This is a genomic window from Limosilactobacillus albertensis (assembly GCF_014145555.1).
GTDB lineage: Bacteria > Bacillota > Bacilli > Lactobacillales > Lactobacillaceae > Limosilactobacillus > Limosilactobacillus albertensis.
Genome location: NZ_JACIVD010000061.1, coordinates 57,672 through 115,342, shown reverse-complemented (window position 1 = coordinate 115,342; position 57,671 = coordinate 57,672). Strand labels below are relative to the sequence as shown.

Sequence of the window (57,671 nt, the reverse complement as noted above, 5' to 3'; positions counted from 1 at the left end):
AGAATAATTGCTAGACAATCCCACTTTGTAATTCTTTCTTTTAAGAAGATGTAAGATAAAAAGAAAACATAAACAAGATACATCCGCGCAATAAGGGTAACGGTAATTGGACTCAGAGTGGATAATGCAATATATTGAAGAATAATACCGATTGCATTTGTTCCACCTAAAATCCATAACCAGGGACTCTTTAGATTACCCAGCGAAACATGCTGACGGGTAATAATGAGGGTTGCAAAAACAAAAATCGCAGCAAACATACTAGTAAAAATACCGCCAACAACCGGACTTAAAGCAACAAGCGAAAACTTATTGAGAACCGGACTGATACTACTGAATAGGAGAGAGATTAAGTTTAATTCGATTCCCCAGAGTTGCTTTTTTGGAACATTTTTTACATTCATTTAGACACATCCAATACTTGATAATGGTTTAATCATAACGAATTATAATATTAAATCCATTAGGAAAAGTGACTAAATATTTTAGTTTACATAATATTTGAAATAGTTATTATTCAAATTTGAAATTTTGAACAACCTTATCAAGGTCTTCTTGTTCGATTCCAAGATAGTGCCGAGTATTACGTTCAGATGAGTGGTTAAATAATTGAGAAATAATTTCAACATTAACCCCTTTTTTATATAATTGGCGTCCGAATGTTTTCCGGAAAGAGTGTGTGCCAATTTTTGATATTATTTTATCATTACCAGTTTTTCGCGCCATTCGTTGCAACATTTCGTAAAAACCGTGAACTGAGAAATGACCATCTTGTTTTCCAGGAAAGAGGTAGTCATTTTCATCGTGGTATTCAAGATCATTAAGATAATCAATAATTTCAGCTAAACAATTATTCCAAAAGAGGGTTTTTGCTTTTCCTGTTTTTTGCTCAATAACCCGTGTTTTGGTTTTATTAAGGACGTGCCCAACTCTTAGTGTGACAACATCAGAGGCTCGTAAGCCATTATTCAGAGCAATGGCGATTAATAGTAAGTTACGATTAACCAATTCAGGGCGGGAGGATAATTTGATTGTTTCTCTTAACTGATCGTATTCTTCAAGTGTTAAAAATTTAACGTTTTCTACCCAGATTTTACGTTTTCCTTTAATTTGACCGTTAGTTTTATTTTTGGGGATATAAATCCGCTTTTTAGTTGACATAATATTTTTTCCTTTGTTAATTTGTCAGGTACTCAACCAATGATGGTATTATTTCTTCTCCTTCTTTACGACCAGTTTCGTATAATGCCCGAATTTTCTTAACATTTCCTTCAATTCGTTTAATTTTAATTGGCTTAGAAGGGGCAATGTTAAATAATTTTCCTTCATTAACTAACCGGTCTATTTCGGCAATTTGCTGATTATAAAGGAGTGGCCGGTTAATACCAGCTTTCGCAAAAGCGGGATAGTCTTTATAAACCATGTCATATAACTTCTTTACCGCTGAGCTAGAAGGTTTCTTGCGATATTTAACATCTCTTGTACGGACGACGACTATTTTGTCATAGCCCTGTTGTTGAGCAATATCAAAGGGAATAGAGTCTGTAATTCCGCCATCAAGGCAAGGTCCCTTTGATGTTTCTTGAGGATCTGAAAGAAATGGCATTGATGATGAAGCCTTTAGTGCGCTTGTAAGCTCGTCACCTACTGGGTCGGTAAATAGAACCGTCTTCCCAGTTTTAACTGAAGTAGCAACAGCTGTAAAATGCGATGCTGATCTACGATATGCAGCCTCATTAAAGTTTTGCCAGGAATATCCATGATCTTCAAATAGGTAATCAAGGTTAATTATCTGTTTCTTAAATACGCGGGTCATAGAAATATATTTACGGTCATGACGGTGATTAATGTTAATATTTGCTGCTCGACCATATTGTTTGGATACAAAGTTAACCCCACAAAGGGAACCTGCTGAAACACCAATTACACTACGGAATTCAATATGGTGGGCAAGAAAGGTGTCAACAATCCCGGCAGTATATTGTCCCCGGAATGCGCCACCTTCTAAAACCAATGCTGCGTTATATAACATAAGATGAAAATTCTCCTTTTTTCTCAAAAAATAGGTTGATTTTAAGTGAGACACTTTTTAAATAAAATTATACAACAGTCTTACATGAAAATATAGCTTTTTAAAAGCCTATTATAGCAGCCTTTCTAGAGCATTAAAGTAAGACTCTTTTATCAAAAGAGTCTTACTTATTTAAAAATAAACTTAAAATAGGGCTAAAAAGCAAAATTCCCTCTGAGACGAAATGAACTTTAATCTGATGGGTAGTAGTTCATTATGATTCGTCTCAGAAGGAAATGGAAAACAAATATAAAATGAGGCTTTAAATATGAAAGTTTTGTGAAAATATTATTGATAATTTATATAAAGCATAATAAAATAATACAAAGTAAAATGTTAAACGTTAAGCAAAACAAAAGAAATGGGGTTTATTTCTATGCTAGAACACAAAGAACATAAGAAAATGTATAAGAGCGGTAAAAACTGGGCAGTAGTTACACTTTCAACAGCTGCTTTAGTTTTAGGAGCAACAACTGTAAATGCATCTGCAAATACTGATACAGAAAGCACTGATGTATCATCTACAGTAAAAGTTACAACTGACGATAATAATGTTGCTGTTAAAAGCGTTGTATTAGGTAGTGGTCAAACTACTGCATCTAGTGCAGCCACAGCTAAAGAAACAACTAGCGAAAGTAGTAATTCTTCTGTTGCTAATGCACAAAAGGCCAATAGCCAAGTAGCTGATTCTACTAATTCAGCTACAAGTTCATCTGCTTCTTCAAGCAGTGCAGATAACAAAGTAGCTAATTCAGCACAAGTAACAGATAATAATGGACAAAAAGCTGCACCAGCTGTTAAAGATACTGAAAATAATGCAGAAACGCCTGTAAATACTAAGGATTCTTCAACTGCAGATGCAGAAAAAGCCACACCACAAAAAGAAAATAATTCTAAACTAAATAAAGATGCAGAAAACGTTGTAAAAAATGCTGGAATTGACCCAGCTAGTTTAACCCAAGATCAAGTTAAGGCATTGAATAAGGTGAACTTTTCTAAGAATGCCAAAGCTGGCACACAGATGACTTACAGTGACCTTAAAAAGATTGGTGATGCCTTGGTAAAACAAGATCCGCGGTATGCTATTCCGTATTTTAATGCCAGTCAAATTAGAAATATGGATGCAGCATATACACGAGATGCAGAAACAGGTGAGTATGCTGATTTAGATATTTGGGATTCTTGGCCAGTACAAGATCCTGTCACTGGTTACGTTTCTAACTGGAATGGATACCAACTTGTTATTGCGATGATGGGACGACCACACCATGAAGATAATCACATTTACTTGCTATACAACAAGTACGGAGATAACGACTTTTCACATTGGCGTAATGCAGGATCAATTTTTGGATATAATGAGAATTCATTAACTCAAGAATGGTCTGGATCTGCTATTGTTAATTCAGATAATTCCATTCAACTTTTCTATACAATTAATGATACAAATAATGCAATTAATCATCAGAAGCTGGCAAGTGCAACTATGTACTTAACTGCTGATGAAAATGGTGTTCACATTGAAAAAGTAGATAACAATCATGTGGTCTTTGCTGGTGATGGTTATCACTATCAAACATATGACCAATGGAAACAAGTAAATAGCTTTGATGATAACTACACTCTTCGTGATGCTCATGTTATCCAAATGCCAAATGGTGATCGTTATTTAGTGTTTGAGGGAAACACTGGAACGGAAAATTACCAAGGTGAAAATCAACTTTATAATTGGTCAAACTATGGTGGAAACGATTTATTCAATATTCAAAGTTTATTCCATCTTACTAATACTACAAATATTGATTATAAAAAGGCTATCTTTGCAAATGGTGCTTTAGGTATTCTTAAGTTAAATAACGATGAAAAAAATCCACAAGTAGAAGAAGTTTATTCTCCATTAATTACATCAAATATGGTAAGCGATGAGCTTGAACGCCCTAATGTAGTTAAACTCGGTGATAAATATTACCTTTTCTCTGCCACTCGTTTGAGCCGGGGTACAAATATTGATATTCTTAATGAAGCTAATAAGACTGTTGGAGATAACGTAGCAATGATTGGTTATGTTTCAGATAGTCTTACTGGCCCATATAAGCCATTGAATGATTCTGGAGTTGTCTTAACTGCATCAGTTCCTGCAAATTGGCGAACTGCAACTTATTCCTACTATGCAGTACCTGTAAAAGGTAAAGCAAATCAGTTGTTAATTACTTCATACATGACTAACCGTGGGGAAGTAGCAGGTAAAGGAATGAATTCAACTTGGGCACCTAGCTTTATTGTTCAAGTAAATCCAGATAATACTACTATTGTCTTAGCTCAAGCTACTAATCAAGGTAACTGGGTATGGAATGATAACAGTGAAAATAATGATATGCTTGGAACGTTACAAACAGCAGCTTTACCTGGGGAAATGGGTAAGCCGATTGATTGGGATTTAATTGGAGGTTATGGATTAAAGCCACATGATCCAGCAACACCGGAAACTCCAACTACTCCTGAAACGCCATCAACACCTAAGACACCAGAAACGCCAACTACCCCTGAAACACCATCAACACCTAAGACGCCAGATACTCCAACTACTCCTGAAGTGCCTTCAACCCCTCAAACTCCAGTTACACCTGAAGATCCTAAACAACCAGAAACCAAGAGTGGTCGTTTACCACAAACTGGTAACGGTTCAAGTAAGGCTGTAATGGGATTAGGTGTAGCAACCTTGCTTGGTATGTTTGGCCTTGCTGGTGTTAACAAGCGTCGTTACTACTAGTAGAAACAAAAAATCGCTAAAGCTTAATTTAAAGCTTAGCGATTTTTGTTTTAAAATTTTTATTTTGTAAAAAACAATATATCTATTATTGGCTAATGCAATTGTTGTAAGACTTTGCGGCAATAATAGCAATGAATTTGTCCATCTTTATCAGCAAGCCGGCGAGCATGGAATGCTGAGAATGTATAGTGCTCGTGGCAAAACGGACAAACATATTGTCTTTTTCCAAACAATGATGTAATAAAGCCCAAAATTTTCTCCTCCATCAAAAATTATACACCAGCATCTATTATACCGAAGATAGTCATTAATCAAAAGCAATTATTTGTTTTGATCAGAAGTTTTACTGATTTGTTTAAGTGCATCTCGTTGTTGTTTTTGGTCAACATGAGTATATAAATCGGTGGCAGAAGTACCTTTTTGACCAAGCTGTTGCGCAACTAACACCTGATCCTTTGTTACTTCATACATTTCCGACGCAAGCGTATGGCGCAATTTATGTGGAGTAAGTGGATGACCAAATGCAGTTGAATACTTTTTAACCATTTTCTCAATTGCATTAGCTGTCATCCGGCGGGTTTGCTGATGGTAAAGAGTTAGAAAGAAGGCTGTATCTTTTTTCAATGCGTGGTACCGTTGTGCACGAATTGATTGGTAAGATTGAATATACGAAACCGCCCATGGAGCAATTGGAACAGAATCTCGCTGCCCTCCTTTTCGGGTAACATCAAGCAGAGATTGCTTCAAGTTTAGATCGGCAAGGTTTACACTGGCAGCTTCCGAAACACGTACTCCGGTTCCAAGAATAAGCGCAATAATTGCAATATCGCGTTCCTTATTTATTTTATAGGAAGGCAGAGCTCTCTTATCACATTTGTTGGGGTACTCTTTTTCGATAAAATTAATAAAATCAAACTTCATTTCTCCTCGATACATATGCGATGCAAGAGTATGAGCACGGTAATTTAGTGTTTTTGTATCATTAAGCGAATCAATTTTTAACATGACATTTCGATCAAAGTAAGACTCGCCGTTATTATTATCAGCCGTAACAGTTAAAAATTTATATAGCGACCTTAAAGCGTTAATTGATCGGTTAATTGAGGTAGGGGAGTTTAACCGTCCCTGCGCGTTGGTCGTATGCTGTAAATAATCAATATAAAGCATAACATCATTTCTTCGCAGAGTAGCTAGTGTATTAATTGGTAAATCTTTATTAGAGTTAACAGAAACAAGCCCGCTTGATCTAAGCCAGTCAAAGAAGCGTCGAATTTCCGTTAAATATTGATACGTTGTTGTAACCGCATGATTAGTTCCTAAATAATATTCATTAACGTATTCGGGAAGATTTTTTAATTCCTCCTGAATCAAATTCAAATATTTATCAGCTTCCATGTTATCGATTCTCCTATAAAATTTGTACTAGCTATGAATAATAAAAAAAGTCGCATGAAAGAATAACTTTCAACGACCTAAAATCTATCGGGAAAACAGGATTCGAACCTGCGACCCCCTGGTCCCAAACCAGGTGCTCTACCAAGCTGAGCTATTTCCCGTTAACAACAGAACAGGTTATATTTTATCAATTCTAAAGGAAATAGTAAAGCTATATTTAGTTGGTTTTATTTTGATTGTAGAACTAATTACTCTTTCTTTAAGTAGTTGTATAGTGCTTATAATTAGCGAGTTCAATCGTAAATAGCGGTCAAAATAGCCGTTAAGATAATCAATTTCGATGGTGTATAAATCCTTTTAAGCTTAGCAATTGACTTATTAAATAATGCTTACAAATAAAGCTTAGATTTATGGAGGCAACATTCTATATGGCTAGTTGGTTATTTTAATCAAAAAAATCTAAAAAAGTTCTTGCTATTTTATAGATCACTTGTTATTATTAATAACGTTGTGAAAGACGAGTTAACAATTTAAGTTGAAATTGTTTGTTACATTATATTAATATGACCCGTTAGTCAAGTGGTTAAGACACCAGCCTTTCACGCTGGTATCGTGGGTTCAAATCCCGCACGGGTCATTTTTGCGGAAGTAGTTCAGTGGTAGAACATCACCTTGCCATGGTGGGGGTCGCGGGTTCGAATCCCGTCTTCCGCTTAGCCAGTTCATTATGCCGGGGTGGCGGAATTGGCAGACGCACAGGACTTAAAATCCTGCGGTTAGTGATAACCGTACCGGTTCGATCCCGGTCCTCGGCACTTTTTCGGGAAATAGCTCAGCTTGGTAGAGCACCTGGTTTGGGACCAGGGGGTCGCAGGTTCGAATCCTGTTTTCCCGATCTGGCTAAAGCACTTAAGAAGTTTTCTAACTTCTTAAGTGCTTTTTTACATATTAATGAAAGGGAAAACTATGAGTAACAGTTATTAAATATGGTAAATACTTAATGTGCAAATACTTAAAAAGAAATAAAATATTTTTACAAAAAAGTATTGCTTTTTCTAACATTACTTGATATTATTATACTCGTCGCTGAGATGCGGGTATAGTTTAGTGGTAAAACCACAGCCTTCCAAGCTGTTGTCGCGAGTTCGATTCTCGTTACCCGCTTTTAGTTATGTTAATATGGCCCGTTAGTCAAGTGGTTAAGACACCAGCCTTTCACGCTGGTATCGTGGGTTCAAATCCCGCACGGGTCATTTTTGGAGGATTAGCTCAGTTGGGAGAGCATCTGCCTTACAAGCAGGGGGTCACAGGTTCGAGCCCTGTATCCTCCATTAAGTAGATAATTCTACTTAGATTCACATATGATTGGGCTATAGCCAAGCGGTAAGGCAACGGTTTTTGGTACCGTCATGCGCTGGTTCGAATCCAGCTAGCCCAATTATTTAAGCCGCTGTTAAGAATAATGCTTCTTAACAGCGGCCTTTTTTATATTTAAAAGTAATGCTTATTCACGATTTAATATGATATGCCATACAAAAAAGCCTACACCAATAATTAATGCTAACCATGCCCATAGTTGTAGTGGTAAGTATATCTTAAAAGTTAATAAGCCAAGAATCCAGCTTATTAACATCATTGATAGTCCTGCAATATCGCCGCCTAGTCCATCGATTCCACAGGTAGCAATATAAACAATTCCAGAAGCAAGATATAAAAGTGCCACAATAAGCTCTGCCGTACCAGCGTAAACCCGAATTGCTGAAATTGGGCTACCAAATCCTTTTACAATTGATTGAACAAATATAATAATGGCGAGTACAATCATAATAATTCCAACAACTATCTTAGTTACTTTCATTATAAAAGACCTCCTCACGACCATTTTACTCGTTACATAAATTATTATAAAGAATTAACAATGTGCAAGGAGGGAGTGAAAGCATGTGGCTAATTAAGCATTTTTATTAATTACTTTTTTCAATGCTTCTAAAAACACCTCATAAGGTTGAGCACCAGTAATAGAATATTTGTTATTAATGACGAATAAAGGCGCACTCGGCATACCAATCATAAATGCGCGCCGTTCGTTTTTTCGTACTTCAGTCTCAAATTTTCCAGATTCAAGGACGCTTTTTACGTCATTAGTGGGTAATCCAATTGATGACATTGCATTAGTTAAAACCTTATTGTCAGCAATTGACTTATTATCATTAAAATATACCTGATAAAGACGTTTAACGGTTTTATTTAATAATGCTTGATTATTTAAGCTTTCGACATACTTGATTAATCGATGAGCCGCTAATGTATTAACGGGAATTGCAGCTTCCATTTTAATTGGTAAATTAATGTTAGCAGCCATTTTATCAATTTGTTCAAGCTGAGATAAAGCTTCTTGAGTAGTTAGCTTATACGTTTGTGCATAGTACTCAGTCATTGACTTATTTGTTGTTGTTGGTAATGTCGGATCTAATTGAAACGACATAAATTCTAGTGGCCTCTGATCAGCTATTTTTAGCTCTTCAAGTGCCCGTTGTAATTGAGTAATACCAATATAACAATATGGGCAAGCAATATCAGCCCAGTATTTAATTTCCATAATAATAATTGCTCCTTAAAAAATAAGTATCATTTAAATCTAACCATAAAAATGGCAAAGTTACTAGTAAAGATTGCAAAGAGGGCATGATTTAATTCAAAATCAACCTGTCATTAAAATTATAGTTTTAATGACACAGAAATGAAAAAGCCCCTCAAATTAGCAATTTTGGACTTCCTTAAGACTTACATTTAAATTAGTTTTTATTTAAATAAAAATTTGATTCCTTATATCTAAATTTTTAATATTGCATATACATAAGTTCCTGTTTAACTTGTAATTTTGTATTTTTAATTAATTGATATTTTTTAGTCTGAGAACGATATTTGTAATCTGGCTAATTTAAGTTTTGCTGACGATGACTAAGACGATGACTAAATGGATAATTATTTGCTAAAATTCTGTTAGCGTCAATATTAAAAGCAATTTCAGCTAATTTGTTTTTATTGATTCATTAATAGCATGACATCTTATATCATTAACCATTATATTTTTAAGGAAAATTGACAAAAACTCTTTATTTTTTCAATAAATGCGCTAAAATAAAATTATAAAGCGTCCTTAGTGTAATGGATAGCACATGAGATTTCGGTCCTCATGATCCGAGTTCGACTCTCGGGGGACGCATTTTTGAGAAACCGTATAAAAAATAAGCTCCAGTAAAACGCTGATATAACGGCATTTTACTGGAGCTCTTATTTTGCTATAAGAAAGATCATCATCATGTTTGCATTAAGTATTACCTTCCCTTCAGACAATTCCAACTTGTTTGCATAATGTACTCCCGCTATCTGTTATAATAAATGAATACATTTATTGAAACTAAATAGACTAATTTTATTTGAACATTATATAGAAAGTAATCAAAAATAATGTCTGTCCAAGTGAAGTAACGACATAGAAATTACTTTGAAATAATAATTATTGACATTGAGCTAAATTATAGTAGAATGATGGTATGGAAGAGTGATAGTTACCCTACGGGGGCTATTACGGGAGAAAGCCTTCATTCTACGTTATAGAATGGAGGCTTTTCTTTTTGTGGAAAAAGAATTTAAGTTATTAGAGCAACAACTAGAAATTATAAAATCTCGTGGGATTAATATTTCTGATGACAATAAAGTTAAAGACTATCTACTGACTAATAATTATTACAACATAATTAACGGATATAGTAAGCCCTTTCTGAGAGGAAGAGAAGATTACTTACCTGGCACTAAATTTAATGAAATCAAATATCTTTACTTTTTTGATGAAGAAATAAAGCGTTTACTATTTCATGGAATTTTATTAGCAGAACATCATATTAAATCAGTACTTGCATATCGATTTGCTGAAGCATATCCAAACAAAAAATATGCATACCTAGATGTTGATTCTTTTGATCATAGTAAAAGTATTTTTATCGCATATATTGTTAACAAATTAAATCAGATCATTAAAAAGAACAAAAGGTATCATAATAATGCTATTAGCCACTATGCTGAACATTACCATGATGTACCAATTTGGGTCCTTGTTGATTTTATAGATTTTGGTGAACTACAAACGCTTTTAAAAGTATTAGAGAAGCCTATTCAAAATAAAATTGCTAGAGATTTAACAAAATTCATAAGAGATAACATTCCGGATTTTGAAACCGTATTTCCTCCTGAAACAATGTTATCGTTAATTGCGAATATTCATGAGGTTCGAAATATATGCGCACATAATAAGCGTTTAATTTATTTTAAATGTCGTGAAGACTCTTTATACTTTTCAGCTCTAGACGAAAAGTATAATATTAGTCCCGCCGATGAACGAAGAGGTGTTTACACTACTTTTCTAAGCCTTCAATGTTTTCTAAGTAAAACTGAATATGCTGAATTAAATAATAGTATAAGAAAACGAATCCGACATATTCTAACTAAACAAATCAACACCATTGATATTAACTCAATCATTACATTGTATGGTTTTCCGAATGATTGGTATAATTTGCCATCAATATCTCAGGGTTAAATTTTCCCACCGATAATTATAACCCCAGCAGGCTAAGGAGCTGTTCGTATCTTGTAACATTTTGACAAAAACTATTGCCTCTCCTTCCCTTATCTTTCTTTACCATTAGTTCCTAAATTAATATAATGAATGTATTACGGTAAAAGCATAAGGAGGAACTTCAGTTGAAAAAGCAATCAACAACTATTGCTTCAATCGTTATTTTGATTATTATTGCTATTTTCGCCTTGCTTAATACAGCAACGGTGGTAGTTAACCTTTTTGGAGCACGAGTGAAAACACCATTAGTATTACTAATCTTTATCTGTTTGCTAATTGGAGCAATGACTATTTACTTATTATCATTCTCTAGTCATTTAAAAACTACTAAAGAACTAAAAGAATTACAATCATCACGAATTAGTAAAGATGAACTAAAAAGGTATCAAAAGAAAATCAATCAACTCCAAAAAGAAAATTCACAATTGAAGCAACAGATTAAACAGCAAGACAGTCAAAAAGCCGCTTCACCTGTAAAATAGAAAGGAATATTGATGAAGAAATACGGTTTTATTGCGGTTGATATAGACGGCACCCTCCTAGATGATAATGATCATTTTGATATTAAACGATTTAATAAGGATGTCGCCCTTCTCCAGCAAGCAGGATACCATTTTATTATTGCCAGCGGAAACAGTTATGACGCATTGACAACTATTTTCCGCCCTTGCCCTCTTGTAAAAGAATTTGTTGCTGAAAATGGTGGTCGAATAGTAATAGATCAAAAGTCGATATATAATCAAACTCACTCTAAAAAGACATTACAGCAGGTACTATCTTTTATTAATGAAAAATTGCCAAAACCTGATATTTTATCGTTATCTGGAAGATCACAGACAATTATTGCAAACCAATATCGAGATGTTCCGGTTCCTTATTATCCGCATCATACTTATTTTACTAGCCTAGAAGAAATTAATGAACCCATTTACAATTTGAACATTGGTTGGGCTAAACAGAAAATATCACAAGAAGTAATTCAAGATTATGTCAAACAACTGAATCGCTTCTGTAGTGCCATTCAAGCTACCTATAGCGGTGCATATGGAATTGATATCTTACCTGCAGGTGTTAATAAAGCACGCGGACTAAAAGAATTAGTTGAAAGATACTTAAATGGAACGTTAGCACAAGTTGTTGCATTTGGTGATACATCAAATGATATCGAGATGTTGACAGAAGCTGGATGTGGGATTGCAATGAAGAATGCGACTAGTGATTTACTTAAAGTTGCTGATAAAGTTACTATTAATGATAATAATCATGATGGCTTATTAACTGAAATTGAACAGTTATTTTTAAGTTAACGGCATTAGAAATATTATGTAAACTAATTGTTTGAGAAAAAGACCGGAGAATTATTTTCCGGTCTTTTTTCATCAATATACGCCGCCGTCATAGAAATTATAGGATGGCTTATTGAAGTCGTATTGGGGAAGTTCGGACATTTTAATAAAGTTATCGGCAATTCCCCAACTCATTAAGTTGATTGGTTTACCAAAATCTTCATCAGGGATAACAACCATAATATACTTACCAAGCGCGCGTGCCATTCCTAATTCAACGCCCATTCCGACATCCTCTTCTTCTGGAATATATACCGCCAATAGCATATCAGAAGTTGAAACTCCTACTCGATCACCATTATAGGTTGCCGTGCTCCATTCACGATCTTGTAAAAGTTCAGGATGCTCGTCGACCCGTAATCCTTTGTACTGATGTTGTAATGGCACATATGAATTTTCAACATCTACTGTTGGATTTGTTTTGATTGCATTCATTGCGTCCTCATAAGCCTTATTCTGCTTATCAGTAAACCATCCTGCGCAAAAATATACAGTCTTACTCTTTTGATTTGTCATTAAATGAACTCCCCTTTAATTTTTGTTCATTTAAATTCTATCATGAAATAGACGGATTAACCAATTACTATTTAGCTTAGAATTCGTCTGTTGCTTTTCTAAGCTAAGTAAATTTGTATCCAGGTAATGTACAATATTCATCTATAATCCCTTCTTCCGATGCTATTTCCAAACTTCTTCTGCAATTTCTTTGATTAATCGTATTTTTTGCCATTCCTGCTCTTCAGTTAAGATATTTCCCTCCTCTGTTGAAGCAAAACCACATTGCGGACTGATTGCTAAATTCGTTAAGGGAACATACTTAGTCGCTTCATTAATTCGTGCAATAATTGACTCTTTATCTTCTAGTTGACCGCTTTTAGAAGTGACGAGGCCTAAGGCAATACGAACATTAGGACGGTTATTCCAAATAGTAGCTAATGGTGCAAAATCTCCCGAACGATTATTATCATATTCAAGAAAGAAGCCATCATAATTTAGTTGTGCTAAATATTCAGCTATTGGCTCATATCCTCCAGAAAATAGAAAGGTTGATTTAAAATTCCCACGGCAAATATGAGTAGTAACAGTTAAGTCGGCTGGCAAACCTGCTAAGGCCTTATTAATTACTGTCACCGCATCCTGAGCTAATTTAATGTATTTTTGATGTTCCTGCGGATTGTCTTTGCTTGCATTAAGTTTACTTATCAAGAATGCCCATGTTGTATCATCGATTTGAAGATAACGACAACCTAAGTCATAAAAGTGTTGAATTGTTTTGTTATACGCTGTTGCTAAATCTGTTAAATAGTCTTCCCATTGGTCATAATAGTCAGCCCAATTATCAGAACGATTGTCACGGAAAAGCATCGTTGGTGACGGAATTGTTTGTTTAACAATAACAGCATCGCCAGCTTGCCCTTGTGTGAATTTAAAAGCTTCAAAAAACGGATGATTAGGATTATACGAGACTTTACCTCCTAGCTCAGCGTTGTCTGTTCGTGTTTCTGCCCCTTGAAACTTATAGCTTTGCTGATAATCATATTTTGCTACTCCATTAAGTCCCCATAGAAAATCGAGGTGCCACCAGCTACGGCGAAACTCACCATCAGTAACCGCGTGAAGACCGATTTGTTTTTCCTTAGTAATTAAATCCGCAATACATTGATCTTCAACTTTTGTTAGGGCACCGTAATCAATTTCTCCTGCTTTGAACTTTGCACGTGCATTTTTTAATTTACTAGGACGGAGAAAACTTCCAACAATATCGTAGCGGTAAGGTGTTGTAATCTGTTCTGTCATAACTAATCAATTCCTTCCTCAATAAAAATAAGTAATAAAAAATCCCTAGGAACTACACTAGCTCCTAGGGACGTTCATTAACGTGGTACCACCCTTAAATTTAGTAGATGCTTACACAACTACCCTCATAAGTACACCCTTGTTAGGGTAAACTCAGACACTTTATCGGGTGTCAGGCGTAGTTTGCTCACTTAATAAGCTCACAATACTATTAGAATCCCAAGACCATCTTCATGAATCTCTGCTATATCAGTTTTCACCAACCCTGACTCTCTATAATAGCATCAAAGCATTACTCATCTTTCTCTAATTAATTATTAATTTTGTTGTCATCATAATATAATATTGATTGATTACTGTCAACACTAAGCAACTATTTTTTCATCAATGCCTGTTGGATCAGCTTTTTAGCAGCCGTTGAAACCGTAAGACCGTTATTTTCTGCATAAGCCTTTAATTGCTGGTATGTCGTTAATTCAGATGTGCCACGCCAGATCAAACCAGTTACTTGCCCATGTTCTTTATTCATTTGAATTCTTCCCCCACAGAATATTAGCGATTTGTTTTATAATCACTGTTCGATGATGTAATTGAAAGTGTGTAGTTTTAGGATAGATTTTTTGATGATATTCAATTGACGAATGCGTTTTAATTAATGACTTTAACATTTCCGATTGAATATGAGGAACTGATCCATCAGTTTTCTTATCCTCTTCTTCACTTCCCATTAAATTATAAATTTTAATCGGATAATTTAATTGCCATTCTTTCATTTGCAAAAATAATTCCTGAAAATTCTTATCTGTTGACTTGCTAATTAAGTGATACCGATATCTCAGCTGGTCGTTTAAGCTTTCTTCTACTGGAACACCAAGAAAAACCAGTTTATTTAAACGAATGTGGTGTTGAAGATATTTTGACCCCATGTAGGCATGGATAAATTCAGTTCCTCCATACGAATGAGCAACCACATTCATCTTTTGAATATGATAGTGCTGTTGGAGATATTCAAGAACAAGCGTCAGCTGCTTAACTTGCGGATGATAAGTAACATTATAATTCCAGGCAAATAAAACCTGAATCAATGCATTCTTTTGACCATTAAAATTACCCTCAGTCCAAATCTGCCCATTTGGTGCAACCCAGATAGTAAGCACCTTTTGAGCAATATTCTTTTGTTGATAATATTTGATCATTTTATTATAAGTGGTCGTATTTCCGCCCCATCCAGGAATAAGGATAGTGGGGATAGAAGAATACTCTATTTTGCTTTGATAATTTCGTGGTGACAAGCGTTGACCAGGAGTTCCTTGTAATAAGAATCCCTGAATGCCAAAAGCAAGAAGAATAAGACTCCCTAAGCTAATTCCGACGATTTTTAGCGACTTTTTCATCAAATCATCTCTTATCATATCGATTTATATCCTATTATACGCTTGAAAATTATAAAGGGAGATTTTTAAACTTTAGGATATGGAATTAAGGTTAACTTACCATTAATATATTCTCCAAGATATATGTCGTCAACGCTATCGTAACCTGCTTTATGGATTTGTTCAAATACCCATTGCTCATCATGATGAATTAGTTCCATCACATCGATATTGATTTGTCCATCGTTAATCAAAGGAAAGCGAACATTTGCTTCATCGTTTTCAATAATTACTAACTGGCCATTTTGTTCTAAAATTCCGCTTTTTACTTTTGCAACCTCATATATCCCATGGCCACGAAGACGGAACATGAGGTCATTTGCACTAATTCCTGCCCGCATACAGTTTTCTACTAATACTTTGCCGTTTTGGATCAATATTTGTGGTCGGCCATCGATTAGGCGCCTTATCCAAACATTATGGTCTTTAGCAAACTTTACAGCAAAGACAATTAAAGTCCAGATCAAAAGAACCATTATAAACTCGAGAACTGAGATATCGCTGTTATAAATAATTCCGCCAATGATACCACCTAGAACATAATTTTGTACTTGGTCAATAGCTGAAGTAGGTGCAAGATTTCCTTTCCCCAATAAGTTAATCTGAAGAATTAAACATAACATACCGAGGACAAACTTTATAATAATTAATGAATAGTTATCCATGCTGCCCTCCTACTTCATTAAATTGACTTTGTGATTAACAACGTGTGCCCGCGTAAGAGTATAGTTATCCCCTGTTTGGCTTAAGTTAACCCGGTAATCGCGGTCCTCTATCCGAACAAGGATACCATCTGTTAACGTTGTCGAATTAACAACTACTTTTTGTGGTGAGACATTATGATCACGAGCAACCGCTTTAATAAATGGAATCATTTGGGTTGTCTGCGATTGCTGGGTCGTACTCTTTTCCATATCGGTAACCTGAAAACCAATGAAGAGCAGCAATAATAAAAAGAAAATTATCCCTAAATCACGGTAGCGGGTAATAAGACGGTGACGTAAATATAGGAGCACCATTACCCCAATTAAAACCGCAAAAATAAGGATTGCAATGTAATTAAACAGTTGATTCATATGTTGATGATTTGATAAATAACTAATTGTATAAAATGTCATTTTTCTCTCCTTAATCTAAATATAACAAAAACTTAAAACACTACCCAACCTTTTTCCGTGTTAGCATGATAGAATATATAATAACTTTAACGTTGAAAGAAGGAGGAATTATTAATGTTCTTAAAACTAGGAATGAAGCTTCTGTGGATCGTATTAGGCAGTATTTCATTTGTTGGCGGGATAATTGGGGTCCTACTTCCGATAATTCCTCAAGTGCCCTTTTTCCTGCTGACAATATGGTGTATTACTAAGGTATCGCCGCGTTTTCATAACTGGCTCCTTAGCAATTCGCTTTACGTAAAATATGCGAAACCATTGGTAAATCGACTTGAAAACTTAAAACGGCAGCCTAAACGAAGAGCCGCTAAAGTTAATAGTAAATAAAAAGGTCTTGAATGCTTAATTGCGTCCTAGACCTTCTTTTTAATATTAACCAAATAGACGTGCCCAGAATCCTCTCTTTGGTTCTCTTGCAAGGGATTCTGAAGATTTTTTAGCCGGCTTTGCGGTTATTGTTTCATTATTATCCATATCTTTTTCGTCAGCATATGGATTACGTTCACCGATCCACTTAAAGAATTCGTTTGCTTTTATTTCAACAAATTTACCACGTTTCCCATTAATCCCATCAACACAAAGTTCAATTGGAAGCGCATTTCGATACTTTTCAATACTATCAGCTGTAAATCCATTAAAAGTATTAAGCTTTGAAATATCAAATAACAAACTATGATCTTGTTGACGATATTTGAAATCTTCCTCTTGCGTTAAATAGAGTTTTGCCCAACGATTTCGTGAACTCTCCTTAAAATCATCACAAATTTCATCAGCAAAATATGGCGGAATTTCCATATCAGCCATTTGGTAATAGTCACGGAAGAGCTTTCGCGTATTTGCTAAGAAATCTAGTTTACCAGTCTTTTCATCAAAGGCCCGCCATGGAGTTTCGTCATCTTCTAATAAACTTGCCATTCGCATTACAAAATCCTTAAACAATGTATTATTTAAGGTTTGACGTACGTTATAGATATATTTATTAGCCTCACCCTTCTGCTGTTCATCGATAACCTTGTCGATTTGTAGGTAATAAGTTCGCCGAGCGGTTTCACGAAGCATGGTGAAGCCTGAATCGTAGTTAGTCGTTCCGATTAATGGTGCAATTGCATGCGGATTATTAACTAATTCATTCATCGTATCAACAACCAAGTGCCGACTATATTGGTCCTGCTGGAAGAAATACGGTTCAATTTCGTCCATTAAAACCGGATATGAACTACCTAGTTTCATGTAATGTTCAATTGCATCAACTGTCTTTGCCTTTTTCTGGGGTGTTTCAGTTGGATAAATGGTTCCAAAGTCTATTAAAGAACGGTCAGTATTCCACGTTAACTGATTAATAATCCGCAATAAGGTTGACTTTCCTGAACCAGCAGTTGCACCTAAAATCAAGAAATTAGGAATATCGTTACCATCTTCAGGATTTAGACTAGCTTTAGCCCGAATTTCCCATAAAAATGGTGCCGTAAAACTATATAAAATAGCCTCATAAAACCGCTTGCCGTAGTCATCATTATAATCGACAACGTATTGCTGGTAGCCTTTCATAATCGCGTCAATGCTCTTTAAGCCATCACGAATTTGACTAATAGTTGCGACCTTGCCAAATGGAATCGGGTGAGTACCAGTATCATTTGGTACATAAAGTCCGCTGTTATTGTTAACTAGGTTTCTTTCCATTGGCCGATCGTACAAGAAGGTTGTATATTTCTTTTCTGCTGATCGTTGTTGTGGTGTCATGCCACTAATCAGCGCATCCTGAACCTGTTTAAAAATCTTTTCCCGTGATTTTAATTTTGGTTTAGCAGCACGTGGCGATACTGCCGTCTTTTGTAAAGTATAAATAGTGTCATGCTGTTGAATTTGCCGCTCTGCTTCTTCTTTGTCTTGAGATCGATTAGTAGTAATATCCCGCATAGCCTTTGTAATCATAGCGGGAATTTTATTTTCATCGATTTGTTTTTGAATATCATGACTAATTAAGTCAGTCATATCAGCAGCGGCAATTTGGTCGGTTACTTCATTATCAAGAATTACAACTGCATTTGTAGCACCCTTATTATCTTTAAGACTCTCATCAATTTGATTCTGTGCGGCCTTTAAGAGGTTTTCTGTAAAAAATGGTCGCAACACTGGCTTAATATCATTCTTATAGTGGCTGTCTAAGTTCTGAAATAGCCGGATATCGTTATCAAAAACCAGAATTTCTTCATATTGGTTACGTTGACTATCAAATGAATCATTATCTAGGTTAAGACTTCCCAGAATTACCCGCGTATCATGGGTTTCAGAATTACTCAAAAGGTAAAAACGCGAATGAATGGCCTGAGTTGGTGCAATAGCAACCTGAAAAAGGTTATTCAATACATTTGCCTGGTTATCACTGGTAAGTGCTTCAAATATTTTAGCTGGCTTTTTATTCGCTGCTACAAGTAATGCATCAGTTAAAGCAACTTTCGTAATTACGTCTTCGCCAGTCTTGACTTCATGATTTTCAGGAGTACTGAGGGCAACTTCAACTTTAATAAATCGACTTAAGTACTGATTAATAAAATCAGCTGTAATATTACCCGTTACCGCTGTCATACGATTAAACTTATTTGCATCAAAAAGCTGGCTAATTTTTAATGGTGGTGTGTCTTGACCATTAAAAACAATATGAATCTTTTTTAGATCTGAATCTGTCATTAGCGTAGTCCTTTTCTAAACAATATTAACTTCCTTTATTTTCGGTTATTTACATTAATTTTGCAAGTAACCATTAAAATATTTTGAGTTATCAATAGAGCGATTAACTAAAAAAGCTCCTCCTGGACATCAGGAAGAACCTCTTTTATGGCTTATTAATAGTTATTTATCTATCAATTGCCGTTACCGCCCCGGTAGCATAATTAATGCTTATATTTCTCTGTACATTCGGCACGAAAACGTTATATTGTAAGCTCCCGTCTTTTGACTTTGCTTCAATATGAGCACCGGAAGGAACTAAATTATTGCCATCATAAATATCAGTTACTCGGTAGCGCACCTGTTTATTTTGGTCAAGTGCCTTTCTAACAAGTCCTTCGTAGTAGTTTTGTCCAGTCGAAGAACTACTACGTGCTTCATTTGCCCAGGCTGTCTGTGTTGCAATATTTGCTGGATTAGACTCAGAAGCATCAAAACCGCGAATCCCGCCGACAAGAGCATAACCAAGCAGGTGACCACGATCATAAGCATGAGAAATACCACCCTTTAAATTATGGGCCTGCAAAAATCCAACCGGTTTCCAATTAGTAGCACCATTCCCCGTTTCATTACGGTTACGATATTGGCGTGTTGTCCGGTTAAGCCATGCATCACCCTGCCATGCGCGTCCTCGAGAATCGCGACGATTAACAGCGTATGGGGCGTTATTAATGCTGGCATTCAAATTGGTTTGATTGTTATTAAGAATGAATGCACCGTATCCATTCCATTTTATATTGGAGGTCCCTAATTGCTGACGAACACCATCAGAGAGCACGCTCGTCGCCTGAGATTGCGTAGGAGGCGTCAGTGTTGATGAACGGTTACTATTGCTATTATGCCGCCAGGAGACAAGTCGTTGAATCCCTTGCGGAGAAGCACTTCCCTTTTCTGGCTGTTGTGTAAAACTGCCAATACCGAAAAGAGCTATTAATGCCAAAATTAGATACTTTGTTTTTTTATTAAATCGAAATCGCATATGTTCATAAATACCTTTCTAATTAAACGTACGTTCGTAAAAACATTCTATCATTTTCCTTAGCAAAAGAAAATACTCCCAAAACAATCTATTTTGAGAGCATTTATATTTTTATGCTAATTTATCTTGGCGGCGAGTTCTTAGTTTATAAATAATACTCATAATAATTAAGAAGATTGCGCCAACACTAACCGAAATTCTTGTATCTGGATTGAAGAACATAAAGAGCAAGATAACGGTTAATGCGATTAAACTGAAGTAATTATATGCTGGATACAACGGCATCTTAAATGGATGGTCAGTTAATTCTTCAGGATTATTGCGGCGGAAGTTTAATTCCGAAATTAGGATAATAAACCATGGAACCATTCCGGGAAGAACACTTGAACTATATACGATCACGAAGATATTTGCCGAGGCTGCATTAAACATCGATAGCAGCATGTTAACAATAAAACCAAGGAAGATCCAAAATGCAATTGTTAGAATGGCTACATTAGGAACAACCCGTTTTGATAACTTACTAAATACCTTAGGAACTTCACCATCGACCGAAAGCTTAAATAACATCCGACTAGCACTGTAGATTCCTGAGTTGGCACCAGATAAAGCGGCGGTTAAAACAACAAAGTTAATAATTCCAGCTGCCCCAGTAATACCAACCTTCGTAAATGTTTCAACAAATGGTGAACCGACTGCTTTTAATTCGTCCCATGGATAAATTGAAACGATAACAAAAATTGCTCCGATGTAGAAAATCAAGATCCGCCAAATAACAGATTTCACTGATTTAACAATTGCGTGACGTGGAGAAGCAGCTTCACCGGCTGTAATTCCAAGTAACTCAATTCCCTGGTATGAACCTGCGATAACAGATAGTGAGAACATGAATCCCATAAATCCGCCAGTAAAGAATCCACCATGTGTCCATAAGTTGGAAATACCAACCGGATGCCAGTTATTTCCAAGCCCTAGAACAATTACTAAGAGTCCTAAAATGATCATTACGATAATTGTAACAACCTTAATCATCGCAAACCAAAATTCGAGTCGTCCATAAGCCTTAGCAGAAGCCAGATTAGCAAGTGTCAGGATAGTGATCATTACTAATCCAGAAATCCAGTCTGGTAATTTAGGCCACCAATAATTTAAATATTGACTCATTGCAATAATATCTGAAATACCAACAATAATAAACTGGAAAACATTACTCCATTTTGTTAAATATCCTGCTAAGGGATGGATGTATTTTGAACCATAATCCGCAAAAGACCCGGTGCCTGGACTAATATAGATCATTTCTCCTAGTGCACGCATAACACCATAAAGAACTAAACCGACAAACGCATACGCCAGTAGCACAGATGGTCCTGTCCATTTAATCGTTGATGTTGCCCCCATGAAAAGACCACTACCGATTGTTCCCCCGATTGCAATCATTTCCATTTGACCAGGTGTCATCGTACGATTTAATTTTACTTTCTTTTCTTGATTGTCCATCATTCTAACCTCATTTCAAATAAAAAAGCTACCCATTACGTCCCTAAACAACCCTTGTCAATTTTGATAAGTGGTTGAGACATCTTGGATAGCCATTTGCTAACAGATTTAAGATATATTAAAACTACTCAACCACGGTGAATGTTGTTGTGGTTGAGGTGGAGGTTAGATGATGAATAATAGATCGATTATAAACTTGCATTTTAATTTCCTCCATTTGTTTTTCAATAACATTAGAATACTATTAGAAAATTAAGAATGCAAGTACTTTTAGCAAATTTCTTGTTTTATTTCCTGCTTTTTATCTTCTTGAGTGAAAATAAGCTCATCCCCGCAATCAAAAGTGTAATTCCCAGGCCAAGCAATGTCGCTAACGAATCAGTTTTATTACCTGTTTGCGGAAGCATCCCCTTGTCCTGCTGATGTTTATTATTTTTATGCTTCAGAGCCTTCAATTTATCATTAGCTGTTCTTATTCGCTGATGAAAATCACCATGTTTATTGTCGTCAAGTAGCGTAATTCCCGCTGACTCCTCGTTAATCTCTTGGATCGTTGACTGAGGACGGCTCCTGAAACTGATTTCATTATTTTGATTATCTTCTGGCGGGGTAATTTTTCCTGCTTGTTTTAACTTTGCTTGAGTAGCTCTTTCCTGATAACCGATTAGCGGATCAGTCCCTTCTTCTTTTGTTTCAATAGGATCTATCTGTACCGCTGCTTCTTGACTAAAATTATCCGTTTGTTGGTTGTCGTCTTGCGCTGGAATACTGCTTTGTATTCCTCGAGTTTCCTGTAATACTCGGTCCGTTTGACTTTCTTGCTCAAGATAATTCTCTCTCGACTTATCTATTTCTTGATCTTGCAACAGTCCATTTTCCGTTTGAACTTCTTCATCTACCGCTTCTGTCTTTGTTTGTGTTGCAGTTTCACCTGTTTCAATATAATTTGTTTGGCTTTCGCTATTCTCAACAGTTGGAATCATTGTTTGCGTCCCCGCTTCTTTTTTCTCAACTGTCGTCTGGGTACTTCTTGTGTCCTGTTTAGGCTTTTCATCAGAATAATCGTTGGTCTGAGTCGCCTGCTCATTTGCCCTCACTAAAGCATCCCCTGTTCCAGTCGATATTAGCTTGGGGTGATTGAAATCAGTCATTGTACTTTCATCGTCTTGTGGTACGGCGTCTGTCTGCCAATTTTGGTCTTGATAGCGATAGTCACTATCTCCGGCTGCTGTATCTTTAATATCGATTATTGATTCTCCTACTCCCTGTTCTTCTACCTCACTCGTAACCTGAGTACCTTGATCTTTATGCCCTATTTCTAGCGGATCCGTACCTGTGTCAGTTCCTTGATTGCCTTCTTGAATTGCTTCATCTTTAGTTTCGACCACCATTGTATTCGTCGATTTGTCTGCTAAGCCAGTACTATCGCTCTGTACCCCTTCACTCTTTACCTGATAAGATTCTGTGTTATTTTGCCGATCCTCTGTAGCAATACTTGTTTGAGTAAAGCAATTCTCATTTTGTTTTTCTTGCTTTGCTGGTTTATCTAATTGAGAATCTGTGTCAAGGGGATGATAAAAGACATCGATGGGATGCTTAAAGCAAGAAAGATCATTCGTTCTAGTGATTGTCGGAAGTGCACTAATTGAGGGAACAAAGCCAGCTTGCTCTGGAATTTTAATCTCTTCAAACGGTTCAACAATCCAAACGGAAGGCTGCTTGGGATCATTTGATACTTGACGGTAGGCAGAAGACACTTGTTCCACCTTCTGAACACCGCTTAAAAGGTTAAAGAAGATTACTCGTTTTACAGGGACAGTTTCGACTTTATCTGATTTACTAATAAGTGAATTTGCCGGAAGAACCTGACTATCGGCTAATGCTGGAGGGTTAGTAAAATTGATTGTCAAAATCGTTGTCGCCGTTGCTAGTCCTAATAAGTAGGCGTTGCGCAATGAGTAAGCATTATTTTCAAATTTCATATTAAATAACTCCTTTTTAGGTCACTATAAATATATATACGTAAAAAGAAGCTATTTGCATTTTTAAACTAAAAAAACTGTCACCCACAAGACAAAAAAGCTTGTAATGACAGTTCTTTATTACAATGAGTGAATAACTTGTTCAACGTCATCCACAATTTGTTTAGGAGTTAAGTGATACCATTCATATAAGACATCTGTAGGAACATTATCCGCAAATTCACGCGGTGCTCCGAAGTTTAAAACTTTCATATTCTTGGGTCCGTAATAGCGAGCAATCGTTTCACCAAAGCCACCACTCAAGATTCCGTCTTCTAATGTTACAACGACATCATGATTTTCCGCTAAATGATGCAAAACATCTGAATCAATCCCGGTTACCGACTTTGGATTAATCAAGGTAGCATCAATGTTCAACTTATCTTGAAGCTCTTTTCTTACCTTTTCTCCCAGCTCCCAGAAATCACCGACTGCCATAATTGCAACTTCACTTCCTCGATGAGCGATATCGTACTTAATTGTACTGTAATCCTCTTGAGTTGGCGTACCATGGACAAGTGGTTTTTCTGGTTGACGAATGACGACCGGTTCATCAGTTTGGTTGATTGCCCAACGAAGCATTGAAATCATTTCTTCAACATTTGTTGGTGCTAGATATTCAATATTTGGTAAATCGCTAATCATTGAAATATCAAATGTTCCCTGATGAGTAGCAGAGTTTTCAGAAATTGAGCCGCCACGAACAATCATTACAACAGGCGCATCATTTAATGCCATATCATGAATTAACTGGTCATATGCCCGTTGAAGGAAAGTACTATTTTGGAAAACAACAGGACGCGCACCGGCCTGAGCCATTGCAACCGCTGTCGTAATGGAATCTTGCTCAGCAATTCCAACATCATAGTAACGGTCCGGATGTTTAGACTTGAATTTACCAAGATCAAAAACTCCTGGAATACCAGCATTGATAGCAACAACTGGTTTATTTTCCGCAATCTGTTTATCTAATTCTGCGAGGACCGCATCACTGTACGATTCACCATTTGTTTTATAAATATCCTCGCCTGTCTTAAGGTCAAAAGGAGCGCGCCAATGATACTTCATTTTATTGTCAACAGCTGGCTTATACCCCTTCCCCTTTAGCGTATTAACATGCAGGACGATTGGATGATCAATATTTTTCACTTCTTTGAATGTATCGATCATCGTCTGCAAGTCATTACCATCAGCAATGTACTTATAATCAAGCCCCATAAACTTAAAAATGTTGTTCGGGGACTGACCGTTAGTATCGCGGAGCTCTTTGAGGCCCTTGTACAATCCACCCTGATCTTCGTCAATTGACATCTGGTTATCATTAACTAGGATAATCAAGTTTGACTTAAGCTTTGCAGCATTATTTAACCCTTCAAATGCTAATCCGCCACTTAAGGAACCATCCCCAATTACTGCCATAATATTATTATGTGATTGTGGCTTCATCAAATCACGTGCTTGTGCCATTCCTACCGCAAGTGAAATTGAAGTTGAAGTGTGACCGATCTCAAAGAAATCATGAGCACTTTCTTCTGGCGACGTATATCCTGTAATGTCCTCATAATGATCAGGATCTAAGAACCCTAATTTGCGTCCGGTCAGCATCTTATGGGCGTAACTTTGGTGCGAAACATCCCAAATAACTTTATCATGCGGTGAGTCGAAAACGTAATGGAAAGCAATTGTCAATTCCATTACACCAAGGTTAGGGCCAACATGTCCACCGATTTTGGCATCACGTTCTAAAACTAATTGACGCATTTCGGTTGCTAATTGCTTTAATTCATCAAGTGACATCCCTTTAATATCACTTGGTTCATTAACTTCATTTAAGAGGTAATCAGGATGCAGATTCATCTATTCCACTCCTTCTTAATTTTACATTTAATCAATGTAGTAATATTTATTGCTCTTATTATTTTAACACTTTCACAAGCATTGAGTAAATTACTCTCAGGTTCAAATTGACGAAATTAGTGCATTTCGATACCATTAAATAGAGTAATTCGTAAAAAAGGAAATAGTCATGAAAAATATTGATAACGCAGCAACTAGCAAAATTTCACCATTTAAAAAACTGACACCAGAACAAGAAATGCTTGTAAATGACATTATTGCATTTACTAAGCAGCATTTAACGGAAAATTATCCTGCAATATATACAATCTACGGGGATGCGGGTACTGGAAAAAGCGTAATCCTTTCACAATTGTTTGCGCGAATTCAAACAGAAGCTCGTACCCAGAAAAATTCTTCACTTTATCATACTAATAATTATTTTCTTGTTAACCACCCGGAAATTTTGAAGGTATATAAAGAGATTGCAGGACCAATAAAGGAGCTATATAAAAAAGATTTTGCGCGGCCAACTTCATTAATTAACCAGCTGGACAAGCAAAAGCAGACTATTGACATCGCCGTTATTGATGAGGCCCATCTTTTATTATCCAAGCCGGATCACTATAATAATTTCTACCATGATAATCAGCTTGTGGAAATTATTAAACGGGCAAAAGTGGTTGTGATCGTTTTTGACCAGTATCAAGTTTTACGAATGAAGAGTCTCTGGACGCCTAAACGACTTCAGGCAATTACTAATCAGTATCCGCATAAAGACTATCATCTTACGCATATGTTTCGGATGAATGCGAGTAATGAATTAGTTAAGTGGTTTAATGACTTTACTAACTATAAATTAACCCCGCTACCAGCATCCGCCCGTGATCATTATGATTTCCGCATTTACGATGATGCTGAGGAAATGAGAAAGGCAATTGTGCGTCGTAATGAGGAAGTGGGGCTTTCGCGGATTCTTTCTACGTCAGGATATCCGTCAACTCTTGATGGTGGCAAACATTATATTGAAGAAGGCAGATTCAAAATGCCCTGGGATCAATATAATTATACCGTTACCCCCTGGGCAGAACTGCCGCAAACAATTAATGAAGTCGGTTCAATCTATACCTGCCAAGGGTTTGACTTGAATTACACGGGAATCATAATTGGCCCACCCATCAGTCAGACTCCTCAAACGCATCAGCTTCAAGTTAATCTCAATCGCTATACCGATATTGAAGCATTCAAAAAACGAGACGACCTTACTGACCCAGCAGAGATTGAAAGTTTAGAAAAACGAATGATTATGAACTCACTGAATGTTTTATTTAAGCGTGGCGTTTATGGAACTTATCTTTACGCTCATGATCCTCTTTTACGCCATTCTCTCATTTCGCTATTTAAAAAAGCCGGTCTCACGTTTCAAAAGGAGGAACATTAACTATGAAAGAGCGTAAATTAAATAAAACATGGCTAATTGTTGGGGCAATCATCTTAGCGATAATCGTCCTTTACTTTATCTACCGAACATATAAGCCAGAGATTGACTTGCTCTTAAACTTTAATTCTCACAATAGGACAAAGCTCCTTCATATGATTAGAAGTCATGGCTTTACAGATATTTTTCTTCTTGTTGCACTAGTCGGGATCCTAAATTCAATTCCAGGAATGTCTAATTCTGTTGTCTGTATCTTTGCCGGATTATGTTATGGACCAATCGTCGGTTTCTTAATTAACTGGTCTGGGAATATTCTCGGAAACTGTACTGTGATGAGTATTATTCGGAAAATCGATCTTTCTAAACGAGTAAAAAAGAACAAGCTCCTTCAGCACCTTTTACAACAAAAACATCCGCTGATTGCCCTAACGATCGGCTTTATGATTCCCGTTATTCCTAGCGTACTTGTTAACTATGCTGGTGCTCGCCTAAACGTCAGTCGAAAGCACTATCTTGCAATGGTAGCTGTCGGAATGGCACCGACATCATTCCTATATGCTTTTGGTGGGGATGCAATTTTCAAGGGCAACATGAGGCGATTAATCGGTGCCGCAATCGCAATTTTAATCCTAATCGGCTGTTATCTGCTCGTGCGTAAGATTTGGCAAAACCATGAGGAGAAAGAAGTCGCTAAATAACATAAAAACAGGTATCTATGTGCGAAAAATTATAACGCGCATAAATACCTGTTTTTTCTATTTAAATCTTGCCCAGTATTCAGCCAGATACTTACTGGTTAGGCTTTGCGGATTTTGAATCAAGGTCGATGGCTTACCATGGGCAACAATCTCCCCGCCGTTACTACCACCACGCGGACCCATATCAAGCATGTAGTCAGCATTGATAATTAAATTTAAATCGTGAGTAATAGTAATAATCGTTGCTCCCCGATCAAGCAGCTGTTGCATTACCACTAAAAGCGTTTTGACGTCAAGGGGGTGCAATCCAATGGTTGGTTCATCAAATACAAAAAGAGTCTCGCTTTGATTATGGTTCAGATGTTTAACGAGTTTTAAACGTTGGGCCTCACCACCAGAAAGACTCGGCGTGCTTTCACCTAAATGAAGGTAGCCTAGGCCGACTTCATCTAATAACTGGAGTTCGCGAGCAATTTTGGGAACTTCTTTAAATACTTTCATTGCTGCTCGTACGTCTAGCTTTAGAATGTCAACAATTGAATAATCATGCCATTTGATCTTTTGGATTTTTTCATTATATCGGCTTCCGCCACACTTTGGACAAGTCTGTTGCATGTCTGGTAAGAATTGAATATCAAGCGTTACAATACCAGCACCTCCACATGTTGGACAAGCACCTTGCTTATTATTATATGAAAAATATGAAGGTGTAAAGTGTTTTTCTTTTGCCAATGGTTGGGCGGCAAATAGTTTCCGCAGGTTATCCATGATACTAGTATAGGTAGCTACTGTTGAACGATTGGTTTTACCGATTGGTGCCGCATCGACACTTACAACCTCTTTTAAGGGGCTTGATAAGTCCTTTACTTGCCGTGGTAATTTAGTCCCCGTTGATTGTGCGTGAATAGCTGGAACTAGACTATCTAAAATTAAACTAGTCTTACCAGCACCAGAAAATCCAGTGATCGCAGTTAACCGATTAACAGGAATTTTACCTTGGACATCTTTTAGATTATAGTAATTATTCACTTCAAATGAAATGTTTTGACTAGCGGGTTCCTTTGCTAATGGCCGACTATTTAAGGCTGCCGTTCCCTTTATATAAGGACCAATTTTTGATTGTGGATCATCTGCGATTTGGGATGGTGTTCCCTGCGTAAGAATTTTTCCGCCGTTTTCGCCAGAGCCAGGACCAATTTCAATAATCCAATCAGCTTCCTTAATAATATCAACATTGTGGTCGACAACAACTAACGAGTTGCCCTGTGCCACTAATTCCTTAAATACGTTTAGAAGACCATTAATATTATCTGGATGAAGACCAATTGAAGGTTCATCAAGGATGTATAAAACGCCAGTAGTTTGCGTTCGCAAGGTTCGCGCTAATTGAATTCGCTGTAATTCTCCGGTTGATAAGGTATTGCCGTTCCGTGATAAAGTTAAATAGTCAAGACCTAGTTCAAGCAACGGTCGTAAATTATCATCAAACTCCTTAAAAAGCGAAGTTGCCATTTTTTCCATTTCAGGAGGGAGAGTGGCTGATACATCTTGCTTCCACTGGTTCAATTCACCAAGTGTAAGATCACTAACTTGGACAATATTTAAGCCACCGGCAAGCTGTTTCAACAATTCTGGCTTCAATCGTGACCCATGACAAACCGGACAGGTTGAATAATGAAAAAATTCGCTAATCCGTTTTTGTGCCCGTTCGCTTTTACTGCTTTTGGCCGATGCAAGGACTGCCTCGTGAGCATTCTCGTATAAAGCATTAAAATCGTGAAAAACGCGCCCGGTTCCTGAGCGAAAATCCATTTTAAATTTCTTTTGCGGACCATTTAAGACAAAATCTTTTTCTTTTGCAGTTAGGTCTTTATACGGGACATGAATTCGGACACCTGCTTGTTCAGCAACGCTTGGCATAAAATTCCGCCCTGGTAAATGCCACGACGCAACTGCCCCGTCAGCCAAACTAAGGTTTTCATCACCAATAAGCTTACTCTCATCAAGTTCACGAACCAGCCCAGTTCCTTGACATCGTTGACAAGCTCCATCGGAATTAAAGGCAAAATCTTCCGCGCTATAAGCATAAAATTTTTCACCACAAACCGGACAGGTTAATTGGCCCATTGCATCCCCGCTTTTACTCATTACCTCAGCAATCTCAAGGCTTGGTTTTAACTGGTGACCATTTGGACAAACGGGTTCCCCGAGCCGCGAAAAGATTAAACGAATTACGTTTAGCATCTCGCTCATTGTACCGACAGTTGCACGTTCAGATGGGATTGACGGCCGCTGCTTGAGGGCTAGTGCTGATGGAATATGCTTAACACTGGTGACATCTGCCTGCGCGCCTAGTTTTATTCGGCGCCTAGTATAAGTTGAAAGGGCCTCTAAATATCGCCGTGAACCCTCTTCATATAAAATCCCCATTGCTAATGAGCTTTTTCCAGATCCAGACAGGCCGGAGATTGCAACAAATTTATGTAACGGTATATTAATATCAATATTTTTAAGGTTATGTACTTTACCGCCTCTCACTTCAATCTGTGATGGTAAGGTAGTTTTGGTCATTTTTTATTGCTCCTTTCATATCATTAGCCCGCATATTGCTGCGACAGTTCCGCCAATATAACTTAATCCTAAATAAACGGTTAATGTCCGCCATCTCCGCTCATCAATCATTGAAATTAATTCAACATTAAAAGTAGAAAACGTAGTATAACCACCCATTAAACCAGTACCAAACAAAAGCATAGTTGGCGAATTGCCAGCAAAGTTCTTAGTAAGGATTCCTAACAAGAAGCTCCCAGTAATATTAATAAATAAAGTAGCTAATGGCCAATCTATTTTTAGCTGCTTCCACCAGGTTGTAATTATGTAACGGATAACCGCTCCAATTGCTGCCCCAAGACCCACATTAATCATTTTGCTGATGCCTCCCGTATTTTCGCGCCAGCACAAATCCTAGTAATGCTAACGTTAATCCGCCCAGAGAACTTACCAAAAAATAGGCGATACTAGCAATTAGGTCCTGACTCTCAAGCTTAATAATCGTTGTTATTAGTGATGAAAAAGTCGTAAATGCACCAATGAATCCAATTCCAATCCCGGCATTTAACCATGTTGCTAGTGGCTTTCGGTCTATGAAATAGTAGGTTATAAATGATAATAAAAATGAGCCGATAAGGTTAGCACATAAAACACCGTTGTTCCCTAATAAGAAACCAAGCTCATAACGAGTAATTCCGCCTAAGAAGCCCCCCGCCGCTACACTAATTATCGTCCTTGAATCCATAGTCGCTCTCCTTATATCCAATAATCATTTCATTATACAACTTTTGCTATTTTAATTTAGAAACTTGTATAATGATATTGACTTAAATTTAAGGGAGACTTGAATTATGAAAATGCGACGAATTGATCATATTGTTCTAACAGTAACGAATTTAGAACAATCAATGCGATTTTATCATGAGGTATTTGATATGCCCGTAATTAAGGAACAAAGTAATGATGACTTAATCACAATGCGGTGCGGACACCAATTAATTCGATTACAAAAGGACGAACGGCCAACTACTCTAAAGGCTGCTCACCCAACATCCGGTTCTGCCGATTTGTGCTTGGTTGCAGGTGATAGCATTGACGATATTGTTCATCATCTTAATAGTTATTACATTGACATTATTGCTGGGCCTATTAAAAAGCATGGAGCTGAAGGTGAAATGACCTCTCTCTATGTTTATGATCCTGATAATAATTTAATTGAGATTGCTGTTTATAAGAATAAGTAAATTTTAATGGGAAATAGCTGTTTTCGTGACGGCTATTCCCCATTTATTTATATCAAACTAAATTCAACCAAAAGCAGCAGGATAAAGATGCTACCGGCTAGCCAACGATGATCACGAATAAGGCCAAGATAATCGCGAATAAAAGTTAACGGACAATACTGCCAGGGTGTCTTACTCCCTACAAAGGACCATTGTAAGCCAAGCTTTCTTGCATAAGTTTTAGCACGAAGCACATGAAAATCGCTAGTTACTACCACTACAGACGCATGGGGATTAATAAGTTGACTGGTAAAAGTTAAATTTTGCCATGTATTCCGTGCTCGTGTCTCCCGAATTATTTTTAACGCTGGGATCCCTTGGTTAATTAAATAAGCCGCCATTGCATCAGCTTCAGATATCTTTTCTTTCTGTACTTTGCCGCCTGAAACAATGATTTTCGCAGATTGATGTTTTTTCCAGCATATGACTACCCTGTCTAGCCGCGTAGCTAAAACTGGCGGAACATGCCCGTGCCTAATTGCTGCTCCTAAAACGAGAAAATCATGAACCGTGGGTGGACATTTTAGCATGCGAGTATAGTGACTGTAAACGCAAAATAAAATTAAATTAAATGTACTTAAGGCGTCAAGCGTTGCTATTACTAATGCAGCTAGCCAGGTAAAAGTCTTAGCAGGCATATTCATAATTAAAAAGGCAAAAGCAGGCAAAATAATTATGAGGTTGATCAACATTAAGATAAAGGCAAAAGCGTTAAACTGGATTGCCCTCGATTCACTGTGCAGATGACGAACTAAAATCAAGCGAATCGTAATTCCCCAGCATAAAGCGCATAATAATTCATTAACTAAACTTAAAATTACCATTGATCATCGTTTCCTTCGCCAATTTCGCCATCGATGAATAACTTCCGTAATAACTAAAATGATGATAATAATAATCGCAATAATATAACCAGTTACCCCAAAACGGTAGATATGAGAACCAGCCGGGGTCCCCTGAATTAATAATGATGAACCGAGAATTACCGCAGCTAAAATAATTGCAATCATGAACCGATTCATCAGTCGTTCAATTTGCTTTAGTACTCGTTGCTCATTTTTATACTGTAAGTCAATTTTTGCATCCCCGCTAACAAAGGTTTCAATCAGCTCGTTAACTCGTTCTGGCATCTTACTCATTGCCTTACTAGCAAAGAAAAGATTAATCAAATTATTATCAACCGCAGACCGCCAGTTAAAGTTTCGTTTTAAATAGTGCCGGCCAAACGACTGTGCAACCTCGAGCATTGATATTTCGGGGTCAAGTTTAGCAACCGAACTTTCTAAGGTACCAAAGGCCTTAATCAACATTGTTACCTCTCCCCGCATTTGAAGATGGTTTTTCTTACATAGCTGGATAATTTGATACAACATTTTCACAAAGTCAATATCGCCAAGACCCGTTGAAAAATATGGTTGGATAAATGCGCCGAGTTCCCGATAAAATGCATTCTCATCAACTTCACCGATCCGGTTGCAAACATTTAGAACTGCCTTTCCAATTTTGCGAGTATCCTTGGTGTTGATTGCAATTACGATATTAGCAATACTATTGGCCATTGCCGGACTCAATCTTCCCATCATTCCGAAATCAAGGTAGACAATTCGATAGTTTGGTAATTCAACTTCTTGATCATAGCTAATCATTGTATTATAGATTGTTTTTTCACGGTGCTTGGTCGTTGCGTATTTCTTTTGCGCATCGTGAGGGCCTAGTTCATGAATCAATATATTGCCCGGATGAGGATCAGCGTGAAAATAATGATCCACGAAAACCTGTTTCAGAAAGTTATTAACCAGGGTAATAGCAATCTCATGATTCACTGTTAATGTCTTTTGATCGGCATCGTTTGACGGTTTAAACCGATAACGAATACTCTTCCCTTCCATTGCTTCATTAACAAGAATCTTAGGTGCACAGTAATCAAGATATACTTTAGGTACTAAAATTGCGCCGTCCCCGTTATTTAATGTATAAAATTCTTCCCCGTTTTTCGCTTCTTCAAGGGTATTAACCTCGCTTAATAGTGAAGTACTTAATTCATCAATTACCTTATTCAAGTCAACAACTGCAATATCTTGAGGAACGTACTTAAATAAAACAACTGCTTTTCTTAAGAGGGCTAAATCAGTATTAACAAGCTTACCAACTTCTGGATGCTGAACCTTAACAACAACCGGAGTGCCATCTTTAAGCGTCGCATGGTGAACCTGACCAATCGATGCAGACGCAAAAGGTTCCTCCGCAAAATCGGCAAATTCATCATCAATTTTCTTTCCGGTTTCTTCTTCAAAAGTCTGCTTTACCGTTGCAAAACTATCAGATTTAACCTGGTCTTGCAAGTTGCGCAGTTCCTTAATATATGCTGGTGATACAAGGTCAGGACGAGTTGACAAAATTTGACCAAGCTTAATGAAAGTTGGCCCCAGCTCTTGGAGTGCCTGGCAAATCGCTTGTGGATTGGTTTGGTGGTAAAAATTACTAACAAAATGGTACTTCCGCATTATTTGCATGATTTCGCGTAATCGTGCTGATTTTTTTATCTCTTCTTCATTGCTCGACATGGCTCTTCTCCTACTTATTTTCCTCTATTTTAGCATTTTCAATTATAAAAAAATAATTAAACTCCCCCTTCGCGATGATTTACTGATACAATAGTAGTCGATAAATTATTTAAGAAAGTTTAGGTGAAATTTTTAAACGATGAATGGTTTATGGGATTCATATTGGTTTAAATTAATTATCATTATTTTAATTTTACTGCTCGCAGCTTTATTTACACTTCTGGAATATTCAGTTGTTAAAGTCCGCCCCAGTGAATTAAAAGAACTACGTCAAACACATAAGGTTCAACGTGCGGAACACATGGTAGCAAACCTTAATGAGTACTTATCGACAGCTCAGGTCGGTGTTACTATGACTTCTTTAGTTTTAGGTTGGTTAGGTGACGAGTTCATCACTGACTTGTTACTAAAGATTAATGTAATTCCACATGATATTCTTCAAGCAATTGCACCGGTTATCGGGGTTTTGATCTTCACATTCTTCCATGCAGTATTTACTGACTTGGTTCCTAAAAATATGGCGATTGATCGCCCGGTACCGATTCTTTTAGCAATTGTTCATCCAATTCAATTTTTCCATACTATCTTCTACCCATTTGTTTGGTTATTCGCGGTAGTCGCTGCTGCGGTTACAAAAATGTTAGGATACAATGTCCAACCGGAAGAAGATACGTATTCACAAAATGAAATTATGACCTTATCTCAACAGTCAGAAAAAGCTGGTGAGATGGACAAAGAAGACGTTATCTTCATGCAACGTGCCTTTGAAATGAATGATAAGGTTGCTGAAGACATTATGGTTGATCGGACACAATTAGCGGTCATTGATATTACGGCCTCCATTGAAGACGCAGCAAAACTTTATTTTGAAAAGAAATTTACACGTTTTCCGGTTGTCGCCAATAATGATAAGGACCATATTCTTGGTTATGTTTTTGCGTATGACATTATGCGGCAAAATCAAATTAACCCTCAACAATCTGTCCGGACAATCATGCGGCGGATCCCAATTGTTTATGAGAATGAACAGCTTACTAATGTTTTAGCTGAGATGATGAAAAAACAAGTGCCAATTGTTGTTGTCCAAGATGAATATGGCGGTACTTCAGGAATCATTACTGATAAAGATATTTATGAAGAGTTATTCGGTACTGTGGGTGAAGAAATCGATCATGCAACATCTGATATGATTGAGAAGAAAGATCCTGATAGTAAGGGTAATCCAACATTTGAAGTTTCTGGTAAGATGCCCCTTGATGATTTTGAACGTTACTTCAACACTAACATTGAACAATTTGATAACTCTGAGGTAACAACATTAACCGGCTTTTTCCTTGAACGCCAATACGATTTAAAAGTTGGTCAGCCTATTAGAGTAGATAACTTTTCATTTACGCCGCTTGATTTAAAGAACGCGTATGTTAACAAATTCAAAGTGGTCTTTATCAAGCCTAGAAAAAAACAAGGATCAACTAAAGACGATAAAAATAAATAAAGAATTAAGAGACCGTGAAGAAGTGTTTTCACGGTCTCTTAATTCTTTTATCAGCATTTCATTTGCATGTGTGGAATACAGTTACATTTAACATTATCAGGCGAATTGGCTACTTTACTTGCCAATAATTTCTGAAGGCTCGCAATATCATCTTTACTAAGAGTTGCATTATTAATTACATGTTCAAGAGTACTGCCAACGTGCCGCTCGCAAATATTATTAAATAAGTTATCAGCAGCTTGATCCATTGTTTGCTGTTCAGGAACTAACGGCTCATAAATGAATCCACGACCTTGACGAGTTGCCGATAGAGCTTCTTTGTCAACTAAGCGTCGTAATAGTGTTTTTATTGTGGCTGGTTTCCATTCAACTTTTTGTTGCAAGATTTCAATGATTTGACTACTGGTTGTTTGTCTTAAGCTCCAAACTACCCGCATAACTTGCCATTCAGCGGGAGTTATTTCTAAATCACTGTTCATCTAATACCTCCTGCGTTTACAGATGTAAATTATTTATAACTATATTTTATCATTATTTTACTTTGTTGCAAATTTTCAATGCATATTGACTTTAATAATTGAACTAGTAAACTCTATAATGTTTGACTAATATCAAGGAGCGATATATTTAACTAATGGAAAATCAACGAATTCGCCATGCATTAATAATCATGGTTTTTGGTACATTTTTCGGTCTTCTTTGTTCAACTTTAATGAACATTGCATTACCAACTTTTATGAATGTTTTTCATATCAGTGAAGCGCAAGTCCAATGGGTTACAAATGGATACATGCTTGTAAATGCCCTGATGATTCCCGTCAGTTCATTTTTAATAAAGAGATTTCCATTTAAAAACCTTTTCATTGTTTTTTCTGGAATTTTCCTCATCGGGACGATTGCAGGAGCAGCAGCTTGGAACTTTAATTTAATTGTAATTGCTCGGATGATTCAAGCGCTGGGAGCGGGAATGATGATGCCCTTAGTAAATGTACTAGCAATTCGTTATGCTAGGCCAGGGAAAAAGGGCCAAATTATGGGGATTATTGGACTAGCATTCAATTGTGCGCCAATTCTGGGACCTGCTATTTCCGGCTTCTTGCTACACTTCTTTTCCTGGCGGTACTTGTTCCTGTTAATTATTCCCTTTGCGGTTGCAACATTACTCTTATCATTTTTCTTCTTACCGGCAATCTCGCACAATGAACATCCGCAATTCAATACCCTAGCATTAATCTTAATTACTGCTGGCTTATGGTCGCTATTAATGGGCCTTTCAAATGTTTCTAATAACCCGCTTATGTCGTTCAATGTTGCTGGTTATGTTTTAATTGGTTTATTATTCTTATTTTCCTTTTTCCTTAACCAACGGCACAGCAATAAGCAATTAATTAACTTTGGAATTTTTACTCATAAGCAGTTTGTTCTTGCTACTATTATTAATATGTTAATCACGGCAACTATGTACGGTAATGCCATTTTAATTCCATTACTGGTTCAGATTGTTCTGGGTAAAAGTACAGTTGTTTCTGCTATTGCTGTCTTACCAGGGGCAATTTTAACCGGCTTGCTTTCAACCACCAGTGGTCACTTTTATGATATCTACCCAATTAAAATACTTGTCGGTGCTGGGCTAATAATTGATATTCTCGGTACAATCGGCCAAGCGGCAATTGGAGCGCGAAGTTCTGTAATCATGATTACCCTGTTTCAAACTGTTCGTCAATTTGGTTTGGTAACAATGTTAATCCCCTTGCAAACACAAGCCCTCTCCCTTTTGCCAAATGAGATTGTTCCAGATGCGGTTGCTACTTTTAATACCTTACGTCAAATTGCCGCCTCATTTGGGACAGCGTTAATCGTTGCAATTGTCGGAATCGTTAACCACCTTGTACATAATCCCTCATCACACCTGGGAATTCAAGCTGGATTTATTTTATGTTTATGCTTACTATTAACCTCTCTTTATTTAAGTACAAAACTCTATCATAAAATCTCTTCGCAAGTGAAGTTAGAAAATGGATAAAAACTAGTAAACGAAAAACAAGATCAGAATCAGCTATTCAGCTAATTTTGATCTTGTTTCTTTTTACTAAAAATGCAAATTTAATAAAGTGACGATACAATAAGTCATCCCACTAGCGATTACCGGTCCGGCCGCGATTCCCTTAAAAGCAACCACACCGATAATTGTCCCCAGTACTAAGGCGACTGTAACCTGGGGCACGGCAGCCAATTGATTAACACCATATTTTGACAAAATTGCGACGGCTATTCCGGCACCAACTGCAATCCAGCCGGCAGGAGTTTTAAATGCTGCCCATAAGTCATCAAAACCAATCTGCCCCGTAGCAATAGGAATCAAAATAGCCACAGAAATTACTGTTACGCCCCAATTAATCCCCTTTTGTTGAATTAACGGGAGCCATTTGGCAGTATAAGGAATTAACTTCAAAACTATTACAACGATACTTGCAATAATCAACGATGAATTATGACCAAAAATCGCGATTAATAATACTAAAGCTAAAAAAAGCCAGCTTTCCATTTGATCTCCTCCTCAAACTTTATCTAGTATATCAAAGTTAGACAAGAGAACAAACAAAGCTGGCTGTTTAATTATTCAGATAGGCGATTATATGTATCATTATCCACTTCTTCACACCATTCGCTCGTTCCCTTAGTAATTGCAATGTGAGAGAACCAGCTATCCTTAGTAGCACCATGCCAATGCTTAATACCTTCATGAATTGCTACAACGTCACCAGGCTTTAGTAGTTGTGCTGGCTTGCCTTCTTCTTGGTACCATCCTTCACCAGCAGTCACTAGCAAAATTTGAAAGCCATTATGATGGATATGCCAGTTATTACGGCAACCAGGTTCAAAATTGACGTTAGAAACGTTCACATCAATATTATCATCAGGCGATACTAGTCCGTTAAGATAACTTGTACCAACAAAGTATTTTGCAAAAGCAACGTTCATATCGCCAAAACCAAAAAGGTCATTTTTCACTTCATGTTCATTCTTAGCCATAGTTATTACCTCCAACTAATTGGTGCTTTAATAATAACTACTAGAATAAAGAATGTAAAAAGCTTATTATAAATAATAGATTATCCAAAAAGTGAATTATAATTTTCGTAACCAAGAAAATTATAATTCACTTTTTGGATAAACGTGGGCGTACCATGTGTCAGAATGTGATAGCCATCAGTAACATTTAATTTACCTGCATGGTTAATAAAATCTTGCTGATAATTACCTGTTTCACTCCAACCGGTACTAAAAGGTGCCACTTCACCGGTAAAGCTCTGCAACCGTTGCAATAAAGATAAGATGGGAGAAGCAACTTTTTCATTCCAAACCGGTCCGCCTATTAAAAGCAAATCATAATAAGACAAGTTAGGTAAGTCCGTCACTAATTTAGGTAAATCATGATTTTTACGTTGCTGTTGATAAATTCTTCCCGTTTCCTGCATGTCAAGCGGAAAGACATTAGCAGCAACTTTAACCCGAACAATATCAGCACTCGTTGCCTCATGAATTTGACTAGCTAATTTAGCCGTGTTACCAAATTGTGAATAGTATAAAATCAATGCTTGCCTTGCCATTTCAAATACTCCTTAATCAATTCTAAGCGAGGGATAAATTATGGATACCCGTGTATTAAAATACTTTTTAGCTGTTGCTCAAACTAATAATATCACTAAAGCTGCGGAACAATTACATATTACGCAACCGACCTTATCACGCCAAATTATGGATTTAGAAGCAGAATTGGACGTAAAGCTCTTTGATCGCGAAAATCGGCGTCTACAATTAACCAAAGCTGGTATCATTTTCCAACAGCGAGCAACAACAATAGTACAATTACTACACCAAACAGAAAATGAACTCCACCAGCACGAAGAAGAGTTAACTGGTGAAATCAATCTTGGTTCAGCTGTCTCAAGTGTCTCCTCATATATCACGAAATTAATTGCTGAATTTCAAAAACTTTATCCTAATGTTACCTTTAATTTATCCGACGGTGACGGTGATGTCCTTCGACGCCAATTAGATGAAGGATTAGATGACCTTGTGTGCTTATTAGAGCCGGTTGAAGCCGCTAAGTATAACTTCCTCGAATTACCTGTTCGTGAAAAATGGGGACTAATAATGCTTAAAGATGCACCTATTGCCAAGCATCCAACTATTACAAAAAAAGATCTTTACAAGCTTCCATTAATTCTTCCCCATCGCAGCATTGTTCGGGATGAAGTTAGCGATATTTTAAAACTTGATCAAACACGGTTAAACGTTCGTGCAACTACTAGCCTGCCAGGAAATACCATTGCACTCTTAAGAAACAGCAATTATTATGTTTTAACGGTTAAAGGAGTCTACGATAATTTTCATGATCCAGACTTAGCTTTTGTCCCGCTTACTCCTAATAAATCAACTGGGGATGTCCTAGCTTGGCGTAAGAATACCGTCCTTTCACCAGCTATCAAGAGATTTTTACAATTTGTTAATGAAGAAATTCAAGAATCCTAAATTGCATTTAAGATCCTTTGCTGGGTCTGTTGTCCCAGCTTTACGAATTGTTCTTTTTTCTTATCGTCCATCCGGTATTCGGGAGTACTAATACTAAATGCGCCAAAAGTATGGCCATTTTTTACTAAGGCAAAGCCGAGACAGTATACCCCTGGCTGGTTTTCAACATCGTCAATTGAATACCCCTGCGCCCTTGTTTCATTTAGATTAGTCAGCAGTTCTTGTTCATTATCAATTGTCTTTGCGGTTAGCTTTTCAAAAGTGATGCCCGTTAAGTATTCGGATAATTGTTTGTCGTTATAAGTAGCTAATACTGCTTTCCCCATTGCAGAAGAGTACATATGCATCTTACCGCCAATATACGATACCAGTTTGATACTATTAGTACTTTCAAGCTTTGAGAGAAGGACGACACTTTTCCCTTCTATAATACCAAGATTAACCGTTTCATTGGTTGCATCACGAAGATCCCTTAAATATGGCTTAGCAATTTCTTCTATATTGAAAGAATTATTAACTGCTTGCGCATACTGAAGAAAAATCGTCCCTAAGTAGTAGTGCTTATCTTCTCCTTCTACCCGAACATATCCGCAGTATTCTAATGTTTTTAGTATTTTATAGATTGTGGGCTTTGAAATATCAAGTTGTTCATCTAATTCACGGAGAGTCGGCGCTTCGGAAGCACTTGCAATATAATCAAGAATCTGGCGTGCCTTTAATAACACAGCACCGTATAATTTATTTTCCATTTAATTCACTCACTTCGTTAAAAATTAACTAATTTCTATCAAACAACATTTTATTTCTTTTAGCAAGCCAAATAATATGAAACCGCAAATGGGAGTAAAGCCGAAATCGTTGCCAAGTTCTGCTTTACTCCCACTTTTGATATATTCTTTAACTTATCGAACCAAATATCCGCCATCGACTGGCATGATCGTTCCATTTACATAATTAGCAGCATCACTTGCCAAGAACACTGCAACACCCATTAATTCGTGCGGTTCAGCCCAGTGACCAGCCGGAATTCGATCAAGGATTTCTTGATTTCGCGCTTTATCTGCCCGAATGGGTGCGGTATTAGCTGTTTTGATATAACCAGGAGCAATCGCATTAACCTGGACTCCATATGCTCCCATTTCACTAGCAAATGATTTTGTTAAACCTGCAACCCCATGTTTAGATGCAGTATAGGATGGTATAAACTTCCCGCCTTGGAAAGAAAGCATTGAACCAATGTTGATAATCTTGCCATGACCTTGTTTTGCGAAAACCTTTGCTACGGCCATCGACATATGGTAAACAGCATTTAAGTTGATGTTAATTACCGCGTCCCAGTCAGTGTCCTTTGATTCTAGAATTGGGTTACGTTTAATCATTCCCGCATTATTAATCAAAATATCAAGATGACCAAACGTCTTAATTGCTTGGTCAACAACTTTTTGTGCAACACCCGGCTTAGTTAAGTCAACTTGCATAAACTCAACCTTGCGCCCACGCTTTTCAATCATCTCGCGGGTATCGTCCCAGCCTTGCGTACCATGTGTTGGAATAAAAATATCAGCACCGGCTTCAGCTAAGGCAACAGCATAGCCTTGACCTAGCCCCGTATTCCCGCCAGTAATAATTGCAACCTTACCGCTTAAATCAAATGCAGACATCTTAAACTTGTCAAGGGCTGCCTCATTTTGTTTGATTTCTTCTTGTGATTGAGCCATTAAAATACCTTCTTTATCTCAAATCATGCATGTCAACCATATCCATGTCATCATAGGTTTGATTTTCACCACACATTGCCCAGATAAATGAGTAACTGGTGGTCCCGACACCACAATGAATCGACCAGCTAGGGTTTACTACTGCTTGTTCCGGCTCTAAGACAATATGTTTGCTTTCATCCGGTTTACCCATGAAGTGGAAAACGCGGGTATCCTTAGAACCAAATTCGCAGTACATGTATGTTTCCATTCGGCGTGCATGAGTATGACATGGCATTGTGTTCCAACCATTACCAGGTTCGAGCACTGTATAACCCATTTGCAATTGACAGGTGTCCATGCTTGAAGCATCAATATATTTGTAAATCGTCCGTTTATTCATATCCTTTTGATTCCCCATTGGCATAGCAATTGCATCCTTAAATGGAAGCTTCTTGTTTGGGTATGTCTTATGAGCAGGAGTTGATACGACATAGAACTTAGCAGGATCGTCAGAACTATCGGACTCAAATACAACATGTTTAGCACCCATTCCGATATAATAGCCATCATGCTTTACAATATTGTCTTTCTGCCCATCAATAGTCACCGAACCGGAACCACCAATGTTAATAAAACCAAGTTCCCGGCGTTGTAAAAAGTAATCAACTCCCAGATCTTTATCAAGCTTAATTTCTAGTGGTTCGTCAGCCTTGGGTGTGACACCGCCAAAAATCATCCGATCATTATAGGTATATGTTAATAAAATGTCGCCCAAAGAAAAAATTTTATCCATTAAAAATTCGTCTCGTAATTCTTTTGTATCATAGTGTTGAATATCCTTAGGACTGTGTGCGTAACGAGTTACCATTTTGAAACTCATTGTTTTCATTCCTCCGTTTCTTAATTAGAAATAATATTTCCTTATTCACTATTAATTATAATCTTATTGACACTTTTTGCAAGCGATTTCATTAAATTCTTTCTATTTAAGAAATTAAATTTCCAATAAATAATTTAGTGATATGATAAAAACATAGAGGTGATTACAAATGAGTATTAATATTGGTATCCGTGCCCATGATGTCAGTGAGCACACTTTTAATCATTTATTTAGCGTTACTGCTAACTATGGATTTAACAATGTGCAATTTGCCCCGTTTAAATTTTTGCCAAAGGAATTGATCACGGATAGTTTGCAGTATTCCCCTGGCCTGTTAACCATAATCGATCAGAAGTTTAATAAAGCTGGAGTTAAGATATCTGTACTTGGTAATTACGTTAATATGATTGACTATGATCCTACTGTTCGTAATAAGAACCTACAAAGTTATCAAAATAGCCTGGTAGCAGAAAAGTTTTTGCACGCAGCAGTTGTTGGCAGCGAAACTGGCAGTATTCTTTCACCTAATGGTTATACGCCGCATAATTTCACAGATTCCGCCCTGTTACGGGTAATTGATTCTGTAAAACAAATAACCAGTGCTGCAGAAAAACTGGGAGCCTTATTTGCGATTGAACCAGGAATAAACCATCCCCTTTATGATAATTACGCAGTCCGCCGAGTCCTAGATGCAGTAAACAGTCCAAACCTATTTGTGATCTTTGACCTTGCTAACCTTATTTCAAAGGAAAACTATAATGATCAGGGTACCATCTTAAACGAGGCAGCACGATTATACGGCCCGCAAATCTGTACCTTTCATTTAAAAGATGTTGCTTTTATTAATGGTCAAAAAGTGACGGTTCCATTTGGCTCTGGAATTATCGATGTTGATCGTTATGTTAGCTTTATTAATAATCTTAAGCCCTACACCTTTGCAACATTCGAGGCAACAAAGGAGAATCAATTAGATTCAGCACTAGCAGCATTTCATCAAGCTGAGAAAAAATCCAGGGCAATTATAAAAGCCCTACAGTAGAAATACCATAAGACTTTTAATTTGTTATTCAGTTTTTTGAATAAGATTTAATGCTAAGTGCAACTACGCAGTTACCCAGTCATATTGTTGCAAGAATAACGGTGATTTATTATTAGCTTTTGTCACTTCATTATTTTCTTTTGCAAGTCGTAATTTGTAATTAGAGTCTAGTGCAAGTAATAACTCACTAGATATTCCCATTACTTTCTCAATCCGTAACGCCACTACCTCATTCAAAAAACGTTTACGATTAAGAATATCAGAAATATTTTTTTGGCTGACGCCTAACCGGTCTGCTAAGTCTGACTGAGTAATACTATAGTAATCCATTGTTTCTTTAATTAAATCAGCAGCAGAACTAAGGTGGTACTTTTTAATTCTATTTTCTCGATGTAGCATAGTATCAACTCCTTTTGCTCTAAATAATGTTAATGGTAATCTTCAATGCTAATAATTTGGATAGTTACAATATCGCTCTTGTTTACAGATAGCTGATCATTTATTATACCATATCGGTATATGAATTCTGAATCAATTTTGATCCTATAGTTTAAATACGTAAAAAATCAGCTTTATCACTTTAAAAAATCCCCAACAAATACTTTTTGTACTCGTTGGGGATTCCTTTAGTTAAAATTGAAACTTGTTTTCGTGCTTGTCAAACAAGTCGCTTGGTTTTTCATCAGGGAAAAAGTTAAAGTAGTTTAATGCATTATTGTACGAAATATCTTGAACAATTTTACCGAGGTACTCTTTGTCCTCTGGAGCCCGTCCCTGCTCAACCAAACTTCCGATAAAGTTACATAATGCTCGACGGAAGTACTCGTGACGAGGATAAGAAAGGAAGCTTCGTGAATCTGTTAACATTCCGACAAAGTTAGGCAAAAGACTTTGTTGGGCAAATGTCCGTAATTGTTGCTGCATCCCTTCAGCAGTATCATTGAACCACCAAGCAGCACCCAACTGCATTCGTTGTTTGCCACCTTCTTGGAAGCATCCCATTAGCGTTACCAATTGTAGCCAATCATTCGGGTTAAGAGAATAGAAAATAATCTTTGGTAAACTATCTTCATCTTTCATCTTAGTAAAGAGCTTTTGAATTTCTGCTACCATGTCAGGCTGTGTTCCCATTGCATCAAAACCAGTATCAGGACCAATTTGATCAAACATTGGGTGATTGATGCTTCGTAAAACATTATTATGGAACTGCATTGTCCAATTATACTTTTTATTAAGCTTCATTAAGTTTTCAACAAGCATTGTAAGATATTGGTCACGCTCACGATCAGTTAATTGCTCGTTATTGATTGCTTTATTAACGATTGAATCAAGCTCATCATCGGTTGCTTCAACAAAGTGATAAGTACTTAGCGAGTGGTCAGAAAGACGAGCACCCATTTCATTAAAGTAACCAAACCGTTGATCCATTGCCCTAATAATATCTTTAAATGAGTTAATCTTAACTCCAGATACCGTAGCTAATTCATTAAGGTATTGACCATATGTTGGCTTATCAATATAGATTAAATTATCAGGCCGCATTGCTGGTAATGTACGGAAGCCATTTTCTCTTTCATCTTTTTTCAGTAATTTATGATAATGAAGGTCTGATGCTGGATCATCCGTTGTACATACAGCAACTACATGGGAAAGTTTGATAAGGTTACGCGGTTTAAAATCGTCTGTTTGAAGGAGCGCATTAGCTTTCTTCCAAACTTCTGGTGCATTTTTACGGGTTAGTGGTTCGTTAATTCCGAAGAAGCGACGTAATTCAAGATGAGTCCATTCATAAACCGGGTTACCGACAGCCCTCTCAATTGTACCAGCCCATGCTAAGAACTTTTCATAGTCATCAGCATCACCAGTAATTAATTCTTCGGGAACACCATTTGCTCGTTCCAGCCGCCACTTATAATGGTCACCATAAGTACCATCATTAAGCCATAAACGAGTAATATTTTTATAATTCTTATTCTCATAAATTTCTTTCGGTACAAGGTGACAGTGATAGTCAATGATTGGCATATCCTTTGCATAATCAAAGAACAGCTTTTTACCCCATTCGTTAGTTAACAAAAAGTCTTTTCCTACTAGTGTCATGTTTATTTACCTCCGTTTGTTTTGCTATTATCTTCATTTATGTTAGGCCATACTTTTGCATATGGTTCCCCTGTTAGTTCTTCAACAACCTCTTTTGTTTCAGAAGTTACATCTGCCTTTGAACCGCCAGCTTGAAGCCGCTCAAGTTCTGCTTTTAATACATCATGCGTTTGACGGTTAAGTTTAAATTTCATTGCAATTATTAATGCCCAGCCGATTAAAACAACAGGTCCAATGAAGAAAATGAGCATGATTCCAAGTTGAATACTTCGTGGTGTTGTATTGTAATTAAGCATTGTTTTAGAATTAAAGCCAATTATCTCCAAGAGAATACCAGCAATCCATGAGGCCACAGCCCCGGTAGATTTACGGAAAAAGGTCATGACAGCTGCATAAATACCAGCACGATCTTGACGTGTCATAATCCGATCAATGTCAGGAATAAATGGGAAAACGTTCCATGGCGTGAATTCCAAGATTGCACGTCCGCATTGATAAACTAATGAAATAGCAATTAAAATTACAACAGGATTATTAACATCAAACATCCAAGTAAGGATATAACCAATCATTGTAAGAATAATCGTTGAATAACTTAGACCGTAAAGAAATCTTGGTCCGCGTTTAATCATCATTCTAGTTGCGGCTAATGTAGCTAAAATACCAATAGCTGATAATGCTTGCAATGTCCATGGAAGATCATCTTTTGCGCCATTAATACAGCAAAGAATAAATGTTGGAAGCATTATTGAATAGAAGTCTTTACCAGTAAATGAAAGTAAATAGATTGCCAGATGTTGTCTAAAAGATTTATTTTTAAACGTCGAGAAGTAATCCTCAACAGTATTTTTAAGAAATGTACCCAAGGGTAAGTCAGGCTTTGAATCAAGTTTTTTAACAAAGTCCTCTGTTAATGGTCGTTCCCAGGTACTACGATATGAAACAAAAATTGCAATGACAAAGATAATCGTCCAAATAATTCCTGTTACCAAATAAGCATTAGGGTTTTGAGCATGTTTCAATGCTGCAAGGATAAAGAATACAAGTGCTGTACCAGTAGCTGAAATTACCATCCGTGATCCAGATAATACAGTACGTAAGTTATAATCCGTTGTCATTTCAGTCGGTAATGTTTCCCACGGAATTAAAATCATAGCGATAATCAATTCAATGGCAACATACACAATTAAGTAATAAATCCAATTAGTTGACTTTACCCAGAATAATGGGAATACGATAGCAAATAAGATTCCACCAATTAAAATGAAGAAATGCCGACGACCAAATTTTTGTCCCAACTTATTTCGGTAAAAGCCATCGGTAATTGCCCCAAAGAATAGCGAAAAGATAGCATCAAAAATTCGTCCAATTCCTGTAATCGCTCCTGCAAGTGCGGGACTAATACCATTACTCATAACAAACACAAAGATAACTCCAGAAACGATGTTATTCCAGCCACCGCCCATTAAGTCATTCATCCCAAAACCAATTCCACGCCAAACATTGATTTTCTTTGGTGTGTAAACCCAGCTAGTCTTACCTTTCTTTTTCATTTTAATCCACAACTTTCTTTTAACGCTAAAATTGTTAATTTTTTCACAATCAAAGCAAAATTAAAACACATATCTAATCCATAGATAATGTCGTCTTAAATATGCGTTCTAATTGCCTTTTTACCAACCATCTTTATAAATTATTTTCAGCATCTTATATGGTTCAATAATTCACAATCAATGAATAAATAAACTTAATAGTAATACCATTGCCAAACCTACAACTGAGTTAACTAATTCTAAAGCATCCCATGTTTTAAATGTATCTTTTAAGGAAATACCGAATGATTGTTGAAAGAGGAGAAAGCCCCCGTCATACATTAAAGTCATAGTATTACTACCGCAGGCACATGCTAGTACCATTAGCACAGGGCTTACGTGCATCATTGTTACCATTGGAGCCACAATTCCCGCAGCAGTAATAGCAGCAACAGCTCCCTGCCCCGTTAAAATCCTAATTAATACAGTAATTAACCATGCAAGAATAAAAGGTGATACTGGTAGTTTTCCAAACATTTGAACAATAATATTACCAACACCGGTATCGATAATAACTTCTTTCATTACCCCACCAGCTGCAATCACGAGTAAAACATTAGAAATTCCTTGAATTGCTTTTGTAAGTTGGGCAGTTACTTGTTTACCGCTCTTGCCTCTTGCATAACCAAATACGATCATTGCAATAATCACAGTAATTAACATACTAATATCAGCACTACCTAAGAAACTCATTACCTTATAAACCATACTTTGCTCACTACTAATCGATTTGAATAGCGATGAAATTATAATAATAATAGCGGGCAATAATGGTACTAATAAACTTATCCCAAAACTAGGAAGTTCATTTTTAGGTTTCTTTGGTGCCGGTTTCATAACATTACCGAGGGGCATCGAATCAAGTCCCGTAATGAAATGTCGTACTAAAATACCAGAACAAATAATTGTCGGGATAACTACTACAAATCCCCAAATATATACTTGTGCTATATCAGCATGAAAGGCAGTAACTAATGCCATTGGACCAGGCTGTGGTGGAAATATACTGTGTCCCATCGTTGCCCCTGCAACAGTTGGAATTATCAATCTCATATACGGAATTTTTGCTTCTTGAGCAATACTGATAACAAGTGGTGCAGTAATTAAGAATGCTACCTCATAAAACATTGACATTCCAAAAATCATTCCAATAATGAGAAGAGCAAACGATAAATATTTCCGTCCCATCTTTGCAACAATTGTATCCGCAATTTGCTGAGAAGCACCTGATTCAGTCATCAGTTCCCCGACAATTGCTCCAAAGATAACTATTAAGGCAAGAGTAGATAGAACTCCACCAATTCCCTTTTCAACTGTCGGAACAACCTTAGTAATTGGCATTCCTTCAGCAAAAGCTATGAAGAGTCCTGCTAAAAGCAGTGCGATAATATTATGAAGCTTAAGTCCAACAATTAAATAAACCAATAAGCCAATTCCAAGACCAATCCAGATTAGCGAAATTATATCGGCCGACATGGTTAATCACTACCTTCCCATCCTTTACTTATTTTCCTTTGTAATTGCTTCCCAAAGACCATTCAAATAAGTAATTCCAAGTGCGCGATCATATAATCCATATCCTGGACGACCTTCTTCGCCCCAAATGTCACGACCATGGTCTGGACGAATGTAACCATCAAAACCGGTGTCATATAAAGCTTTCATGATTTCATACATATCTAATGAACCTTCTGAAGATAAGTGTGCTGACTCATGAAAATCACCATTACCCATAAATTTAATATTACGAGCGTGGATAAATGGCACCCGGTCTTTCTTGACAAATTCTCTAATGATAGCGGGAACATCATTATTAGGATTTTCGCCAAGACTTCCTGTACAGATCGTAAAACCATTGTATTTTGATTCATGCATTTGTTCGATCTTTAGCATGTCTTCCCGATTCTTATAAATTCGCGGTAGACCAAATAATGGCATTGGCGGATCATCAGGGTGCATTGCCATCCGAACACCGTATTGTTCACATGTTGGAATAATCGCATCTAAGAAGTATTTAAGATTTTCACGCAACTTCTGTTCATCAACATCTTTGTAAGCTTCAAATAAGCGTTTAACTTCTGCTAGCCGTTCTGGTTCCCAACCTGGAAGAACATAACCATTAGAGTTCTTTTCTACAGATTTGATAATGTCTTCTGGTGATCCCTCAACGTATTTATGTTGAAATGCCATGTCCGTTGAGCCATCAGGAAGCGGATAATGAAGATCAGTCCGTACCCAGTCAAAAATTGGCATAAAGTTATAACAAATGACTTTGATTCCATAAGCTGCCAAATTCTTAATTGTTTCTTTGTAGTTTTCAATATACTTATCACGACTTGGCAATCCAATCTTTATATCATCATGAATATTAACTGATTCAATTACTTCAAGCTTTAATCCAGCATCTTCAACTTCTTTTTTTAACGCTGCTATCCGTTCTTTTGGCCAAACCTCACCAACAGGAATATCGAACAACGCTCCGACTACCTGTGTTGTTCCTGGAATCTGACGAATATCTGACAATTTAATTGAATCATTGCCATCGCCATACCAGCGAAATCCCATATTTTTCATTTCATAAATACCTTCTTCTATTAATACTTTCCTTTTTCTTCAACAGTTTGATGAATTGTCTCCCGAACTGCTCCTGGCTTTGTAATCATCTGTTTGAAGTAATCCTCAATTTTATTACCAAGGCCGATTTCATAAAGATCATTACCAAAAATTGACTTGTTACTTAAAATTGGCTGTAATTTTTCATGGACATCGCTTTCTGAATCACCGATCTTAATATCCTTAACGTACTCATGTAACTGGTCATATAACGGATCTGGACTTGGAGTAAAGACATTCCCATTATCATCAATTGCCATCAAGTAACGGCACCAGCCAGCAATAATCATTGGGATAAATTCAAGATTTGCCGGATCAAGTTTAGGATTCTCAACATAGTGCTGAATGGTTACTCCATAACGAATACCAACTTTTTGCGACGTATCTGATGCAATCCGCTGTGGTGTATCAGGGATATTTTTATTCGGTAACCGCTTAGTAATTAAAGTGCTGATAAATTCTTTGGGATTAATAATCTTTGGGTCCTTTACGACTGGTAAATCCTCACCGTAACCGAGATTTTTAATCATCTTTAGAAGGTCATCGTCCACTGCTTCATCAGCAATTGAATGAAAATCTAGCAGACAGCCAAAAATTGCTAGTGATGTGTGTAGCGGATTAAGACAAGCTGTAACCTTCATCTGATCAGCATCATTAACAGTTTCGCGGTCGGTCATAAATACACCAGCATCTTCAAGTTTTGGCCGTCCGTTTGGAAAACTGTCTTCAATTACGAGATAATGAGTTTCTTCGGTATTACCAAACGGTGCAATATTTGTATGCTTCTCAGTATGAACGATTGCCGCATCTTTAATCCCATCTTCAACCAACTCTTTCGATACTTTTTCGGACGGGTTCGGTGTAATTCGGTCAATCATACTCCACGGGAATGATACTTGCTTAGGGTCACTGAGGTACTCAAGGAATCCTTGGTCGGCGAAACCATTCTTCACCCAACCATTAGCGATAAGTTGGACTGCTTCTTCCAACCGCTTCCCATTTTGTGAGAAATTATCGGTACTGACCATGGCAATTGGTAATTTTCCTGCCTTATACCGTGATAGTAATAGATTGGTAATTATTCCCATGTTAGTAATCGCAGAATCTGGGTCATTATTAAGATCATGTTCAGCTCCCTTAGTCAAGTTGTCATTTATATCTTTTAAGGCATACCCTTTTTCCGTTATTGAAAATGTTGCTAATTGCAGTGTTGGCTTCTTAAAAATATCTTTTAGCTTTTCGAGGCCTGCTTTATTTTTACTATTGGCATAAATACTGTCAGTTACGCTTGCTACTAACTCCTTATCCAGGCCATCATTTTTCATCACAACTGATAAGAAACGATTATTATAAGGTTTATAGACTTCATTAATGACTTCATCGTCATAGGTGTCAGCAACAATAATTCCACTATCTAATTCGCCCTTATTAATTAAATCCTGAGCAATGACAGAATGAAAACATCTAAAGAGATTACCGCCACCAAAATGGACCCATACCGGATTCTCGTTAGTATGTTCAATTAATTTATCTTGCGCATACTTAGGAACCCGCACTCCAGCTTCTTCAAATGGTGTTGGATTGTTAAGATAGTCGTCAGTTAATTTCACCATTAACAGCGCTCCCTTTCAAAGTAATATACTAATATATCAGTTGGCTTTATAGTAAACGCTTTCAGTGGTTTTGTCAATATCTTTACAGAAATTGCTTTTTTATCACAAGAAACGTTATAATAAAAACACTAGAAAGGACGTTGTAGGAATGCCTAATTACTCACGAAATAACTTAACTGGACAGGCTTATGACATCATCTTAAAAAAGATTATTGATGCCGAATATGAACCTGGTCAGAAGATATCAGAAAAGAAAATCGAAGAAGACCTTCAGATTGGCCGAACTCCCGTTAGAGAAGCGTTACTTCAATTACGTCAAGAGCAGCTTATCAATGTAATCCCACAATCAGGCACTTATATTGCAAAGATTGATTTAAAAGACGTTTTAGATGCCCGTTTTGTTCGTGCTAGTGTCGAGCGGCGAATTATGCGAGAAGCTGCAACGCTGAAACTTAATGAAGAACAAATAGCTTATCTCGACCGAATTATTGAAAATGAAAAAAGAACTCGTGAAAGTGATGACTTCCCTGCCTTCTTAGACAGTGACGATGTCTTTCATGAGTACTTTTATAAACTTACCGATCACCAACGCGTATGGGATTGGCTAAAAAAGATTAATATTCAATTTAATCGTTTCCGGTTCTTACGGTTAAAAGTGCAAAAGCTTTCGTGGCAAGGATTGATTGAGGAACATATCGCAATTTATAAAGCTATTAAGACAAACGACGTTAACGAGGCGGACCGTTTGACAGCTAATCACATGCACCGAATGCTTGACGAAGAAGAGTCGCTTATTAAGTCTTTCCCAGATTATTTTGATAATATTGATTAGAAATAAAGCAGTAAGTATCCTTTCATAATGAAAAGATCTTGCTGCTTATTTTAACGATAATGAATTTTAAACCATACATTCCAAATCCATTGGAGATTTACTTTAGGCTTTGGAGTATTTTGTTTAATTTCATTTATTCCCGCCTAATTTGATGCCTGATACCACATATTCCATAGCCATTGCAAATTAATAATTGGACGACGTGAATTCTGTCTAATTTCATTTTCTACATCATTCAAATATCTATAAGCTTTTTTTTCATGTTTTAACTCTTTTTTTGTATCAATTAATTTTCCATCTCTGCTTAAAATAATATAGGAAACTTTCTTACCATTTTTCGGCTTATATTCCACTAATTCTGGCATTAGTCTAAAACTATCCCCTTTTTTTCCAGTTTTCTTAACTTCATTCAAAGTTGCTTCTCTCAAATCTTGATGAACTACTTGATAACTGGGAACATAGTTATCAGGTAAGTAATTATTTCCCAATAATGGTACAAATCTATAATACTTACTATTATTATTTTTCATATGGGTAGCATAATAGTAAGCATGGTAATGAAGATTAAATGGTATTTGCACTATAAAGGCTATTCCAAATATAATTAGCCATTTTTTCATCATCTCTTCCTCCTGAAGAATTTTTTAACTCTTGATCTAGTATTTTTAACAAATCTCGAAACTGATTTACGGGCTGAATTGTATCTTTTAGTTACAGTTCGCTTCACTGCACTATTAAATCGTTTAATCGGTCTTGGGGTATATTTCCGATACACTCTTTTAACAACGTTAACCGTTTTTTGATAAATCTGTCTCCCAGTTCTTATTGGGTGGGTAATAATACGTTTTGTCGCTGTATAAAGTCTAGCAGTTTGCTTCTTCACATAAGCTACCCCTACTCTGGCTTTTTGCACTACTTTCTTTATCGTTTTAGCTGGATGCATTATTGCTTGAGCTGCCATCTTAGCGCCTTCCTTTACAGTTCGCCAATTGCGCCATGCTAGTAATCCAGCGGTTGCGATACCCATTGTCGTAATAATTGCTTGACTAGTTATTACATTTAGTTTTGAACGTTCTACCATTCCTTTTTCCTGTTTATTTCTCGATTGATTTAACTTGTTAGTTTTAGAATTATAAATATCCTTTAACGTTTTGACTAATCCCTTTTTGGAAGTGGTGATCCGATAAACGTCAAGATCAGCATTTTTATCTTCTTTGCTCATTTTACTATCAACAACATAGTCCCCATAGTATCCATTCGCAAATAACCAGAATTGTCTACTAGACTAGTCCTCATTTAAATGAAATAAAAGCAGCAAGTATCTTCCTGTATATTGAAAGTCTTACTGCTTATTTTATCGGTAATGAATCTTAAACCATAAAATGGTATCTGAATAACAAATAATACAAGCAAAACAATTATTGTAATCCAGACTGCTTTCTTTTCCATTTATTCCCGCCTAATTTGATACCTGGTACCACATATTCCATAGCCATTGCAAGTTAATAATTGGACGACGTGAATGTTCTTTTAAGGTTTGGTTGAATCGGTTTAAGCTGGCATATGCTCTCTGTTTTGTATTATTTGGTAAATTTTCTAATTCTTTATCTGGCTCTGCTTTACCATCATTCAAAAACGTAATAACATAAAAATTATTTTGATATTTATTCGGATAATAATTAGCAAATTGTGAATTAATCTCAATTTTATCTTTGTGAGTCAGGACATTAGTTTTCATAACAACATTGTTCGTTGCTTCACGTAAATCAATATGATCTATTTTATATCCTGGTACGTAGTTCTGTGGTAGATAATTATTTCCCAATAATGGAGCAAATCGATAATACTGATTTTTATTATTCTTCATATGGGTTGCATAGTAGTAGGCATGGTAATGCAGATTAAATGGTATTTGAATAACAAAGATTATTCCCAATATAATTAGCCATTTTTTCATCGTCTCTTCCTCCTGAAGAATTTTTTAACTCTTGATCTAGTATTTTTTACGAATCTTGAAACTGATTTACGGGCTGAATTGTATCTTTTAGTTACAGTTCGCTTCACTGCACTATTAAATCGTTTAATCGGCCTTGGGGTATATTTCTTGTACGCTCTTTTAACAACGTTAACCGTTTTTTGATAAATCTGTCTCCCAGTTCTTATTGGGTGGGTAATAATACGTTTTGTCGCTGTATAAAGTCTAGCAGCTTGCTTCTTCACATAAGCTACCCCTGCTCTAGCTTTTTGTACTACTTTCCTTATCGTTTTAGCTGGATGCATTATAGCTTGAGCTGCCATTTTAGCTCCCTGCTTTACAGTTCGCCAATTCCGCCACGCTAGCAATCCGGCAGTCGCAATCCCCATGGTCGTAATAATTGCTTGACTAGTTATTACATTTAGCTTTGAACGTTCTACCATTCCTTTTTCCTGCTTATTTCGTAATTGATTTAATTTATTAGTTTTAGAATTATAAATATCCTTTAACGTTTCGACTAATCCCTTTTTGGAAGTGGTGATCCGATAAACATCAAGATCAGCATTTTTATCTTCTTTGCTTATTTTACTATCAACAACATAGTCCCCATAGTATCCATTCGCAAACAACCATTGCTCCTGATTTTTAGGTAAACCATGTTCACTTGTGAGTTCTTTACCAGTTATCATCCTGAACAGTCTCTCTCTAATTTGATCTGGGAACGTAGCAATAAAATGACTATTTTGAACATTCTTATCTGGATCCATTGAACTAGCCGCAGTTATTGCTAAGTGCGAGAGGTCAACCTTATGCATTTGACTTTGAGAATTTATTATTCTGTAAAACTCATCCGCCTTATTCTTCCCAGTCATTTTCTTTAATCGTTTATAATTATAATTACTAACATTTGATGTATACTTCTGTGGCCTCGATGGAGAATAATTAACCCCAGCTATATAGTATAACTGTTCCAAATTCCTTTGCTGTTGATTTAACCCTCTTCTTTTTCCATCTTTATCAATTACTTTTAATACGTCAAAGAATACTTTTTGCTGATGCTTATTTAATCCCGTATTTTTCTCGAACCAATCGCTTTGCTTTTTCTTTTGAACTTGCTTGTTGACATGTTTCGTTGGATTATAAAGCTTAACGTTAACTGCTGGTAATTTAGGAACTGGACGAGCTGCAATTGGGCGGGCTTGGACTTGAACAGCTGACCGATATACTGGACGAGTGATTGCTTGCGGACGTGCCACATTTCTGACGATCGTTGGTTGCGTCCGAATTGCTGGTGTCGGCCGACGAGTCGTTGCCAGTCGGACTACCCGTACAGGAACAGGTGAGCGCCTCAATGGTAGCTGCAGATTGTAGTTAGTACTGACAGGACGGTTAATCCGGTGGTATACAAAGGTTACCTTACCAGCCTTTTCTATTGTTAATTCTTGTTGCGCTGGTGCAGTATAGCCATCAATCACATCTGGCTCTAAGGATAAGTTTTCACCATACCTAGCAGTAATTATTTCTGGACTTTGTAATGATCGCCCATCTTGATCCACAAATTCTACTTGAATGGGTAATTCTTGTCTGGTATAGACAAATTTAACAGTTGTAGCTCCCGTTACTCGGACTGTCTGTAACACTGGGGTTAGGTAACCAGTAATTTCACTCGGTTGCAGAGTAATTTCAGTATCATATAGTGCTGATAATTGTTTGTTTTCATTTAGCAAGTTACCTTCTTCGTCGACATACTGCACTGTAATCGGGAAGGCTTTCCGAGTATAAACTAAACGGATTGTTTGATTAGTCGTTACCTCAACCGTCTTAGCTTCAGGTGTGTTAAAACCAGTAATTTGTACAGGCTGCAAGGTAATCCAGCTACCATAGCTACTAGTAATTTCTTGTGGCTCACTCAAAGAGTTACCTTGTTCGTCAACATACTCTACTTTCGTTTGTAACTGTTGTTTACTGTAAATAAACTTAATTGTATCATTTTGACTTACAACTATGCTTTGATCTGTTGGCAATTGGTATCCTTCAACTGCGACTGGTTTTAATTGAACCAACGCTCCTTTAACTGCGGTTAGTTCTTGTTGAGTACTCAAACTATTTCCCTGCTCATCAAGGTATTCGACCGTTAAACGATACTCTGGTAGGTATTGATAGATAATTTCTTCTTCATCCGGTGAAATAATATTAGTTTTCGTATCTACTAGTTGATAGCCATTAATTGATGGTGCTACAGGAACCTGAGGAAAATCATTTGTTCCTGTAGCGTTAGTTGGTGATTGAATCTCTTTTCCCTCATCATCAATATATTTCACGGTCATATGAGTTTGGCGATTAATCACCAGTTTAGTTTGTAGAGCTGAGCCGAATAAGTCATATCGCACACCCGTGGCGAACTTATAAATATCATCATTAGCTGGTGCCGGTGCAAAGAAAGTATAGTTGAACTTACTAAGGTAGGCTACTCCCAAGTATCCGCCGTATGGCAACCCATTTGCCCCATTTAAGTCAGCACCATAATGATAAGGTCCCGTATGACTGCCATCATAAATTACGCCATCTTTAATACTTAAATTAGTTTCTTTAGGAATAATTACTGCAAAATTTGCCAAATCGGTAGCTACCCCTTGTCCCACATCAATATCGGTCGTAATAAAGGATACAAGAACTGGTTGCTCTGTAAAAGTATCATGACGGACAATCTGATATTTAATATCGATATAATTAGCCCCATTATATAGAGCAACAATCGAGTTGTTACTTGATCCTTTGATATATTGTTCGCCTGTGAAAGCTAGTCCTTTAACACGTCCATCCTTGCCAAAACCAGAGTAAGCCATCCAGTCGTCTTTATCACTATCTTCAACCGTGTAAATTAAATCCAATTTAGTTCCGGCAAGAGTTTGACCAATATTGGTAATCCGACCTGAATCGCCGTTATTAAATGTATAAGCTGTTACTGGTTCTGTCGGATTATTTTGTCCCCAATAACGCGAATTGTTAATAGTTCCGGTAGCTGCTCCCTTAATTGGCTGGACTTCTGTTTCATCAGTCCAGCCTAAGCCGTC

The 57,671-nt window shown here is 36.8% G+C and carries 52 protein-coding genes, 10 tRNA genes and 1 pseudogene (1 of these 63 only partly in view); 22 read left to right on the top strand and 41 right to left on the bottom strand.

All coding sequences use genetic code 11. From position 1 onward, the window contains the following. The 3 genes from H5S41_RS05320 to H5S41_RS05310 form a co-directional block, all read right to left on the bottom strand. A protein-coding gene (locus H5S41_RS05320) for a DMT family transporter (RefSeq protein ID WP_182602600.1) crosses the window boundary here: on the bottom strand, positions 1–404 show its 5' end (the start). It extends 487 nt beyond the left edge of the window; 404 of the gene's 891 nt are visible here — the first part of the coding sequence; it begins with the start codon at positions 402–404; its stop codon lies beyond the left edge, outside the window. Between the two features lie 109 nt (positions 405–513). Further along, a complete protein-coding gene (locus H5S41_RS05315; RefSeq protein WP_153709567.1) occupies positions 514–1,161 on the bottom strand; it encodes a site-specific integrase in 648 nt (215 codons plus the stop codon). Between the two features lie 16 nt (positions 1,162–1,177). Then, complete coding sequence (locus tag H5S41_RS05310; protein WP_182602599.1) at positions 1,178–2,032, bottom strand: patatin-like phospholipase family protein; 855 nt, start codon at positions 2,030–2,032, stop codon at positions 1,178–1,180. 415 nt (positions 2,033–2,447) lie between these two features. On the opposite strand from H5S41_RS05310, the gene H5S41_RS05305 reads away from it, so the two are divergent. Further along, positions 2,448–4,841 carry a glycoside hydrolase family 68 protein gene (locus H5S41_RS05305; RefSeq protein WP_182602598.1) on the top strand — a complete coding sequence of 798 codons (2,394 nt, stop codon included), beginning with the start codon at positions 2,448–2,450 and terminating at the stop codon, positions 4,839–4,841. Between the two features lie 92 nt (positions 4,842–4,933). On the opposite strand, the gene H5S41_RS05300 is transcribed toward H5S41_RS05305, so the two are convergent. The 3 genes from H5S41_RS05300 to H5S41_RS05290 form a co-directional block, all read right to left on the bottom strand. After that, positions 4,934–5,092 (bottom strand): hypothetical protein, encoded by a 159-nt coding sequence (locus tag H5S41_RS05300; RefSeq protein WP_163704001.1) that lies wholly within the window; start codon positions 5,090–5,092, stop codon positions 4,934–4,936. 70 nt (positions 5,093–5,162) lie between these two features. Further along, positions 5,163–6,236, bottom strand: a complete 1,074-nt coding sequence (gene xerS / locus H5S41_RS05295) for a tyrosine recombinase XerS (RefSeq protein ID WP_182602597.1) — start codon at positions 6,234–6,236, stop codon at positions 5,163–5,165. A gap of 87 nt (positions 6,237–6,323) precedes the next feature. Next, positions 6,324–6,397 (bottom strand) — tRNA-Pro (locus H5S41_RS05290). 404 nt (positions 6,398–6,801) lie between these two features. Here H5S41_RS05290 and H5S41_RS05285 point away from each other — a divergent pair. From H5S41_RS05285 to H5S41_RS05250, 8 genes are all read left to right on the top strand, one after another. Next, a tRNA-Glu gene (locus H5S41_RS05285) sits at positions 6,802–6,873 on the top strand. 5 nt (positions 6,874–6,878) lie between these two features. Further along, positions 6,879–6,950, top strand: a tRNA-Gly gene (locus H5S41_RS05280). 15 nt (positions 6,951–6,965) lie between these two features. Next, a tRNA-Leu gene (locus tag H5S41_RS05275) sits at positions 6,966–7,051 on the top strand. 6 nt (positions 7,052–7,057) lie between these two features. Further along, positions 7,058–7,131, top strand: a tRNA-Pro gene (locus tag H5S41_RS05270). A gap of 198 nt (positions 7,132–7,329) precedes the next feature. Further along, positions 7,330–7,400, top strand: a tRNA-Gly gene (locus tag H5S41_RS05265). A 17-nt stretch (positions 7,401–7,417) separates the two neighbouring features. After that, positions 7,418–7,489, top strand: a tRNA-Glu gene (locus H5S41_RS05260). Between the two features lie 5 nt (positions 7,490–7,494). Then, a tRNA-Val gene (locus tag H5S41_RS05255) sits at positions 7,495–7,567 on the top strand. Positions 7,568–7,602: 35 nt separating this feature from the next. Then, positions 7,603–7,674 (top strand) — tRNA-Gln (locus H5S41_RS05250). Between the two features lie 66 nt (positions 7,675–7,740). On the opposite strand, the gene H5S41_RS05245 is transcribed toward H5S41_RS05250, so the two are convergent. Further along, positions 7,741–8,094, bottom strand: coding sequence for a hypothetical protein (locus H5S41_RS05245; RefSeq protein WP_182602596.1), 354 nt, complete (start codon positions 8,092–8,094; stop codon positions 7,741–7,743). Between the two features lie 93 nt (positions 8,095–8,187). Continuing rightward, a complete protein-coding gene (locus H5S41_RS05240) occupies positions 8,188–8,835 on the bottom strand; it encodes a DsbA family oxidoreductase (RefSeq protein ID WP_182602595.1) in 648 nt (215 codons plus the stop codon). A gap of 555 nt (positions 8,836–9,390) precedes the next feature. Here H5S41_RS05240 and H5S41_RS05235 point away from each other — a divergent pair. The 4 genes from H5S41_RS05235 (at position 9,391) to H5S41_RS05220 (ending at position 12,182) form a co-directional block, all read left to right on the top strand. Next, a tRNA-Arg gene (locus tag H5S41_RS05235) sits at positions 9,391–9,462 on the top strand. Between the two features lie 414 nt (positions 9,463–9,876). After that, the gene (locus tag H5S41_RS05230) at positions 9,877–10,836 is read left to right on the top strand and encodes an Abi family protein (RefSeq protein ID WP_310740911.1); all 960 of its coding nucleotides are present in this window, start codon (positions 9,877–9,879) and stop codon (positions 10,834–10,836) included. A 164-nt stretch (positions 10,837–11,000) separates the two neighbouring features. Continuing rightward, positions 11,001–11,357, top strand: coding sequence for a LapA family protein (locus H5S41_RS05225; RefSeq protein ID WP_182602594.1), 357 nt, complete (start codon positions 11,001–11,003; stop codon positions 11,355–11,357). A 12-nt stretch (positions 11,358–11,369) separates the two neighbouring features. Then, positions 11,370–12,182, top strand: coding sequence for an HAD family hydrolase (locus H5S41_RS05220; RefSeq protein WP_182602593.1), 813 nt, complete (start codon positions 11,370–11,372; stop codon positions 12,180–12,182). A 72-nt stretch (positions 12,183–12,254) separates the two neighbouring features. Here H5S41_RS05220 and H5S41_RS05215 read toward each other — a convergent pair whose 3' ends face one another. The 6 genes from H5S41_RS05215 to H5S41_RS05190 all read right to left on the bottom strand — a co-directional run bounded on the left by H5S41_RS05215 (position 12,255) and on the right by H5S41_RS05190 (position 16,569). After that, positions 12,255–12,737 carry a nucleoside 2-deoxyribosyltransferase gene (locus tag H5S41_RS05215; RefSeq protein WP_153709574.1) on the bottom strand — a complete coding sequence of 161 codons (483 nt, stop codon included), beginning with the start codon at positions 12,735–12,737 and terminating at the stop codon, positions 12,255–12,257. Positions 12,738–12,899: 162 nt separating this feature from the next. Next, entirely contained in the window at positions 12,900–14,018 is a 1,119-nt protein-coding gene (locus H5S41_RS05210; protein ID WP_182602592.1) for a vitamin B12 independent methionine synthase, read from the bottom strand. 373 nt (positions 14,019–14,391) lie between these two features. Beyond that, a complete protein-coding gene (locus H5S41_RS05205) occupies positions 14,392–14,547 on the bottom strand; it encodes a hypothetical protein (protein WP_163704008.1) in 156 nt (51 codons plus the stop codon). Next, positions 14,540–15,412: an alpha/beta hydrolase gene (locus tag H5S41_RS05200; protein WP_182602628.1), complete on the bottom strand. Its 873-nt coding sequence runs from the start codon at positions 15,410–15,412 to the stop codon at positions 14,540–14,542. The genes H5S41_RS05205 and H5S41_RS05200 overlap by 8 nt, the downstream gene beginning before the upstream one ends. A 65-nt stretch (positions 15,413–15,477) precedes the next feature. Next, the gene (locus H5S41_RS05195; protein WP_182602591.1) at positions 15,478–16,116 is read right to left on the bottom strand and encodes a DUF421 domain-containing protein; all 639 of its coding nucleotides are present in this window, start codon (positions 16,114–16,116) and stop codon (positions 15,478–15,480) included. Positions 16,117–16,125: 9 nt separating this feature from the next. Continuing rightward, positions 16,126–16,569: a DUF3290 family protein gene (locus H5S41_RS05190; protein WP_163704010.1), complete on the bottom strand. Its 444-nt coding sequence runs from the start codon at positions 16,567–16,569 to the stop codon at positions 16,126–16,128. A 114-nt stretch (positions 16,570–16,683) separates the two neighbouring features. Between H5S41_RS05190 and H5S41_RS05185 the strand changes: the two genes are divergently transcribed. Next, positions 16,684–16,953: a YbaN family protein gene (locus tag H5S41_RS05185; protein WP_182602590.1), complete on the top strand. Its 270-nt coding sequence runs from the start codon at positions 16,684–16,686 to the stop codon at positions 16,951–16,953. 45 nt (positions 16,954–16,998) lie between these two features. On the opposite strand, the gene H5S41_RS05180 is transcribed toward H5S41_RS05185, so the two are convergent. From H5S41_RS05180 to H5S41_RS05160, 5 genes are all read right to left on the bottom strand, one after another. Then, entirely contained in the window at positions 16,999–19,314 is a 2,316-nt protein-coding gene (locus tag H5S41_RS05180; RefSeq protein ID WP_182602589.1) for an Aq_aa27 family P-loop NTPase, read from the bottom strand. Positions 19,315–19,480: 166 nt separating this feature from the next. Continuing rightward, positions 19,481–20,332: a DNA/RNA non-specific endonuclease gene (locus tag H5S41_RS05175; RefSeq protein ID WP_182602588.1), complete on the bottom strand. Its 852-nt coding sequence runs from the start codon at positions 20,330–20,332 to the stop codon at positions 19,481–19,483. Between the two features lie 111 nt (positions 20,333–20,443). After that, positions 20,444–21,835, bottom strand: a complete 1,392-nt coding sequence (locus H5S41_RS05170; protein ID WP_153709581.1) for an amino acid permease — start codon at positions 21,833–21,835, stop codon at positions 20,444–20,446. 284 nt (positions 21,836–22,119) lie between these two features. Then, positions 22,120–23,814: an LPXTG cell wall anchor domain-containing protein gene (locus tag H5S41_RS11955; RefSeq protein WP_231833032.1), complete on the bottom strand. Its 1,695-nt coding sequence runs from the start codon at positions 23,812–23,814 to the stop codon at positions 22,120–22,122. A 120-nt stretch (positions 23,815–23,934) separates the two neighbouring features. Further along, a complete protein-coding gene (locus H5S41_RS05160; protein ID WP_182602587.1) occupies positions 23,935–25,710 on the bottom strand; it encodes a 1-deoxy-D-xylulose-5-phosphate synthase in 1,776 nt (591 codons plus the stop codon). Between the two features lie 169 nt (positions 25,711–25,879). On the opposite strand from H5S41_RS05160, the gene H5S41_RS05155 reads away from it, so the two are divergent. Both H5S41_RS05155 and H5S41_RS05150 read left to right on the top strand, forming a co-directional pair. Beyond that, positions 25,880–27,130, top strand: a complete 1,251-nt coding sequence (locus H5S41_RS05155; protein WP_182602586.1) for a DUF2075 domain-containing protein — start codon at positions 25,880–25,882, stop codon at positions 27,128–27,130. A gap of 2 nt (positions 27,131–27,132) precedes the next feature. Then, entirely contained in the window at positions 27,133–27,825 is a 693-nt protein-coding gene (locus H5S41_RS05150; RefSeq protein ID WP_182602585.1) for a TVP38/TMEM64 family protein, read from the top strand. Positions 27,826–27,882: 57 nt separating this feature from the next. Here H5S41_RS05150 and H5S41_RS05145 read toward each other — a convergent pair whose 3' ends face one another. Genes H5S41_RS05145 through H5S41_RS05135 form a run of 3 tightly spaced genes read right to left on the bottom strand, consistent with a single transcriptional unit; the run spans position 27,883 to position 31,120 of the window. Then, a complete protein-coding gene (locus tag H5S41_RS05145; RefSeq protein ID WP_182602584.1) occupies positions 27,883–30,396 on the bottom strand; it encodes an excinuclease ABC subunit UvrA in 2,514 nt (837 codons plus the stop codon). Positions 30,397–30,411: 15 nt separating this feature from the next. Further along, on the bottom strand, positions 30,412–30,750 hold the full coding sequence (locus H5S41_RS05140) for a fluoride efflux transporter FluC (protein ID WP_182598200.1): 339 nt from the start codon (positions 30,748–30,750) through the stop codon (positions 30,412–30,414). Then, entirely contained in the window at positions 30,743–31,120 is a 378-nt protein-coding gene (locus tag H5S41_RS05135) for a fluoride efflux transporter FluC (protein ID WP_182602583.1), read from the bottom strand. The genes H5S41_RS05140 and H5S41_RS05135 overlap by 8 nt, the downstream gene beginning before the upstream one ends. A gap of 106 nt (positions 31,121–31,226) precedes the next feature. Here H5S41_RS05135 and H5S41_RS05130 point away from each other — a divergent pair, with 106 nt between their 5' ends. Beyond that, a complete protein-coding gene (locus H5S41_RS05130; RefSeq protein WP_182602582.1) occupies positions 31,227–31,619 on the top strand; it encodes a VOC family protein in 393 nt (130 codons plus the stop codon). 47 nt (positions 31,620–31,666) lie between these two features. Here the strand turns inward: H5S41_RS05130 and H5S41_RS05125 are convergent, their stop codons facing one another. Next, positions 31,667–32,482 (bottom strand): YdcF family protein, encoded by an 816-nt coding sequence (locus tag H5S41_RS05125; RefSeq protein ID WP_182602581.1) that lies wholly within the window; start codon positions 32,480–32,482, stop codon positions 31,667–31,669. Between the two features lie 3 nt (positions 32,483–32,485). Further along, the gene (locus H5S41_RS05120; protein WP_182602580.1) at positions 32,486–34,222 is read right to left on the bottom strand and encodes an ABC1 kinase family protein; all 1,737 of its coding nucleotides are present in this window, start codon (positions 34,220–34,222) and stop codon (positions 32,486–32,488) included. Positions 34,223–34,361: 139 nt separating this feature from the next. Here H5S41_RS05120 and H5S41_RS05115 point away from each other — a divergent pair, with 139 nt between their 5' ends. Beyond that, positions 34,362–35,717: a hemolysin family protein gene (locus H5S41_RS05115; RefSeq protein WP_182602579.1), complete on the top strand. Its 1,356-nt coding sequence runs from the start codon at positions 34,362–34,364 to the stop codon at positions 35,715–35,717. 50 nt (positions 35,718–35,767) lie between these two features. On the opposite strand, the gene H5S41_RS05110 is transcribed toward H5S41_RS05115, so the two are convergent. Then, complete coding sequence (locus H5S41_RS05110; protein WP_182598204.1) at positions 35,768–36,196, bottom strand: CopY/TcrY family copper transport repressor; 429 nt, start codon at positions 36,194–36,196, stop codon at positions 35,768–35,770. Between the two features lie 155 nt (positions 36,197–36,351). Between H5S41_RS05110 and H5S41_RS05105 the strand changes: the two genes are divergently transcribed. Then, complete coding sequence (locus H5S41_RS05105) at positions 36,352–37,740, top strand: DHA2 family efflux MFS transporter permease subunit (RefSeq protein ID WP_182602578.1); 1,389 nt, start codon at positions 36,352–36,354, stop codon at positions 37,738–37,740. Between the two features lie 66 nt (positions 37,741–37,806). Here the strand turns inward: H5S41_RS05105 and H5S41_RS05100 are convergent, their stop codons facing one another. The 3 genes and pseudogenes from H5S41_RS05100 to H5S41_RS05090 all read right to left on the bottom strand — a co-directional run bounded on the left by H5S41_RS05100 (position 37,807) and on the right by H5S41_RS05090 (position 39,328). Next, the gene (locus H5S41_RS05100) at positions 37,807–38,262 is read right to left on the bottom strand and encodes a DUF441 domain-containing protein (RefSeq protein ID WP_163704026.1); all 456 of its coding nucleotides are present in this window, start codon (positions 38,260–38,262) and stop codon (positions 37,807–37,809) included. A 71-nt stretch (positions 38,263–38,333) separates the two neighbouring features. Then, positions 38,334–38,750: a cupin domain-containing protein gene (locus tag H5S41_RS05095; RefSeq protein ID WP_182602577.1), complete on the bottom strand. Its 417-nt coding sequence runs from the start codon at positions 38,748–38,750 to the stop codon at positions 38,334–38,336. A gap of 96 nt (positions 38,751–38,846) precedes the next feature. Further along, a pseudogene (locus H5S41_RS05090) lies at positions 38,847–39,328 on the bottom strand (flavodoxin family protein). Between the two features lie 40 nt (positions 39,329–39,368). On the opposite strand from H5S41_RS05090, the gene H5S41_RS05085 reads away from it, so the two are divergent. Beyond that, positions 39,369–40,253 carry a LysR family transcriptional regulator gene (locus tag H5S41_RS05085; RefSeq protein ID WP_182602576.1) on the top strand — a complete coding sequence of 295 codons (885 nt, stop codon included), beginning with the start codon at positions 39,369–39,371 and terminating at the stop codon, positions 40,251–40,253. On the opposite strand, the gene H5S41_RS05080 is transcribed toward H5S41_RS05085, so the two are convergent. The 3 genes from H5S41_RS05080 to kduI all read right to left on the bottom strand — a co-directional run bounded on the left by H5S41_RS05080 (position 40,250) and on the right by kduI (position 42,833). Further along, on the bottom strand, positions 40,250–41,002 hold the full coding sequence (locus tag H5S41_RS05080; protein WP_182602575.1) for an IclR family transcriptional regulator: 753 nt from the start codon (positions 41,000–41,002) through the stop codon (positions 40,250–40,252). The two genes, H5S41_RS05085 and H5S41_RS05080, sit on opposite strands and share 4 nt — an antisense overlap. A gap of 153 nt (positions 41,003–41,155) precedes the next feature. Continuing rightward, positions 41,156–41,971, bottom strand: a complete 816-nt coding sequence (gene kduD, locus H5S41_RS05075; protein ID WP_182602574.1) for a 2-dehydro-3-deoxy-D-gluconate 5-dehydrogenase KduD — start codon at positions 41,969–41,971, stop codon at positions 41,156–41,158. Between the two features lie 13 nt (positions 41,972–41,984). Further along, positions 41,985–42,833: a 5-dehydro-4-deoxy-D-glucuronate isomerase gene (gene kduI, locus H5S41_RS05070; RefSeq protein ID WP_182602573.1), complete on the bottom strand. Its 849-nt coding sequence runs from the start codon at positions 42,831–42,833 to the stop codon at positions 41,985–41,987. 169 nt (positions 42,834–43,002) lie between these two features. Between kduI and H5S41_RS05065 the strand changes: the two genes are divergently transcribed. Continuing rightward, positions 43,003–43,872 carry a sugar phosphate isomerase/epimerase family protein gene (locus tag H5S41_RS05065; RefSeq protein WP_182602572.1) on the top strand — a complete coding sequence of 290 codons (870 nt, stop codon included), beginning with the start codon at positions 43,003–43,005 and terminating at the stop codon, positions 43,870–43,872. A gap of 63 nt (positions 43,873–43,935) precedes the next feature. Here the strand turns inward: H5S41_RS05065 and H5S41_RS05060 are convergent, their stop codons facing one another. The 6 genes from H5S41_RS05060 to H5S41_RS05035 all read right to left on the bottom strand — a co-directional run bounded on the left by H5S41_RS05060 (position 43,936) and on the right by H5S41_RS05035 (position 51,790). Continuing rightward, entirely contained in the window at positions 43,936–44,271 is a 336-nt protein-coding gene (locus tag H5S41_RS05060; RefSeq protein WP_182602571.1) for a helix-turn-helix transcriptional regulator, read from the bottom strand. Positions 44,272–44,502: 231 nt separating this feature from the next. Then, positions 44,503–45,972, bottom strand: a complete 1,470-nt coding sequence (uxaC, locus tag H5S41_RS05055; RefSeq protein ID WP_182602570.1) for a glucuronate isomerase — start codon at positions 45,970–45,972, stop codon at positions 44,503–44,505. Positions 45,973–45,974: 2 nt separating this feature from the next. After that, complete coding sequence (locus tag H5S41_RS05050) at positions 45,975–47,525, bottom strand: MFS transporter (RefSeq protein ID WP_182602569.1); 1,551 nt, start codon at positions 47,523–47,525, stop codon at positions 45,975–45,977. A gap of 177 nt (positions 47,526–47,702) precedes the next feature. Beyond that, entirely contained in the window at positions 47,703–49,040 is a 1,338-nt protein-coding gene (locus H5S41_RS05045; protein ID WP_182602568.1) for a gluconate:H+ symporter, read from the bottom strand. Positions 49,041–49,064: 24 nt separating this feature from the next. After that, entirely contained in the window at positions 49,065–50,138 is a 1,074-nt protein-coding gene (uxuA, locus tag H5S41_RS05040; protein ID WP_182602567.1) for a mannonate dehydratase, read from the bottom strand. Positions 50,139–50,158: 20 nt separating this feature from the next. Further along, positions 50,159–51,790, bottom strand: a complete 1,632-nt coding sequence (locus tag H5S41_RS05035; RefSeq protein ID WP_182602566.1) for a mannitol dehydrogenase family protein — start codon at positions 51,788–51,790, stop codon at positions 50,159–50,161. 148 nt (positions 51,791–51,938) lie between these two features. Between H5S41_RS05035 and H5S41_RS05030 the strand changes: the two genes are divergently transcribed. Continuing rightward, the gene (locus tag H5S41_RS05030) at positions 51,939–52,622 is read left to right on the top strand and encodes a GntR family transcriptional regulator (protein ID WP_087215123.1); all 684 of its coding nucleotides are present in this window, start codon (positions 51,939–51,941) and stop codon (positions 52,620–52,622) included. Positions 52,623–52,765: 143 nt separating this feature from the next. On the opposite strand, the gene H5S41_RS05025 is transcribed toward H5S41_RS05030, so the two are convergent. The 4 genes from H5S41_RS05025 to H5S41_RS05010 form a co-directional block, all read right to left on the bottom strand. Continuing rightward, complete coding sequence (locus tag H5S41_RS05025) at positions 52,766–53,245, bottom strand: hypothetical protein (RefSeq protein WP_182602565.1); 480 nt, start codon at positions 53,243–53,245, stop codon at positions 52,766–52,768. After that, positions 53,242–53,844: a hypothetical protein gene (locus H5S41_RS05020; protein ID WP_182602564.1), complete on the bottom strand. Its 603-nt coding sequence runs from the start codon at positions 53,842–53,844 to the stop codon at positions 53,242–53,244. The genes H5S41_RS05025 and H5S41_RS05020 overlap by 4 nt, the downstream gene beginning before the upstream one ends. A 237-nt stretch (positions 53,845–54,081) precedes the next feature. After that, positions 54,082–54,579: a hypothetical protein gene (locus tag H5S41_RS05015; protein WP_182602563.1), complete on the bottom strand. Its 498-nt coding sequence runs from the start codon at positions 54,577–54,579 to the stop codon at positions 54,082–54,084. Further along, on the bottom strand, positions 54,576–57,488 hold the full coding sequence (locus tag H5S41_RS05010) for a MucBP domain-containing protein (protein ID WP_182602562.1): 2,913 nt from the start codon (positions 57,486–57,488) through the stop codon (positions 54,576–54,578). Before H5S41_RS05010 ends, H5S41_RS05015 begins: the two co-directional genes overlap by 4 nt. Positions 57,489–57,671: the final 183 nt, after the last annotated feature.

Coding starts and splice junctions, on each gene's coding strand:
- H5S41_RS05315 (WP_153709567.1), bottom strand. CDS start 1,161: ATGTCAACTAAAAAGCGGATTTATATCCCCAAAAATAAAACTAACGGT.
- H5S41_RS05310 (WP_182602599.1), bottom strand. CDS start 2,032: ATGTTATATAACGCAGCATTGGTTTTAGAAGGTGGCGCATTCCGGGGA.
- H5S41_RS05305 (WP_182602598.1), top strand. CDS start 2,448: ATGCTAGAACACAAAGAACATAAGAAAATGTATAAGAGCGGTAAAAAC.
- xerS (WP_182602597.1), bottom strand. CDS start 6,236: ATGGAAGCTGATAAATATTTGAATTTGATTCAGGAGGAATTAAAAAAT.
- H5S41_RS05245 (WP_182602596.1), bottom strand. CDS start 8,094: ATGAAAGTAACTAAGATAGTTGTTGGAATTATTATGATTGTACTCGCC.
- H5S41_RS05240 (WP_182602595.1), bottom strand. CDS start 8,835: ATGGAAATTAAATACTGGGCTGATATTGCTTGCCCATATTGTTATATT.
- H5S41_RS05220 (WP_182602593.1), top strand. CDS start 11,370: ATGAAGAAATACGGTTTTATTGCGGTTGATATAGACGGCACCCTCCTA.
- H5S41_RS05215 (WP_153709574.1), bottom strand. CDS start 12,737: ATGACAAATCAAAAGAGTAAGACTGTATATTTTTGCGCAGGATGGTTT.
- H5S41_RS05210 (WP_182602592.1), bottom strand. CDS start 14,018: ATGACAGAACAGATTACAACACCTTACCGCTACGATATTGTTGGAAGT.
- H5S41_RS05205 (WP_163704008.1), bottom strand. CDS start 14,547: ATGAATAAAGAACATGGGCAAGTAACTGGTTTGATCTGGCGTGGCACA.
- H5S41_RS05200 (WP_182602628.1), bottom strand. CDS start 15,412: ATGAAAAAGTCGCTAAAAATCGTCGGAATTAGCTTAGGGAGTCTTATT.
- H5S41_RS05195 (WP_182602591.1), bottom strand. CDS start 16,116: ATGGATAACTATTCATTAATTATTATAAAGTTTGTCCTCGGTATGTTA.
- H5S41_RS05190 (WP_163704010.1), bottom strand. CDS start 16,569: ATGACATTTTATACAATTAGTTATTTATCAAATCATCAACATATGAAT.
- H5S41_RS05185 (WP_182602590.1), top strand. CDS start 16,684: ATGTTCTTAAAACTAGGAATGAAGCTTCTGTGGATCGTATTAGGCAGT.
- H5S41_RS05180 (WP_182602589.1), bottom strand. CDS start 19,314: ATGACAGATTCAGATCTAAAAAAGATTCATATTGTTTTTAATGGTCAA.
- H5S41_RS05175 (WP_182602588.1), bottom strand. CDS start 20,332: ATGCGATTTCGATTTAATAAAAAAACAAAGTATCTAATTTTGGCATTA.
- H5S41_RS05170 (WP_153709581.1), bottom strand. CDS start 21,835: ATGATGGACAATCAAGAAAAGAAAGTAAAATTAAATCGTACGATGACA.
- H5S41_RS11955 (WP_231833032.1), bottom strand. CDS start 23,814: ATGAAATTTGAAAATAATGCTTACTCATTGCGCAACGCCTACTTATTA.
- H5S41_RS05160 (WP_182602587.1), bottom strand. CDS start 25,710: ATGAATCTGCATCCTGATTACCTCTTAAATGAAGTTAATGAACCAAGT.
- H5S41_RS05155 (WP_182602586.1), top strand. CDS start 25,880: ATGAAAAATATTGATAACGCAGCAACTAGCAAAATTTCACCATTTAAA.
- H5S41_RS05150 (WP_182602585.1), top strand. CDS start 27,133: ATGAAAGAGCGTAAATTAAATAAAACATGGCTAATTGTTGGGGCAATC.
- H5S41_RS05145 (WP_182602584.1), bottom strand. CDS start 30,396: ATGACCAAAACTACCTTACCATCACAGATTGAAGTGAGAGGCGGTAAA.
- H5S41_RS05140 (WP_182598200.1), bottom strand. CDS start 30,750: ATGATTAATGTGGGTCTTGGGGCAGCAATTGGAGCGGTTATCCGTTAC.
- H5S41_RS05135 (WP_182602583.1), bottom strand. CDS start 31,120: ATGGATTCAAGGACGATAATTAGTGTAGCGGCGGGGGGCTTCTTAGGC.
- H5S41_RS05130 (WP_182602582.1), top strand. CDS start 31,227: ATGAAAATGCGACGAATTGATCATATTGTTCTAACAGTAACGAATTTA.
- H5S41_RS05125 (WP_182602581.1), bottom strand. CDS start 32,482: ATGGTAATTTTAAGTTTAGTTAATGAATTATTATGCGCTTTATGCTGG.
- H5S41_RS05120 (WP_182602580.1), bottom strand. CDS start 34,222: ATGTCGAGCAATGAAGAAGAGATAAAAAAATCAGCACGATTACGCGAA.
- H5S41_RS05115 (WP_182602579.1), top strand. CDS start 34,362: ATGAATGGTTTATGGGATTCATATTGGTTTAAATTAATTATCATTATT.
- H5S41_RS05110 (WP_182598204.1), bottom strand. CDS start 36,196: ATGAACAGTGATTTAGAAATAACTCCCGCTGAATGGCAAGTTATGCGG.
- H5S41_RS05105 (WP_182602578.1), top strand. CDS start 36,352: ATGGAAAATCAACGAATTCGCCATGCATTAATAATCATGGTTTTTGGT.
- H5S41_RS05100 (WP_163704026.1), bottom strand. CDS start 38,262: ATGGAAAGCTGGCTTTTTTTAGCTTTAGTATTATTAATCGCGATTTTT.
- H5S41_RS05095 (WP_182602577.1), bottom strand. CDS start 38,750: ATGGCTAAGAATGAACATGAAGTGAAAAATGACCTTTTTGGTTTTGGC.
- H5S41_RS05085 (WP_182602576.1), top strand. CDS start 39,369: ATGGATACCCGTGTATTAAAATACTTTTTAGCTGTTGCTCAAACTAAT.
- H5S41_RS05080 (WP_182602575.1), bottom strand. CDS start 41,002: ATGGAAAATAAATTATACGGTGCTGTGTTATTAAAGGCACGCCAGATT.
- kduD (WP_182602574.1), bottom strand. CDS start 41,971: ATGGCTCAATCACAAGAAGAAATCAAACAAAATGAGGCAGCCCTTGAC.
- kduI (WP_182602573.1), bottom strand. CDS start 42,833: ATGAGTTTCAAAATGGTAACTCGTTACGCACACAGTCCTAAGGATATT.
- H5S41_RS05065 (WP_182602572.1), top strand. CDS start 43,003: ATGAGTATTAATATTGGTATCCGTGCCCATGATGTCAGTGAGCACACT.
- H5S41_RS05060 (WP_182602571.1), bottom strand. CDS start 44,271: ATGCTACATCGAGAAAATAGAATTAAAAAGTACCACCTTAGTTCTGCT.
- uxaC (WP_182602570.1), bottom strand. CDS start 45,972: ATGACACTAGTAGGAAAAGACTTTTTGTTAACTAACGAATGGGGTAAA.
- H5S41_RS05050 (WP_182602569.1), bottom strand. CDS start 47,525: ATGAAAAAGAAAGGTAAGACTAGCTGGGTTTACACACCAAAGAAAATC.
- H5S41_RS05045 (WP_182602568.1), bottom strand. CDS start 49,040: ATGTCGGCCGATATAATTTCGCTAATCTGGATTGGTCTTGGAATTGGC.
- uxuA (WP_182602567.1), bottom strand. CDS start 50,138: ATGAAAAATATGGGATTTCGCTGGTATGGCGATGGCAATGATTCAATT.
- H5S41_RS05035 (WP_182602566.1), bottom strand. CDS start 51,790: ATGGTGAAATTAACTGACGACTATCTTAACAATCCAACACCATTTGAA.
- H5S41_RS05030 (WP_087215123.1), top strand. CDS start 51,939: ATGCCTAATTACTCACGAAATAACTTAACTGGACAGGCTTATGACATC.
- H5S41_RS05025 (WP_182602565.1), bottom strand. CDS start 53,245: ATGATGAAAAAATGGCTAATTATATTTGGAATAGCCTTTATAGTGCAA.
- H5S41_RS05020 (WP_182602564.1), bottom strand. CDS start 53,844: ATGAGCAAAGAAGATAAAAATGCTGATCTTGACGTTTATCGGATCACC.
- H5S41_RS05015 (WP_182602563.1), bottom strand. CDS start 54,579: ATGAAAAAATGGCTAATTATATTGGGAATAATCTTTGTTATTCAAATA.